General features: G+C 65.7%; 64 protein-coding genes and 2 pseudogenes (1 of these 66 only partly in view). 37 read left to right on the forward strand and 29 right to left on the reverse strand.

Annotated elements, in window-relative coordinates; all coding sequences use genetic code 11:
- From ATO4_RS27825 to ATO4_RS19880, 6 genes and pseudogenes are all read left to right on the forward strand, one after another.
- A pseudogene (locus tag ATO4_RS27825) lies at window positions 1–358 on the forward strand (methyl-accepting chemotaxis protein); the annotation flags it as partial.
- Window positions 359–427: 69 nt separating this feature from the next.
- Window positions 428–895 carry a chemotaxis protein CheW gene (locus tag ATO4_RS19860; RefSeq protein ID WP_083593308.1) on the forward strand — a complete coding sequence of 156 codons (468 nt, stop codon included), beginning with the start codon at window positions 428–430 and terminating at the stop codon, window positions 893–895.
- A gap of 306 nt (window positions 896–1,201) precedes the next feature.
- Entirely contained in the window at window positions 1,202–2,089 is an 888-nt protein-coding gene (locus ATO4_RS19865; protein ID WP_083593312.1) for a CheR family methyltransferase, read from the forward strand.
- 10 nt (window positions 2,090–2,099) lie between these two features.
- Complete coding sequence (locus tag ATO4_RS19870) at window positions 2,100–3,245, forward strand: chemotaxis response regulator protein-glutamate methylesterase (protein ID WP_083593315.1); 1,146 nt, start codon at window positions 2,100–2,102, stop codon at window positions 3,243–3,245.
- A complete protein-coding gene (locus tag ATO4_RS19875) occupies window positions 3,242–5,008 on the forward strand; it encodes a hypothetical protein (RefSeq protein WP_139802570.1) in 1,767 nt (588 codons plus the stop codon). The genes ATO4_RS19870 and ATO4_RS19875 overlap by 4 nt, the downstream gene beginning before the upstream one ends.
- A 350-nt stretch (window positions 5,009–5,358) precedes the next feature.
- Window positions 5,359–6,642, forward strand: a pseudogene (locus tag ATO4_RS19880) (IS256 family transposase).
- 305 nt (window positions 6,643–6,947) lie between these two features.
- On the opposite strand, the gene ATO4_RS27330 reads toward ATO4_RS19880, so the two are convergent.
- Complete coding sequence (locus tag ATO4_RS27330; RefSeq protein WP_139802571.1) at window positions 6,948–7,850, reverse strand: hypothetical protein; 903 nt, start codon at window positions 7,848–7,850, stop codon at window positions 6,948–6,950.
- A 184-nt stretch (window positions 7,851–8,034) separates the two neighbouring features.
- Here ATO4_RS27330 and ATO4_RS19890 point away from each other — a divergent pair, with 184 nt between their 5' ends.
- Window positions 8,035–8,370 (forward strand): helix-turn-helix transcriptional regulator, encoded by a 336-nt coding sequence (locus ATO4_RS19890; protein ID WP_083593321.1) that lies wholly within the window; start codon window positions 8,035–8,037, stop codon window positions 8,368–8,370.
- 9 nt (window positions 8,371–8,379) lie between these two features.
- Here ATO4_RS19890 and ATO4_RS19895 read toward each other — a convergent pair whose 3' ends face one another.
- From ATO4_RS19895 to ATO4_RS20025, 27 genes are all read right to left on the reverse strand, one after another.
- The gene (locus ATO4_RS19895; RefSeq protein WP_083593324.1) at window positions 8,380–8,760 is read right to left on the reverse strand and encodes a restriction endonuclease; all 381 of its coding nucleotides are present in this window, start codon (window positions 8,758–8,760) and stop codon (window positions 8,380–8,382) included.
- A 74-nt stretch (window positions 8,761–8,834) separates the two neighbouring features.
- Window positions 8,835–9,509, reverse strand: coding sequence for a DUF2290 domain-containing protein (locus tag ATO4_RS19900; protein ID WP_083593326.1), 675 nt, complete (start codon window positions 9,507–9,509; stop codon window positions 8,835–8,837).
- A complete protein-coding gene (locus tag ATO4_RS19905) occupies window positions 9,466–11,625 on the reverse strand; it encodes an ATP-binding domain-containing protein (protein ID WP_083593329.1) in 2,160 nt (719 codons plus the stop codon). Before ATO4_RS19905 ends, ATO4_RS19900 begins: the two co-directional genes overlap by 44 nt.
- 511 nt (window positions 11,626–12,136) lie before the next feature.
- Window positions 12,137–13,888, reverse strand: coding sequence for a flagellin (locus ATO4_RS19910; RefSeq protein ID WP_083593332.1), 1,752 nt, complete (start codon window positions 13,886–13,888; stop codon window positions 12,137–12,139).
- Window positions 13,889–13,992: 104 nt separating this feature from the next.
- On the reverse strand, window positions 13,993–15,057 hold the full coding sequence (locus tag ATO4_RS19915) for a site-specific integrase (RefSeq protein ID WP_245308847.1): 1,065 nt from the start codon (window positions 15,055–15,057) through the stop codon (window positions 13,993–13,995).
- On the reverse strand, window positions 15,054–16,163 hold the full coding sequence (locus ATO4_RS19920) for a hypothetical protein (RefSeq protein WP_083593338.1): 1,110 nt from the start codon (window positions 16,161–16,163) through the stop codon (window positions 15,054–15,056). Before ATO4_RS19920 ends, ATO4_RS19915 begins: the two co-directional genes overlap by 4 nt.
- Window positions 16,164–16,465: 302 nt before the next feature.
- Window positions 16,466–17,476, reverse strand: coding sequence for a replication initiation factor domain-containing protein (locus tag ATO4_RS19925; RefSeq protein WP_139802572.1), 1,011 nt, complete (start codon window positions 17,474–17,476; stop codon window positions 16,466–16,468).
- An 87-nt stretch (window positions 17,477–17,563) separates the two neighbouring features.
- Complete coding sequence (locus tag ATO4_RS19930) at window positions 17,564–19,246, reverse strand: site-specific integrase (RefSeq protein ID WP_083593344.1); 1,683 nt, start codon at window positions 19,244–19,246, stop codon at window positions 17,564–17,566.
- Between the two features lie 163 nt (window positions 19,247–19,409).
- A complete protein-coding gene (locus ATO4_RS19935) occupies window positions 19,410–20,462 on the reverse strand; it encodes a site-specific integrase (RefSeq protein ID WP_083593346.1) in 1,053 nt (350 codons plus the stop codon).
- Window positions 20,463–20,639: 177 nt separating this feature from the next.
- Window positions 20,640–20,987, reverse strand: coding sequence for a hypothetical protein (locus ATO4_RS19940; protein WP_083593350.1), 348 nt, complete (start codon window positions 20,985–20,987; stop codon window positions 20,640–20,642).
- Window positions 20,987–21,241 carry a hypothetical protein gene (locus tag ATO4_RS19945; RefSeq protein WP_083593352.1) on the reverse strand — a complete coding sequence of 85 codons (255 nt, stop codon included), beginning with the start codon at window positions 21,239–21,241 and terminating at the stop codon, window positions 20,987–20,989. The genes ATO4_RS19940 and ATO4_RS19945 overlap by 1 nt, the downstream gene beginning before the upstream one ends.
- Window positions 21,231–21,515, reverse strand: a complete 285-nt coding sequence (locus ATO4_RS19950; RefSeq protein ID WP_083593356.1) for a hypothetical protein — start codon at window positions 21,513–21,515, stop codon at window positions 21,231–21,233. Before ATO4_RS19950 ends, ATO4_RS19945 begins: the two co-directional genes overlap by 11 nt.
- Window positions 21,508–22,575 (reverse strand): phage Gp37/Gp68 family protein, encoded by a 1,068-nt coding sequence (locus tag ATO4_RS19955; protein ID WP_083593359.1) that lies wholly within the window; start codon window positions 22,573–22,575, stop codon window positions 21,508–21,510. Before ATO4_RS19955 ends, ATO4_RS19950 begins: the two co-directional genes overlap by 8 nt.
- On the reverse strand, window positions 22,568–22,765 hold the full coding sequence (locus tag ATO4_RS19960; protein WP_083593362.1) for a hypothetical protein: 198 nt from the start codon (window positions 22,763–22,765) through the stop codon (window positions 22,568–22,570). Before ATO4_RS19960 ends, ATO4_RS19955 begins: the two co-directional genes overlap by 8 nt.
- An 82-nt stretch (window positions 22,766–22,847) precedes the next feature.
- On the reverse strand, window positions 22,848–24,152 hold the full coding sequence (locus tag ATO4_RS19965; protein ID WP_083593365.1) for a DNA polymerase III subunit beta: 1,305 nt from the start codon (window positions 24,150–24,152) through the stop codon (window positions 22,848–22,850).
- Window positions 24,149–24,352, reverse strand: a complete 204-nt coding sequence (locus ATO4_RS19970; RefSeq protein WP_083593369.1) for a hypothetical protein — start codon at window positions 24,350–24,352, stop codon at window positions 24,149–24,151. The genes ATO4_RS19965 and ATO4_RS19970 overlap by 4 nt, the downstream gene beginning before the upstream one ends.
- Entirely contained in the window at window positions 24,352–25,344 is a 993-nt protein-coding gene (locus ATO4_RS19975) for a DUF2303 family protein (RefSeq protein ID WP_083593373.1), read from the reverse strand. Before ATO4_RS19975 ends, ATO4_RS19970 begins: the two co-directional genes overlap by 1 nt.
- A gap of 31 nt (window positions 25,345–25,375) precedes the next feature.
- On the reverse strand, window positions 25,376–25,723 hold the full coding sequence (locus ATO4_RS19980; protein WP_083593376.1) for a hypothetical protein: 348 nt from the start codon (window positions 25,721–25,723) through the stop codon (window positions 25,376–25,378).
- Window positions 25,720–26,508 (reverse strand): hypothetical protein, encoded by a 789-nt coding sequence (locus tag ATO4_RS19985; protein WP_083593378.1) that lies wholly within the window; start codon window positions 26,506–26,508, stop codon window positions 25,720–25,722. The genes ATO4_RS19980 and ATO4_RS19985 overlap by 4 nt, the downstream gene beginning before the upstream one ends.
- Window positions 26,505–27,686, reverse strand: coding sequence for a hypothetical protein (locus tag ATO4_RS19990; protein WP_083593379.1), 1,182 nt, complete (start codon window positions 27,684–27,686; stop codon window positions 26,505–26,507). Before ATO4_RS19990 ends, ATO4_RS19985 begins: the two co-directional genes overlap by 4 nt.
- Window positions 27,683–27,949 (reverse strand): hypothetical protein, encoded by a 267-nt coding sequence (locus tag ATO4_RS19995; protein ID WP_083593381.1) that lies wholly within the window; start codon window positions 27,947–27,949, stop codon window positions 27,683–27,685. Before ATO4_RS19995 ends, ATO4_RS19990 begins: the two co-directional genes overlap by 4 nt.
- Entirely contained in the window at window positions 27,946–28,125 is a 180-nt protein-coding gene (locus tag ATO4_RS27830) for a hypothetical protein (RefSeq protein WP_176223070.1), read from the reverse strand. The genes ATO4_RS19995 and ATO4_RS27830 overlap by 4 nt, the downstream gene beginning before the upstream one ends.
- Window positions 28,122–28,271, reverse strand: a complete 150-nt coding sequence (locus tag ATO4_RS27835; RefSeq protein ID WP_176223071.1) for a hypothetical protein — start codon at window positions 28,269–28,271, stop codon at window positions 28,122–28,124. Before ATO4_RS27835 ends, ATO4_RS27830 begins: the two co-directional genes overlap by 4 nt.
- On the reverse strand, window positions 28,268–28,612 hold the full coding sequence (locus ATO4_RS20005; RefSeq protein WP_083593386.1) for a hypothetical protein: 345 nt from the start codon (window positions 28,610–28,612) through the stop codon (window positions 28,268–28,270). The genes ATO4_RS27835 and ATO4_RS20005 overlap by 4 nt, the downstream gene beginning before the upstream one ends.
- A complete protein-coding gene (locus tag ATO4_RS20010; RefSeq protein WP_083593390.1) occupies window positions 28,609–28,875 on the reverse strand; it encodes a hypothetical protein in 267 nt (88 codons plus the stop codon). The genes ATO4_RS20005 and ATO4_RS20010 overlap by 4 nt, the downstream gene beginning before the upstream one ends.
- A 4-nt stretch (window positions 28,876–28,879) precedes the next feature.
- A complete protein-coding gene (locus ATO4_RS20015; RefSeq protein ID WP_083593392.1) occupies window positions 28,880–29,173 on the reverse strand; it encodes a hypothetical protein in 294 nt (97 codons plus the stop codon).
- A 385-nt stretch (window positions 29,174–29,558) separates the two neighbouring features.
- A complete protein-coding gene (locus tag ATO4_RS20025; protein WP_176223072.1) occupies window positions 29,559–30,305 on the reverse strand; it encodes a LexA family transcriptional regulator in 747 nt (248 codons plus the stop codon).
- On the opposite strand from ATO4_RS20025, the gene ATO4_RS20030 reads away from it, so the two are divergent.
- A complete protein-coding gene (locus ATO4_RS20030; protein ID WP_139802573.1) occupies window positions 30,286–30,564 on the forward strand; it encodes a helix-turn-helix transcriptional regulator in 279 nt (92 codons plus the stop codon). The genes ATO4_RS20025 and ATO4_RS20030 overlap by 20 nt on opposite strands.
- A gap of 2 nt (window positions 30,565–30,566) precedes the next feature.
- On the opposite strand, the gene ATO4_RS20035 is transcribed toward ATO4_RS20030, so the two are convergent.
- On the reverse strand, window positions 30,567–31,160 hold the full coding sequence (locus ATO4_RS20035) for a hypothetical protein (protein ID WP_083593402.1): 594 nt from the start codon (window positions 31,158–31,160) through the stop codon (window positions 30,567–30,569).
- 65 nt (window positions 31,161–31,225) lie between these two features.
- Here ATO4_RS20035 and ATO4_RS20040 point away from each other — a divergent pair, with 65 nt between their 5' ends.
- The 29 genes from ATO4_RS20040 to ATO4_RS20180 form a co-directional block, all read left to right on the forward strand.
- The gene (locus ATO4_RS20040) at window positions 31,226–31,435 is read left to right on the forward strand and encodes a hypothetical protein (RefSeq protein ID WP_083593405.1); all 210 of its coding nucleotides are present in this window, start codon (window positions 31,226–31,228) and stop codon (window positions 31,433–31,435) included.
- Window positions 31,432–31,662: a hypothetical protein gene (locus ATO4_RS20045; protein ID WP_083593408.1), complete on the forward strand. Its 231-nt coding sequence runs from the start codon at window positions 31,432–31,434 to the stop codon at window positions 31,660–31,662. The genes ATO4_RS20040 and ATO4_RS20045 overlap by 4 nt, the downstream gene beginning before the upstream one ends.
- On the forward strand, window positions 31,659–32,093 hold the full coding sequence (locus ATO4_RS20050) for a hypothetical protein (RefSeq protein ID WP_083593410.1): 435 nt from the start codon (window positions 31,659–31,661) through the stop codon (window positions 32,091–32,093). Before ATO4_RS20045 ends, ATO4_RS20050 begins: the two co-directional genes overlap by 4 nt.
- Window positions 32,090–33,331 carry a site-specific DNA-methyltransferase gene (locus ATO4_RS20055; protein WP_245308848.1) on the forward strand — a complete coding sequence of 414 codons (1,242 nt, stop codon included), beginning with the start codon at window positions 32,090–32,092 and terminating at the stop codon, window positions 33,329–33,331. The genes ATO4_RS20050 and ATO4_RS20055 overlap by 4 nt, the downstream gene beginning before the upstream one ends.
- Entirely contained in the window at window positions 33,328–33,813 is a 486-nt protein-coding gene (locus ATO4_RS20060; RefSeq protein WP_083593413.1) for a hypothetical protein, read from the forward strand. Before ATO4_RS20055 ends, ATO4_RS20060 begins: the two co-directional genes overlap by 4 nt.
- On the forward strand, window positions 33,810–34,166 hold the full coding sequence (locus tag ATO4_RS20065) for a sigma-70 region 4 domain-containing protein (protein ID WP_083593415.1): 357 nt from the start codon (window positions 33,810–33,812) through the stop codon (window positions 34,164–34,166). Before ATO4_RS20060 ends, ATO4_RS20065 begins: the two co-directional genes overlap by 4 nt.
- Window positions 34,160–34,342 (forward strand): hypothetical protein, encoded by a 183-nt coding sequence (locus ATO4_RS20070; RefSeq protein WP_083593418.1) that lies wholly within the window; start codon window positions 34,160–34,162, stop codon window positions 34,340–34,342. The genes ATO4_RS20065 and ATO4_RS20070 overlap by 7 nt, the downstream gene beginning before the upstream one ends.
- On the forward strand, window positions 34,339–36,204 hold the full coding sequence (locus tag ATO4_RS20075; RefSeq protein ID WP_348626476.1) for a DNA cytosine methyltransferase: 1,866 nt from the start codon (window positions 34,339–34,341) through the stop codon (window positions 36,202–36,204). Before ATO4_RS20070 ends, ATO4_RS20075 begins: the two co-directional genes overlap by 4 nt.
- Window positions 36,201–37,577 (forward strand): primase-helicase zinc-binding domain-containing protein, encoded by a 1,377-nt coding sequence (locus tag ATO4_RS20080; protein WP_245308849.1) that lies wholly within the window; start codon window positions 36,201–36,203, stop codon window positions 37,575–37,577. Before ATO4_RS20075 ends, ATO4_RS20080 begins: the two co-directional genes overlap by 4 nt.
- On the forward strand, window positions 37,577–38,116 hold the full coding sequence (locus ATO4_RS20085; RefSeq protein ID WP_083593421.1) for a hypothetical protein: 540 nt from the start codon (window positions 37,577–37,579) through the stop codon (window positions 38,114–38,116). Before ATO4_RS20080 ends, ATO4_RS20085 begins: the two co-directional genes overlap by 1 nt.
- Window positions 38,117–38,119: 3 nt before the next feature.
- Window positions 38,120–40,339, forward strand: a complete 2,220-nt coding sequence (locus ATO4_RS20090; RefSeq protein WP_083593423.1) for a phage/plasmid primase, P4 family — start codon at window positions 38,120–38,122, stop codon at window positions 40,337–40,339.
- 66 nt (window positions 40,340–40,405) lie between these two features.
- Complete coding sequence (locus ATO4_RS20095; RefSeq protein WP_083593426.1) at window positions 40,406–40,648, forward strand: hypothetical protein; 243 nt, start codon at window positions 40,406–40,408, stop codon at window positions 40,646–40,648.
- A gap of 456 nt (window positions 40,649–41,104) precedes the next feature.
- Complete coding sequence (locus ATO4_RS20100) at window positions 41,105–41,938, forward strand: hypothetical protein (RefSeq protein ID WP_083593429.1); 834 nt, start codon at window positions 41,105–41,107, stop codon at window positions 41,936–41,938.
- A 128-nt stretch (window positions 41,939–42,066) separates the two neighbouring features.
- Entirely contained in the window at window positions 42,067–42,420 is a 354-nt protein-coding gene (locus ATO4_RS20105; protein ID WP_083593431.1) for an AAA family ATPase, read from the forward strand.
- On the forward strand, window positions 42,417–42,617 hold the full coding sequence (locus ATO4_RS20110) for a hypothetical protein (protein ID WP_139802574.1): 201 nt from the start codon (window positions 42,417–42,419) through the stop codon (window positions 42,615–42,617). Before ATO4_RS20105 ends, ATO4_RS20110 begins: the two co-directional genes overlap by 4 nt.
- Entirely contained in the window at window positions 42,614–43,147 is a 534-nt protein-coding gene (locus ATO4_RS20115; RefSeq protein ID WP_083593436.1) for a hypothetical protein, read from the forward strand. Before ATO4_RS20110 ends, ATO4_RS20115 begins: the two co-directional genes overlap by 4 nt.
- Window positions 43,148–43,365: 218 nt before the next feature.
- Entirely contained in the window at window positions 43,366–44,070 is a 705-nt protein-coding gene (locus ATO4_RS20120) for a hypothetical protein (protein WP_210191106.1), read from the forward strand.
- Complete coding sequence (locus ATO4_RS20125; protein ID WP_210191107.1) at window positions 44,067–46,025, forward strand: terminase gpA endonuclease subunit; 1,959 nt, start codon at window positions 44,067–44,069, stop codon at window positions 46,023–46,025. The genes ATO4_RS20120 and ATO4_RS20125 overlap by 4 nt, the downstream gene beginning before the upstream one ends.
- The gene (locus tag ATO4_RS20130) at window positions 46,022–47,650 is read left to right on the forward strand and encodes a phage portal protein (RefSeq protein ID WP_083593439.1); all 1,629 of its coding nucleotides are present in this window, start codon (window positions 46,022–46,024) and stop codon (window positions 47,648–47,650) included. Before ATO4_RS20125 ends, ATO4_RS20130 begins: the two co-directional genes overlap by 4 nt.
- Window positions 47,643–47,924 carry a hypothetical protein gene (locus ATO4_RS20135; protein WP_083593442.1) on the forward strand — a complete coding sequence of 94 codons (282 nt, stop codon included), beginning with the start codon at window positions 47,643–47,645 and terminating at the stop codon, window positions 47,922–47,924. Before ATO4_RS20130 ends, ATO4_RS20135 begins: the two co-directional genes overlap by 8 nt.
- Window positions 47,925–47,933: 9 nt before the next feature.
- Window positions 47,934–49,019, forward strand: a complete 1,086-nt coding sequence (locus tag ATO4_RS20140) for a head maturation protease, ClpP-related (RefSeq protein ID WP_083593443.1) — start codon at window positions 47,934–47,936, stop codon at window positions 49,017–49,019.
- 12 nt (window positions 49,020–49,031) lie between these two features.
- A complete protein-coding gene (locus tag ATO4_RS20145) occupies window positions 49,032–49,397 on the forward strand; it encodes a hypothetical protein (protein WP_083593445.1) in 366 nt (121 codons plus the stop codon).
- A 14-nt stretch (window positions 49,398–49,411) separates the two neighbouring features.
- A complete protein-coding gene (locus ATO4_RS20150) occupies window positions 49,412–50,476 on the forward strand; it encodes a major capsid protein (RefSeq protein WP_176223075.1) in 1,065 nt (354 codons plus the stop codon).
- Complete coding sequence (locus tag ATO4_RS20155; protein ID WP_083593452.1) at window positions 50,476–50,658, forward strand: hypothetical protein; 183 nt, start codon at window positions 50,476–50,478, stop codon at window positions 50,656–50,658. The genes ATO4_RS20150 and ATO4_RS20155 overlap by 1 nt, the downstream gene beginning before the upstream one ends.
- Before the next feature lie 3 nt (window positions 50,659–50,661).
- A complete protein-coding gene (locus tag ATO4_RS20160) occupies window positions 50,662–51,066 on the forward strand; it encodes a hypothetical protein (RefSeq protein ID WP_083593454.1) in 405 nt (134 codons plus the stop codon).
- Window positions 51,066–51,806: a hypothetical protein gene (locus ATO4_RS20165; RefSeq protein ID WP_083593457.1), complete on the forward strand. Its 741-nt coding sequence runs from the start codon at window positions 51,066–51,068 to the stop codon at window positions 51,804–51,806. Before ATO4_RS20160 ends, ATO4_RS20165 begins: the two co-directional genes overlap by 1 nt.
- Window positions 51,807–51,817: 11 nt before the next feature.
- The gene (locus tag ATO4_RS20170; protein WP_083593460.1) at window positions 51,818–52,018 is read left to right on the forward strand and encodes a hypothetical protein; all 201 of its coding nucleotides are present in this window, start codon (window positions 51,818–51,820) and stop codon (window positions 52,016–52,018) included.
- Window positions 52,018–53,535, forward strand: coding sequence for a hypothetical protein (locus tag ATO4_RS20175; protein ID WP_083593464.1), 1,518 nt, complete (start codon window positions 52,018–52,020; stop codon window positions 53,533–53,535). Before ATO4_RS20170 ends, ATO4_RS20175 begins: the two co-directional genes overlap by 1 nt.
- Window positions 53,536–53,550: 15 nt before the next feature.
- Window positions 53,551–53,694, forward strand: the start of a protein-coding gene (locus ATO4_RS20180; RefSeq protein WP_083593467.1) for a hypothetical protein. Its footprint extends 231 nt past the window's final position; the window shows 144 of its 375 coding nt (coding positions 1–144); its start codon is at window positions 53,551–53,553; the stop codon falls past the right edge of the window.

Genomic DNA, 53,694 nt, shown 5'->3' on the forward strand with positions numbered 1-53,694 from the left:
GATCCAGCAGCTCGACAAGGTGACCCAGCAGAACACCTCCGCCGCCGAGGAAATGGCCTCGACGTCGGAAGAGCTGGCGAGCCAGGCCGATCAGCTCCAGCAGGCGATCTCCTACTTCCGGATCGAGCAGACCGGAGCGGGCGGGATGGCGATGGCCTCGGCGCCGCGCAAGGCGAATGCCGGGAAGAAGACGCCGGGCTTCGGCGTCGCCGACTTGCAGGAGACCATCCGTGCCGCGGCGCCCTCCATGGCGGGCAAGCGCCCCGCAAAAGCCAAGAGCGGCGGCTTCGATCTCGACCTCAATGACGGCGGCGACGAGCTGGACAGCCGCTTCACCCGCAACGGTCACGCTGCCTAGCTTGCGCATCCCAACCCTGCCTCCGGCTCATCGCCGGAGGCGACGTCCAACCTGATGCGAGGAATCGAGATGGCCGACCACACGCAATATGTGACCCTGGGAGTTGCCGACAGCCTCTTTGCGGTTCCGGTGGCCCGGGTGCAGGAAATCCTGGAGCCGCAACCCCTTGCGAAGATGCCCCGGGCGCCGGCCGATTTCCTCGGCGTCATCGACGTGCGCGGTCAGAGCGTGCCGGTGACCGATCTGCGCTTGCGGCTGGCGATGCCGGCGGCCGAGGACACTCTCGACACGCGCATCATCGTGCTCGAGGTCGAGATCGAGGGTGACCAGCGCAAGGTCGCGCTGAGAGCCGACCGGGTCTTCGAGGTGGCGGAACTCGACACCGGATCGCTCGAACCACCCGCCCGGATGGGAACGCGCTGGCAGGCCGACTGCGTCGCGGGCGTCGGCCGGCGCAACGGCGCCTTCGTCACGGTCTTCGATCTCGACCGGCTGTTCGCCGTCGAGGACGTCGAGGCGAACGTCGCCGCCGCCTAGGCGACGATCGCGAAGAGCGAGGACCACTTTTCGAGACAGGATCATGCGGCGGCAAAAGGACGAGCGGAAAACCGCTCGCGGCCGAACCGGGCCGCTCGCGTGACCCGTCCTCGCTCAAGCTTGGTGAATTAGCAGATGGTTCGTGGCCGAGGCCCGGACCGACGGACGCAACGACGTGACCTTGCCGGCGCCGTGACCTTGTCGGCAAACGGCATCGACGGCCGCGCGGCGCCGCCACCGTCCGGTTCCGGACTGGCGTCGACGGGGCTCGGTGGCCTCTCCGGCGCGTCGCCAAAGGATAATGGAATGGCTCTTTCTTCTGCGGTCGACGAGGGTGGCCGGGCTTTCCGCCCGGCAGGCGTGAACGATCAGATCGGTGCGGCCGACTTCGAGCGGCTTGCCGGCCTCGTCACGAGCCACACGGGGATCAAGCTGCCGCCGGCAAAGCAGCTGATGATCGAGGGGCGCCTGCGCAAGAGAATGCGCGCCCGAAATCAACCGAATCTACACGCCTATTGTCGTTTCCTGTTCGACCAGGGCGGGCTCGAATCCGAGATCACCCATCTGATCGACGTCGTGACGACCAACAAGACCGATTTCTTCCGCGAGCCCGACCATCTCCACTTCATGGAAAACCGCATGGTGGATGCGCTGCTTTCGCAAACCCGTCCGCGTCCGCTGCTCAAGGTCTGGAGCGCGGCGAGTTCCAACGGCGCGGAAGCCTGGTCGATCGCGATGGTGCTCGAGGACATCGTCCGCAAGCGCCGAAACTTCAGCTACGCCATTCTCGGCACGGACATCTCGACGGTCGTTCTGGAACAGGCCCGCCGGGCGGTCTACTCGGTCGAGGCGATGGAGCCGGTCCCGGCAGACAAGCGGCAGCGCTACGTCATGGAGAGCCGGGATCCGGCGCTTCGCGGCGAGGTGCGAATCGTCCCGGAACTGCGCCAGCGCGCCCGCTTCGAGCGGATGAACCTGATGGATACGCAGTATCCCTACGATCGGGACGTGGACATCATCTTCCTGCGCAACGTTCTGATCTATTTCGAGAAGGCCGATCAGGAAGCGGTCGTCGCCCGGCTCGTCGGCCATCTGCGGCGGGGGGGTTATCTCGTCGTCGGCCATTCGGAATCCATGGTCGTCGTCGACAAGAGCGTTCGGCAGGTCGGGCCGACCGTCTTCCAGAAATCTTGAGGAGGGATCGATGCCAATCAAAGCCTCGACGGATGGCGGCGGGAAGATCCAGGTCCTGATCGTCGACGATTCGGCCTCGGTGCGCGCCACCCTCAGCGCCATTCTTGCCGATGATCCGCAGATCGAGGTGATGGGGGCCGCCGCCGATCCCTACCTGGCGGCCGAAAAGATCCGTCAGCAGGTGCCGGACGTCCTGTTCCTCGACATCGAGATGCCGCGCATGGACGGCCTGACCTTCCTGCGGAAGATCATGGCCCAGCGCCCGATCCCGGTGGTCATCTGTTCGAGCCTCGCCGCCGAGAAATCCGACGTGATGATGGAGGCGCTGGCCGCCGGCGCCGTCGACGTGATCACCAAGCCGCGGGTGGACACGGCGCAGTTCCTCAACGATTCCCGCATGCTGATCTGCGACGTCGCCAAGGCCGCCGCCCATGCCAAGGTGCGCGCCGGGGCGCGCCGCCAGCCGAAGATGGTGGTCGAGGCGAAGCATCTGGCGGACGTCGTCGTCCCGCCGATCTCCGAAACCCGCGCTGCCTCGCTGCGTCGCTCGATTCCGAAGACCGAACCGATCGTCTGCATCGGCGCCTCGACCGGCGGCACCGAGGCGCTCGCGGCGGTCCTGACCAGGTTGCCGGCGGCGAGCCCCGCCATCCTGATCGTCCAGCACATGCCGGAGAACTTCACGGCGGCGTTCGCCCGCCGGCTCGACGGCATCTGCGCGGTTGCGGTGAAGGAGGCGGCCGACGGCGATCAGGTGCTTGCCGGCCGCGTCCTGATCGCCCCCGGCAACCGGCACATGCTGCTGCGCCGAGCCGGCAGCCGATATACGGTCGCGATCGGGGAGGGGCCCTATGTCTGCCGCCATCGCCCCTCGGTGGATGTCATGTTCCGCACGGCGGCGCAGAATGCCGGCGCCAACGCGATGGGCGTGCTTCTGACCGGCATGGGCGACGACGGCGCACGCGGTCTTCTGGAAATGCGGGCGATGGGATCCCACACGGTCGCCCAGGACGAGGAGACGAGCATCGTCTTCGGCATGCCGCGCGAGGCGATCGAGCTCGGCGCGGTGCAGAAGGTCATGCCGCTGCAAAAGGTCGCCGAGGAGATCCTTCGCCATTGCGCCGGGGCCGCCCAGGCGGCAAGGGCCGCATCATGAGCGCACTTGCCGCCGTCCCTTACCAGCCGTTCGACGAAGACGACGACATGCCGGGCGAGCGCAGCTCGGCCCCCGCGCTGCTGCGGCATCGCGACCGGCTGAACGGCACGATCGCGGCGATCGAACAGATCTTTCTCGGCATCGGCGAGCGGCTCGTCACCTGCGTCGGCATCCTCGGCGACATGCAGTCGGCCTTCGGTGCCGTCACCACGGCCCATGCCAGCCCGGAACTCGCCTCGGCGGAAGCCGCCATCAGAGCGCTCGTCGGCGAATGCACCAATCTCGTCGAGCGATCGGAGCATGAGCGCTCGCTGATCCAGCAGCTGTCCCGCTCGCTTGCGGCGGCGACGCCGAGGATCGACGAGCTGCGGCAGACGGTCGCCATGATCGCGGCGATCGCCATCAATGCCAGGGTGACCGCCGCCTCGATGCGCAACCACGGCAATTCCGAGCTGACCGTCTTCACCGACGACGTGCTCGAATTGTCGAAGCGGGCGTCCGGCGTGGTGGACGAGCTGCAGCAGGGGCAGGTCCGCCTGCGCCGGCTCCTGTCGGATGCCGCGTCGCGGAGCGCCATCTTCGAGCGGAACATGCGCGTCGCCACGGCCAACCTGACGGAGCGGATCGAGGCCGATCTCCGCGGCGCCCTTGCCGAGCGCGAGCGGGCCGGCAAGGTCGGGTCCTGCGCAACGGCGGCCTCGCAGGAGATCGCCCAGGAGGCGTCGACGATCGTCGCCTCGATGCAGATCGGCGACAACACCCGGCAACGTCTGGAACATGCCGCGGCGGCTCTCGCCGTCGCCTCCGAAGCGCCGGCGGCGGGGCCGGCGATCTTGCGGCTGCAACTGGCGCAGCTCGCCGATACCCGCGACAACCTCGTGACGGAGACCAGCTACATCCGCGATGCGATCCTTGCCTTGTCGCGCAGGATCGATCGCTCCTTCACCGCCTTGAAGAGCGAGCTCGATCAGAACGGCGGATCCGACCTGCCGGGGACGAGACGACTCGCCTCGGACATCGCCCGGGCGGCGGCGGAGCTGTCGCTCTCCGAGGCCGAGCACCGGCATGTCGAGGCGCTGGCCCGGACCATCGGCGGCGACGTCGAGATGTTCGGCGCCTGTTCCCGGGAGATGCGGACGCTCGAATTCGAGATGCGCCTGGTCAGCCTGAACACCGCCATCACCTGTTCCAATCTCGGCCAGGAGGGAAAGGCGCTCGGCGTCGTCTCCCTGCAGATGCGCGAACTGGTCGGCGAGATGGTCACCCGCTCCGAAGCCGTCGCCGGCGCGCTGTCCGAACTCGGCATCATCGCCGCCGAACTGGCCGAGGCGCGGCGCAATGGCGCCGAGCGGAGCATGGCGATGCTGGTCGCCGAGGCCGAGCGCAGCCTCGATCTCCTCCAGGCGGTGGACGGAAGGATGCAGACGGTCGGGACGGTTCTGGGCGAGGTCGGCACCCGCGCCGCGGCGCTCGCCTCGGACGCCGGCGCCGCGCTCGATCGGCTGGACGGGCTCGTCGGCGAGCTGGATGCGGTGGAGGCCGAGCTGGCGAACGATGCGCCGGGTGAGGCGGCAGGCGCTCCGGCGCCGGGCCACGAAGCCCTCTTTGCCCAGCTCCGCGCGGCCTATACGATGGAGGTGGAACGCCAGATCCACGAGGCCGTCCTCGGCGGCGGCACCGTCCTGGCGGAGAAGGCTTCTCGCACCGATGACGGTCCAGCCGCCGCCGACGATTCGACCGCCATCGATGACATGCTGTTCTGACGGCAAATGCCGGCGACGCCGCGACACTTCGAGCGGACGGTCAGGCATGGCGAGGGCGGAAAAGGACGACGGACTGACGGCTTCGGCGGCAGCCGGGGGGCGGCGAAGGTCCGATGCGCGGTGACAGCCGGGCGCGTGAGGCGAATACCGGAAAGCGAGACAACCCGAATTCACGCTCTGCTGCGCGAGACTTCCAGGGTTGGGCCGAACGGCTCCATTCGGGAGGGGTGCAATGGTGGAGCTGAGCAGGGGCCAGCTCTCAATCGCAAAGCGCCATGCCATTCAACAGCTTGGGGACTATCGGGAATTCCGTGTGTGAGCGGGCATAATGGGACCGAAGGAGATCGCCCATGGCCCGCCGCAAAGAACCCAGTATCCCTGACGCGCTGCTCGACCAGCTTCTCTCTGGCGCCGATCCCAAGACCGCCTTTGATCCCGGAGGCCTGCTCGATGGGCTGAAGAAGGCGCTCGCCGAACGGGCGCTGAATGCCGAGATGGATCATCATCTTGCCGGCGAGAACGGCGCTGGAAACGGCCGCAATGGCTACGGCAAGAAGACGGTGACGAGCGACAGCGGCAAGTTCGAACTAGCCGTGCCGCGGGACCGGCAGTCGAGCTTTGACCCGCAGCTCATCGCCAAATACCAGCGCCGCTTCCCGGGCTTCGACGAGAAGGTCATCTCGATGTACGCCCGGGGCATGAGCAACCGGGAGATTGTCGGCCATCTCCACGATCTCTACGGCGTGGACGTCTCGCCGGACCTGATCTCGGCCGTGACGGATGCCGTTCTGGAGGAGGTTGCCGCCTGGCAGGCCCGGCCGCTCGAGCCGGTCTATCCCCTTGTCTTCTTTGACGCGATTCGCGTGAAGATCCGAGATGAGGGGTTTGTCCGCAACAAGGCTGTCCATATCGCGCTCGGCGTGCGCGCCGACGGCACGAAGGAGATCCTTGGTCTCTGGCTGGAGCAGAACGAAGGCGCCAAGTTCTGGCTCAAGGTTATGAACGAGATGAAGAACCGGGGCGTCGAGGATGTCCTCCTGGCAATCGTGGATGGGCTGAAGGGCTTTCCCGAGGCGATCACCGCAGTCTTCCCCGAGACGACGGTCCAGACCTGCATCGTCCATCTCCTGCGCCACAGCCTCGACTTCACCTCCTACAAGGATCGCAAGCCCGTCGCGGCCGCGTTGAAGGACATCTACCGAGCCACCGACGCCGAGGCGGCCGAAAAGGCCCTGACGGCGTTCGAGGAGGGCGAATGGGGCCGGAAATACAAGGCAATCGGGCAAAGCTGGCGCCGGGCCTGGGCCTAGGTCATCCCGTTCTTCGCCTTCCCCGAGGACGTTCGCAAAATCGTCTACACCACGAATGCCATAGAGGCCCTGAACTCCAAGCTGCGCCGGGCGGTGCGAGCCCGCGGCCACTTTCCGTCCGACGACGCGGCGATGAAGCTGCTCTTTCTCGTCTTGAACCGGGCCGAGAAGGAGTGGAAGATGGCGCCACGTGAGTGGGCGATGGCCAAAGCGCAGTTCGCCATTCTCTACGGCGAGCGCTTCACACGGGTCATGGGCGATCTCCTTCGGTCCCATTATGCCCGCTCACACACGGAATTCCTGACAGTCCCACAGCTTTCATAAAGCTCGAGGCACTCATGCGTACCATTGTTGTGTGACCATTTCCCGAGCGATACGCAACACAATGTGTACCACCTTTGCGTACCACGCGGCGATCGTGAAACCCATACGCTCCAAGGCGTAAAAATCAACTCAATGACTTAGATTGGCCATGGCGGAGAGGAAGGGAGAACATCCCCAAAAGCTCACCGCTTATTTTGCAGGTGTCTCAGTCGCAGGAGCAACCCATTCGGAGGACCATTTTGTACCACGGGGTTGTACCGCTGTCAGGAGTTTACGTTCGAGAAGGCAAGTTCCCGATTGACCCTCTAACGAGTGCCTTGCCATGAGATCAGCTTGCAGTCGTCATTATTGACTGTTGCCTGAGCCGTCTCCACGTTCATGCCACCGAAGCCGTTCCGCGCACGGTACTCCATGATGATGATCTGCGTGCCGTCCGCGTGAACCGGGGTTGCGGACGACATGACATGCTCGAAGCTGTCGGGCTCGCGCAGACTGTCCTTCACCTCCCGAGCGAAGTCCAGCATTGAGCCGGTCCAGCCGGAAAGACACCTAAACTGAACCTCTTTCGCAGCAACTTCTCGCGCCGCATGTTGATCGGCTTCTTCTTTCTCCGCTGCCGCCTGAGCTCGCTGCGCTTGTTCGCGGGCCCTTTCCTCCTGGCGCTGGGCTCGCTCGAATGCCCACGCTGCCCTTTGTTCGGGAGTTGCAGTTGCAGCTTCATATGAACCCCAGGCGACGGTGATGAGGGCAACCGTGCCGACAACAACCGCAGTCCATTTTACAATCTTCCTGCAGACGCGATCCAAAGACCGCATGAACGGGTTTGATTGCCGCTCGGCCTTCTTGCGCTTGCTGTAGCGATCCAGTCGTTCCGCCCAGAGGAGTTTGTTCGGCCTGCGACGGCGATGGAGCCCCCGAACATCAATCCGTTGTTCCTCCATGGTGATGCCGGCAGCTTCTCTGCCTGCTGTCTTCGCGCTTGGCCCGGCCACTGCTCGGACGTGACCGCCGTGCGCCGTCTTCGCCCGGGGTGGGGAGACAAGGAGGCCGTAAAGCCCTGCTCCCAACAGCCCAAAGCCGACTATCGATCCAGTCGTCACCCTGAACCCGAACAAAAGCATGCAAAGCGTCCCGAGGAAGACAATTCCCGCGTTCAGCCAGAGACGAGCCGAGGCTGTTTTCGACGTGGAACCCCCGTCTACGATCATTTTGCACACTCCGCTGGGGGCTGTGGCGAACTTCGCCTGCCACGGACGCCGTATGGTGAATGGGACCTACGACACTCTCGGTGCATTTGATTGCAATTGGCTTACTAGATTAGCCTAATTTCTAATTGGCTTCCCTACGCGATGATCGTCGCTCCGCCTACTGCTCTCCTGAAGAGGGAGCGGAATGGCGGATTTGCGCATAAGGTTCGGGCGTCTTGTCGCTGCTCATCGAAAGCGGCTGGGCTTGACCCAGGAGGTCCTTGCAGAGCGCGCGGGGGTGAGCACCGACATGATCTCGAAGATCGAGATCGGCGCGACCGGTGCTCGGTTCCCCCTGATCGAGCGTCTGGCCGGGGCTCTTCAGGTCGATCCGGCTGAACTCTTCACTACTGAAGTTGCATCCGGTGCAATCCAACGCGGCCGGTTCGCGGATATCAGCACACGACTTGCCAGCCTGAACGATAAGGAACTAGCGTGGATGAGCGGCATAATCGAGGCGGCCTTACATCCAAAGGGTTAGCAGCCGAATTCAGCTTTCCTCGGAGAAAAAAACTTCATCCAATCGCTTCACCTCAACCGTCCTGCTGATCCGCACGCCCACGCCGTGCTCGATCATAAGGCTGGCAAGTGTGTTGCCGTCGATAAGAATGACGCGCTGAGCGAGATGCCTGACGAAATCCCGAGCCTGCGATGAGAAGGAGGACGTCGTGACGAATACGCCCTTCGTAGCCCCTAACCCGACAAGGCTGCCAACAAACGCCTGGACATCGGGTCGTCCAACCGAGCTACCGAGCCCGTACCGCTTGGCCTGAACATAGATGCGATCAAGGCCCAAGCGGTCTTCGTTAACGACGCCATCGACACCGCCATCTCCGGTCCGCCTCAACTGTTCGGCGGCATTCTTGTGCAATCCAGAGTTCGGGTTGGCTGTGCAGGGTCGCCAAGATGCCCACGTTCACGTCCGCCCGGAGGCTGAACTGATGATTATGCGTACTCGGCAGCAGCGTCTCGCGCTGTGCGCCTCCAATTGAGGTGGAAGCCTTGCTCCTCGGCCGGGCTGATGGTCGGATCACTGTCAAATGGTAGCTGTCCCAAAAGTGCGGCAGAAAACTCCGACGGATAGATGTATTTGATTAGGAAGCCGACGAATTCTCGTACCGACAACGGGGCTCTCATCGGAAGGCGACAATCGGCTGTGTTCACATGAAGATGCGCAGCGGCGTGATCTTCCGCTTGAGCTACTGGATCAAATTCAAACCGCAACGAGCTCTTTCGCGGACTATCTAGAGGGTCAGACGCACAGGCTCCCTCGATCCACTCAAGAAGGTCTTGATCAGAACCTTGCCGCAAATCGGCAGAAAAGGGGGCAGGAAGATAGCAATAGCGATGCGACTTTAGGGTCTCGCCCTGCATGCTATAAGCGATCTGAACGATAGACGCGTCGAACAAGAGCCATGAGAGGCGATCCTGTCGGAGTGTCTCAAGATAATGCGACGAGCTGCTCTCGATAACAAGCTTCTCTCCGCCGAGGGGGGCCGTATTACCAATTTCGACAGCAGTTATCCTGCCACTACGCCGGCTGGTGTGCGGCCTGTTAGCGATGATGAAACCAGCTTCAACGAGGTCTTCGACTAGGATTTGTAGTTTTTGTATTTTCATTAGCTAAACGTCTCACTAAATTTTGTGCTTCTAGCGGCAATGCATCGATGCTTAGTTGACCGGTCTCGACCCGCTGCAAGAGGCGAGATAAGCCGTCAATATCCTGCTCAATTTCCGAAATTTCGTCTGAAGAGCGATCCCGGTGCAGCGTCCGCATTTGCTTAAGCTGCGTGATGGTTGGGTACCGAAACCGCAAATCGAAATGATCTGCAGCAATGGCTTGATACTCAGCCGTCAGCGACGACATTTTCTCACTAACCCCACTAATTCTGACCCAAGCTCGTGACCGCGTGATTGCCGTAAAAAGGATGTTTCGCTTTCGTCCGAGGTTAAATCCCCCTTGGCAGTAATCTGCGCCAATGACGTAGATCATCGGCGCTTCGTTTCCTTTAGCTCGATATATAGATGTGATAGCAATGCTCTCTGAAGAGAAAACCTCATCACGAGAGGTGGTCACGCCGGCTAAGTGAGCAGTTATTCCATGCTTCCTTAACGCTCGCATTATCCGTGGCGCGGTGGATCGTATTGTTAACGCCTCCGGGACGACTATAAGAATATCGTCGTGCTCTAATTCATCCTCAGCTAGATTGGTATTGATGGCAGAAGCCAACCATTCCATCTCCGCATCAGTATTCTCAAAAGTGTGAAAACTCACCGCGTCTTCTGGCGACAAGAGGTCGGTGAAGAAGCTCGGCGTGGCAGTCTGCGACCGGCGTAATGCTACATCATGGCCATTGGCCAGCTCACCCTCGCTGACTTCGTATCCGATCTCTCGCCACAGGCTAGGTTCGTCGAACATCTGCACGAGACCGGCTTCGCGAGATACGCCGAAGCCTAAACCATGGGCCGTTGAAAGCGCCCAGGGCGAGTTGCGGTAACAAACGGGGAGGATGATATCTCGCTTGGGGCGCCCTGGCTCATCCCGGAGCTGCACGTTGGGATGGCCGTTGCCCTTTCTGCCGAACAAATCTTCGGCGGGCATCATTGCGAAGTCCGACAGATTTTGAAGTTCGTCGTATGCGTAGACGATCCGCTTCGGCTGCTTGGTAAGGTAGTACACCAGCTCGAAGAATGGCTGTGGAAGGTCTTGCGCTTCGTCGATCAAGACAGCATCGAAAATCGGCTGAACGTTCGGGTTGCTCTTTACGACGCCCAATAGGTCGGCACAAATTCCTCCAAAGGCGTTTCCTGCGCCGAACCTGTTGCGAGCAGTGGTGAAGTCCACTGCCGGCTGTCCTAAGGATCGTGCGATTTCGGAGTAAACGCCTTTTGATGTTGCGCTACCCCAGGCATGTAAGACTACAAGTTTGTCCCAATCCGGCTCCTGTTTGGAAAATTCAAAACAAAATTGCCTGATAAGACGGCGGAACTGCTGATAGAGAGAGCGGGTTTGGAAGCTTAGTGCGATCCTCCATTCTGGTTCCTTGGAATGAAGGAATGCGGCTTTCAATGCCAATACTATCGTCTTTCCAGAACCCGCCAAGCCGCGAATACGCTGAGGCGCGGCGGGCATTTCGATAGCAGCACGCTTTTGCCATGCGTCAAGGTTCGCAATGTTTTTCTCGATCTGCTTCAACAGCGCGCCGCGTGAATTGCCTCGCGATACGTTACTCCGGCGTTTTCGAGGACGAATGGTCGCCGTTCGCTCTACGACCGAGTTGAGAACCTGATAATGCTCCGCGCTCAAATTGGCGTTTCGGGGCAAAAGTCGAGCCAGGTTCTCTATTGTCGACAACTGCGCATCGCCGATGGTGGCGTCTGTTTCGGTCGTTATTGAGACCGTGGTTATAGGCACGCCGAGCTGACGGCGTACCAACAGTTCCGGCGTCTCCAAGAGCTTCGAGTGCACCGCCGCGAAGTAGCGGTCCTGTGCTTTCTGGACTTCAGTTATCGCATCCTGATCAGCAGCTGTCGCATTCAGATGGCTGAGGTCGAAGACGACGACCCCAGCATCTTGAGCAACATACAAAGCGTCAACTCGTACGGTGCCCTCGACGTTCGTCAGTATCGGATAGCCCACGTAAAGCGTACCCGAATACGCTTCGTTCTGAAAAAGCTCTACGAGGCCCTGCAGTGGCCCGGTAAGAGCCTGCTCCCCGTAAACTATGTCTGCCATATCGTCCGTCCGTTTGCCTCAGCGCAGGTTTAATGGGCCGACACGCTTCCGTCGAGTGTCAAACGAGATGGAACGGGTTGAAGCCTTTTAGTTGCAGGCAATGGTCCCAGATTTCGGCGGATCGCCGTGTTGTCTGCGAGAGTGTCTGGCTTCGAACCTCTCAGAGGATGGCATCGGTCGCGTTCTCATCACGCTCGCGGGCATCCGGGATATATCGACAGAGCATAACTCCGATGCATGCACCCCGACTATGCCCCGAATTTCCAATAGGAGCCCCCGCCAGAGCGGCGCTGGTGGCGAAGCCAGCGCGAAGGCTGGGGACGGAATATGTTGCTGGCTCGGATTAGCCCTGGAAGTCACCACCGCGCGACGGCCGCCAGACCCTTTCAACTTCGCCGCATGCGGTGGCCATCTGCCACGGCGATGACGAAGCGGTCGTTCGAGCGCCGTTCCTCATCACCAGGCGGTCAGCGGCGGCAACTGAAGAAGCAGACGCATCTCGCGAAGTGCGTCAAAGCTTGAAGAGCTGGGCGATCATTTCACCGGATGCGTTCGAAATGGACAAGGCTTGGATGCCAAGCATTTCTTGGGTCTGAAGCGCCTTCATCCTGGTCGCCTCTTCCTCCAGATTGGCGTCAATCAGGTGGCCTATTCCGCGGTTCATAGTGGTCGACAAGCTGTCGATGAATGTCTTCTGCATGTCGATCCGATTTGACGCCGCGCCCAGGTTCGAGGCGGCGGTGATGATCTGCTCATGCATCTTGTCCACGATCTGCTGATAGCGATCGATCATGTCGGGATTTATCGCGACGTCGACGTCGAGGATGCCGATGTCGTTCAAGGGCTCGATGTTGACGTCAACGGAGGAAACCGAGATGCCTGTGCCCCAGGCGGAATTGCGATCGGCAGATCGATCGATTGCGAACTGCAAGCCGGAACCTACAGTCTCAATGATCAGGTTGGGAAAGCTGCCCATGATCGATTGAAGAACTTTCACCATGTCCTCGGATGTGTGGACGATGCCATCGTCGGTTCCGAGTGCGCGTTCCACGACGTCGCGCGTAATGGCGTAGGTCCGAGTTTGGCCATAGGCGGAAAACTCGAAACCGACCACGACCCCCGGATGAACCCGAAACGGTTCGAAGCTCAGAGAAAGATGCGAGGCCGTCACACCATAAGACATCGAGGAGTTGGCAAGTCCGCCTGTGGTCGAGGTGGTGGTCGTGAAGTTGCTGACCGCCATCGACGCTCCCTCGCTGCCCGACCATAATTGGGGATCGGTGAAGCTGACGTACTTCTCCTCGTAGCCGCTGCTGTAAGTATAGTCGCGGTAGCCAACCGACACAGGGTCTCCGGGAATGGACGCGCGGATGACCTGGGCAAGCTCCTGGGGGGTCGAAATCGTCCCGTTGGCGGTCGGCAAGACGCTGTCGACCAAAGAGCGGTCTATGAAAACGTCAATATCGTAGCCGGCGCTATAGGGCGGCGGGAGGTCTGGATCGCTCGCGTTTTCGGCTCCAACGGTGACAGTGAACGACATGGTATCGCCAGCGCCGAAAGTTACCGATCCGTCGAACCCGAACGTCTGCTGAGCAGGCCACCCATATCGGTTGGGTCCATTGACGGTGTAGCCGGTCTCCGTCGAACTCGACACGTATCGAAGGCCGCCGATGGTTTTCGGTGACCGCTTGTCGGCCTGGAGGATGCCGCCACCGTCGGAGTTGAACAGCGAGACGGTGCTGATGTCGACGCCCAGCATGGCAAGATCGGGCCGACCGTCTGCACCCCGTGAAATCGAAGCTGGAATGGACGAGACCCGAAACTCGTCTTCTGCTTCGTGCATGTTCTCAATGCCGGTTTCCAGCCAGTTGACGCCAGCGAAGCTGGCAGATTTGGCGATCGAGATGAGCCCTGACTGCGCTTGGCCAATCTCGGATTGGATTTTCGCTCGGTCGACGTTCGGGTCCTTTGCCGAAACGAGCAGTGACTTGATCCGTGAAACGACCTCTTCCGCCGCAGCCATGCCAGCATAGGCTGTAGCGATTAAGGCCGAGCCGATGCCGAGCGCGTCCTGGACGGCAGCGAGGCTGGTGACGTCTGAGCGCATCTTGCTCGCTATCGACCAATACGCGGCGCTATCCTTCGCCGCGCTCACACGCAGTCCAGTCGAGACCCTGCTGTGCGTGGTTTCGATGAGGTCATGAGTGGCGACAAGCGCCCGAAGGCCCGTCATCGCCGAGATGTTTGTGTGCAAACTGGTCACTGGGCCGCGCCTTCATAAGACCGGCAATCTTTCCGCCCTCCATGGTTAACGATCGGTAAAAGCAACCTGAGGTCGGCCAGTGATTTGCTCGCCCGACTGCGCTTCTAAAGAAGCAGCGCGGCGGCGTTCTCCGAGAACATTTCGCCATCTCGGATGTAGCGGCTGAGCATGGCGTCGGACGCATGCCCGGTTTGCGCTCGGATTTTCCATGACGACGCTCCGGCCTGGGCGGCGCTGGTGGCGAAACCAGCGCGGAGGCTATGGCCCGAAAATCCCGTCGGGTCGAAACCGGCTGCAGCGAGCCGCTCTCGCACGATGATGGAGACGGCCTCACCGGATAGACGTTGCTCGGCGATCCGGCCGTGACGGTCAATCGGCCGGAACAACGGCCCGTCATCCATCATCGTGAGCCTGACCAGTCCATCCAGCGCCGACACTGGACACCATCTCGTCCGACCAAAGGGAATGCCGATTTTTCGGCCTTGGCCGAGTTGATCGGTCTTCGAACGCCGCAGGTGCACGACAATGCCCTGCCGCACATGCTCCATATCGCTGAGGTCCAGCCCGACAAGTTCGGACCGTCGAAACCCGCCAGCGAACCCAATCAGGAGGAGGGCTCGGTCCCGGATATCCTTCGACCTTTCTCCCATTGCGGCCAGCACCACGAACAGGTCTTCGCGGAAAAGCGGTTTCGCTTTCCTCTGAGCGGTCCCGTGGCGGCGAGCTATGCCCCGCATCGTGGCTTTCACCAAGAGGCTGGTCGTGGGGCGCGTGGTGCCAACGGCGGCATGCGCCTTTGCTATCGAGGCCAGACGACGAGCGAGTGTTGCCACTGAGAGATCGGCGGCATGAGCTGCCAAGTAGCTAGCCAGAACCTCCTCTGAGCATGGGACCGTCCCACCCCATTGAACGAAATGCGCGAGATCGGACCGGTGGGCTCGTTTGCTATTCTCGGCCATCGAACTGCCGATCAGCTCTACCAAGTCGGGATGCAGATCAGCAAAACACGGGTGATTTCCGTTCATTCGCTCGGGGGCAGGCTGCTTGCCGGCCGTGCAATCAATTGCATTTTTATTAAAATTGAACGGTCCTTCCCTGTTTTCGCCGTCGGCTTCTGGATTTTTAGGCTCTGATAATGAGGAGTTATCCAAGGTGAGACGGTCGGTCATGCCCGCCCTCCAACCTGGAGAGCGATCTTCAGTTCGCGTTCGCGGACATCGTTCAGGTGGTCGATATTCGCCCGCATTTCGAACATCAGCTCTTCGATGCCTGATCGGGGGACGCCGGCCCATTGCATGTCCGTGTCAAGACCAAGAGCTTCGAGTTCGTCCGCCTGATCCCAACTGAGACGTCGTGCGACGGGAACGGCGTCGGCATAAAAGGCGGCGATCCGCGCGGCATCACGGTGACGGAAATCCGGAACGTGCCGTTCAAGCACGCGGCGGACGGCTCCGTTCTCACGAAGGAAGGTTCCGATGGCCGCTCGTCCGGCTCGGGTGTGCTTGTCGAGCGCGTAGGTTGGCACCCCGTTGATGAACCTCGTCGGCGGGACCGCGACCGGCGTCACCCAGCTTGCTGATGTCGATCGCTCCAACTCCTGCAGCAGCGGCAGCATCATCAGGACGATCGGTTCCTTGGTCGCCTTCACAGCGGCGATGACGGCGTCTCCCGTGGCAAGCGGCATGCCCGAGCCGACGAAGCCGTCAACGAGGCTACGAAGATCGCCGGCACCGATCCGATGCTCATCCCCGTTCTCGATGCCAGAGGCGAACCACGTCGCCGTCGCGCGCTGAGCAATCGGCAGTTCTGCGGCGACTGCCATTTCGATCCTGGCGGCGACATCTCGTCGTCCGACTGCCTCGCGGCATACTTCCCATTCAGCCCGATGTATGACGGCTGAAATGAGATAGTCGGTGGAGCGGTCCTTCGGAGCCTCGACCAGTGCCCGCGTGATCCACCGAGCCACGGCTGCAGTCTCGCCGTACGAGCGACGGAGCGACGGTTGAGTGCAGAGCGCGGTCATGGCGACCAGCAGATCGGGTGCGGCGATCCCGATGTCCTCGAAGGCTATGACGAGCAGTCGGCGGAAGACGCCGCTCCCTCGATGCCGGACAAGGGAGAGGATCGCGCGGTCGGCGACAGCGGCTTCGCCGCGCCGGATGGCCTTCTGAAGGGCGGAGCTGGCGATCCATGGATCGACCGGCAGCGGCTCGCGTGGCTCCAGCGCGACCTGCGGGATCAGCTGCTCGTAGGTGTTTGATGAGATTGTCGACATTGTCGCCTCCTTGCTGTCGAGCGCGGAGGGTCAGAAGCCGTGAGACCCCAATATGACGCTAACTGGAGGACGGGCGAAGGCAATGAAAAGTTCTAATCGGAGGCGATTTCCGCCCGTGCAATTGATTGCACGAGCATTTTAATCAAATTGGGCCGAATTATCCCGTCCACGCTCCCTACTGTTTCGGCCAACTTCCACGCTGCAGAAGCGAGCCAGACAACTCTATCTGAGGGCGATTTTCTGCCCTATCCGTCGATCTGTCTCGGGGACAAAAATGTTGCCGGTAGGGACAGCCGGCTTGCTCACGCGAACTGCTTGAAGAACACGTGGTTGCCGACCATCAGCGGGCCTAAGGCCTGCGGCCAGTTGGCCCACACCATTTCAGCGTCCCACCACGTCAACGAGTGTGCTTTCAGGTGCTTGCGGTATTTCGCCTTGCGATCCTTGGGAAGGAGAGCTAGCGCCTTGTCCAGCCCTCGAAAGCGTACGCAGTCCTGAAAGAGCGTCCACTGCCACTGGTTCTCATCAGGAATAGGCGGCGGAAAATTCTGGACAAGCAGCGTGCCCTTGAACGGGTTTTCGAGCTTGCCCAGATCCAGGACCTTCGAGTTCAGGTTCTTCATGCGCTTCTCGATGCGCACGACCGTTGAGCCGTCCCACTTCTTCCCCTTGGCCTTCTGCTCAGCCTTTTTGTTGTAGACCAGCGTCTGGTGGCCCTTGTTCGTCCCCAATGTGAAGCTCTCGAGGTGACCGTCGCTCGTCCAGGCCAGCTTGCGGGTGCTCTGCGTCGGCAGATAGAGGAAGTCATCCATGCGGACGGCGTGCAGGTCGACCGCTACGTCGAGGCGAGAGATATTTCCGTTGACGAGGGCGTATTCCCACCCGTCCGGCATTAGCACGATCAGGGAGGCATGGAGGGCATTCATGCCATCCTTCCCAAGCAGCCCGGGATTGAGCTCGAAGCGGAGCTTGGTCGCGAGCGGGCCGTGGAAGCTGTAGTCGAAGCGGGGCTCGTCGTCGAAGCCTTCGAGGGGAACTGTATAGCTGCGCTTATAGGGCTTCTTCCAGGTTGCCGGTCCCAAAAGCTCCTTGTCGTTCCACATCGTCGCGACCGCCTGATGGATATCGGCCTGATCCTCCTTCGTCTTGGGCGTCACCACAACGCTGATCTTGTCGATGAAGGGGATGAGTTCCGATGCTGGCTTAGGGCCCGTAGGCGGGCTTGTGTCCCCGTGGAGAAGGGCTGTTTTCGCCTGTGTTTGGGTCTTGTTAGAAAGCCCCTTCTTCACCGGGATTTTGATGATGGTCACCACGTCCGCCGATCCGCACCGCATTGAGGGTGCCGATCATCATCGTGAGAAGGCGTTAAGGGAGCAAAAAGCTCGTGTGACAGAGTGAGACTACGGTTTCAAGAACGTTAGATCAAGGTCGTAGCTAACTCGCTCGATCGCCTCCTTCAATTCGGCCATCTGCGGCCCGCTGCCGTAGTGGCTGTGGACCTTCTTGTCGGTGTGACCCAGCAGCGCCATCGCGATCCGCTCGGCGGCACCTCCCGCATAGAGCGCGTCGGTGAATGTATGCCGGAAGGAGTGGAAGGCCGTCTTGTCCGTCTTGAAGCCGACCTGCTGGGAGTACCGCCCCCACCACTTGCTCAGATTGTGCGAGTAGTACCCGTCCTGGCCCTTCTCGATGTCAGGGAAGATGCGCGACTTGATCAGTCTGTCGCCGACATGGTCGAGGAAGCCGGCATCGATGAGCGCAGAATGCACGGGTATGCGACGGGCGCTCGCTCCGGTCTTCAGCGTCTTGTCCTCCCCTTTCGAGACGTCAAAGTACCGGATGCCCTTGTCCTGCTTGATGTCGCCGGCCAGGAGCTGAACGATCTCGCCCAACCGCATCCCGGAATAGAGCGCGATCAGCGGAACCCAGAATTTTCCGTCGCGAACGAGATGAGGCCCCGGCTTGTGCCTCGATCGCTCAGTGTGGCCGGTGAAGGCGGGAGAGGTGAAGATCGACTTCAGCTGCTCCGGCGAGTACGGATCGCGATCCTCGCGGCCAACCGTCTTCAGGCCCGTCACCTTTACCTTCGCGCCCGGCAGCTTGTCGATTAGCTCCTCGTTCTGCGCCCAGATCAGGAACGAGCGGAACATGCCGAAGTACTTGTCCTGCGTCTTTACGGAGATCGCAGGGCCAGTTCGGTTCGACGCGATGACGTCGCTGAGGCTTACTCCCTGGTTCGCCTTCGCCTTCATGTAGTTTGGCGGCAGACGAGAGAGGGCATCGCGAACGGCGATGACATGCGGCGTGCCGATTTCGCGAAGGGGCTTCTCCTCGCCGATGATCGCTCCGGCCAATGAGCATACCCTCTGCTGGTCGGCTGTAGTCTTGGCGACCCAGCTGCCGACGTGCTGCTGGATGTATCGGTTCGCGGCAGCGGCCAGAGAAAGCCCAGCCGCAGAAGGTGCTGCCTCCTCGCCTGGAAGCGGAGGCAGCCCCGTTGGTGCCATTCCGGCGAAGAGCGGATCAAGGGGCGTCGTCCCACCGAAATCCGCCTCGAGCATGGCGCGAAGAATGCGCCGGCTTTCAATGTCGGCCCGCATCACCCCCATCCGAGCAAACCGAGTGGCGTCCGTGTCGAGTGGACCGGATCGCCGTGCGTTCTCCAGAACCTCAGACGCGCGAAGAGCCGTGCCGTCGTCGAACGCCTGAGCAGCGAGCTTCTGCTTAAGTTCGCTGACCTCCCTGTCCAGAAGCTGTTTCTCCCGCTCGATGTCGATCAGCGGATCGGTCGGAAGCAGCGTGGCATGTTCCATGGCCTTGTTCAGACAGACCTGGAAATAGTCCCGAATGCGCTCCTCCACGACCTCAAACGACGAAGCCGGCATCGTCTTCAGTTCCTCCAGATAGGCATCGAGGGCGTTCGACAGCCATCGGCCGCGAATTCGCGCCAACAGAGGATCGGATGTTTGCAGAGAGACCTTGATCTCGCGTTTACGGATAATTGGGCGAAGTCGGTCAGGGACCGCCATTCGGAAATGGAAGATGTCCCCGCGTCTCGCAACACGCGGAATGGATCGGGGCATGGCAGACCTGTGCTGACCAGGTTTCTGTACCAGGGTCTGCGTCTACCAACTTGAGCACCTGAAAAAAGTGTAAGCCTTGTCAGTGACTTACGAAATTTGTGGCGGAGAGGAAGGGATTCGAACCCTCGATACCGTCTCCGGTATACTCCCTTAGCAGGGCGCATCAGGCCCTTGCGGCGGCAGGCTCTTGCGGCATTTTCCCCCGATTTTCCCCCAGTTCGGAGAAATCCCAGCCGGCCCTCAAGGCGGACTGCCCGAGGTCGGGGGTGCCGAGGCGGGTGTAGCGCTGCCATTCCCCCGATTTCCACCCGCCCTCGTCCTGCAGGCGGCGGACATCCTTGGTCTGGGCGTAGAACCATGTGGCCCAGGAGTGGCGACAGACATGGGGCGTGTAGCGCTCAGGATCGAGGCCGGCGGCCTCGGTGGCCCGGGCGAAGGGCTTCTTGATCTGGCCGCCATTGGCGCCGCCATGCCGAAACCCGAAGCCGTCGATGCGGCGGAAGAGGGGGCCCGGCTGGCCGACGGTCGGCAGCGTCGAGAGGGCGGCGACGACGCGGGGGACCAGCGAGACGCGGCGCTCCTCGCCGTTCTTGGTGTCGCGCAGGATGGCGAAGCGATGCTCCAGCGAGACGTCGCGGCCGTCGAGGGTGACGGTCTCGCCCATGCGGCAGCCCTGGCCGAAGAGGAAGGTCGCCATGGGCGCGAGGAAGCCGTTGCGCTCGCCGGCGAGCGAGGTGATCAGCGCGTCGGCCTGGTCCGGCAGGAAGAAGACGGTGCGGCGGTTGCCGCCTGACGGCGCCGTGAGCTTGGGGACGTGGCAGAGATCGTCGGCGGCGGCGGCGTTGAGGATCGCCTTGACCGGCGTGTAGAGCTGGCGGCGGATGGTCGCCGGGGCGGCCGCCGGATAGAGGGCGGCGGCGGCGCGGCGCATCTCGGCATTGTTGATGTCGGCGACCAGCGTGCCGGCGAAATAGCGCAACAGCGGCGCGGTGAAGCGCGCATCGGGCCGCGTCTCGAGATAGACGGCGAGGGCGCGGTCGAAGGTCAGTCCGGATTGATCAGACGGATCGGCGCATAGCTCGGCGAGGAGGCCGGGGATGGCGCGGCGCGCGGCCGCGGCTGTCGTCCATTTGCGGCTGATTTCGACGCGGCGGCCGTCGACCGTGCCGCGCAGGATCCAGTAGGGGCTTTTCGGGCGGCGCTTCGCTTCGAGCATGTCGGCTCCAGTATCTTCTCGAGGTCTTCTGGGAGGAAGAAGATCTCCCGGCCGATCTTACGATAGGCGCCGATCGCCCTGGCCTTCTCGCGCAGCGTGCGCTCGGTGACCCTGACGCCCTTCGCGCACAGCCTTTCCACAGCCTCGGCGGGGGTGATGGCGCGGTCGAGGACGGTGTCAGGCATCGCCGATGTCCTTCGCCTTGCGGATCGCGGCGGCCTCCGCATCCGCGTAGCTGAAGTCCGCTGCGATCAGATCCGCGTTTCCGCGCGTCACGTTGGCGTCTTCGTCGCAAGGGAGCATGTCGGCCTCTTCCCGCAACCTCGCCGCTATGCGATCGCGTTCATCTGCCCGTGCCGCCTGGAGGCGGGCGTCGGAGGCTCGGTCGGCCATTACCGCCGTCGTGGCAAGCATCAGATCGCGGGTCACCGAGGACACGTCAAACTCTCTGCCGGGAGATGGCGGGAAAGCCTTGATGACCTGGCGGACCAGAACCGTCACGTCCTGCGGAATCTCATCGGCCATCAGTCAATCCTCGTGTTCTTCAGGATGTCGCGGCATTCCTGCATCCAGTCTTGCCAATCGGCGAGTTGCGAGATCGTTTTGCCGTCGGCTGAAACTCGGCGGCGGTACGGTCCGGGTTCCTTCTTCTGAAACCGATCCCGATCTTCCTTGGTGTGGAAGCCTACAAGGCCGGTCTCTGGCTCGTCGCGGTCCCACCAGACCCAAACGGGTTCGCGCTCTTGGCTTGGGTATTCGGGTTTCCACTCACCGGCCATGGTTGGGCTCCTTCCATGGCGGGACAGCGCCGGAAAGCGCATAGATGCACTCGGCCTGCGCTTCCATCTTGCGCATGACCTCGAGGTCATGATCCCCGGCGATGTAGCCGCCGCCGGCGAGCATGTAGACGGTGTTGGCGTAGTGCAGCGCGTCTGCTGTCGGTAGGCGCCTGGCGCCCTTGCACCACAGGCATGGCGCTGGAGCGAGCAGCCGGCACTCGCCTGTTCCCTCGCACGAGCCGCAGATGATCTTGGTGATGCGGACCTCAGCCATGGGCCCGCTCCGGGAAGGCGTCGTGGGTGACGCCGTCGAGGTGGCGGCCTGCGGCGTGCTTGCCGACGCGCCAGAGATCCGGCTCGTCGTCACGGTGCATCTCCTCCGAGGCGCTGACGCCGATCCTTCCATAGTGCCAGCCGGGGTTGCTCCAGTCCTCGCTGTAAAAGGTGGCGACGTCCTCGGTGTGCGTCTGGCGTCTGTTGCAGTTCTCGCCCGGCGCCCACTCTCCCCACTGCTTGAACAGGAAGGGCACGCCGGCGGCTGCGCATTGGTCGCGGAGCGAGCGGGCCCAGTCGGGATGCATCGGCCGGGCGCCGTTGCCGCTCTCGCCGCCGACGATGATCCAGTTGAGCGTGGACGGTGATGCGACGTATGGGCCGTCACGACGTGACGATAGAGAGTCGATAAGCGCGCCGCTTTTCAGCTTGATCTCATTCAGCGAGAGAATCCCCAGCAAAGGCTCGGCGCTCACCCAGCGGATGGCCGCCGGCGTGTCGAGGAGGATCGGGATGCGCTCGTCGGCGCGGGTCTTGTCCTCGACGGAAACGCCGAGCCAGACGTTGGGGAGCGGAAAGACCAATTCCTTGACCGATCGGCAGTCGAGCAAAGTCGCTCCGGCTTGTCGAGCCGCATCCGGCCAGTGGAGCATGAAATCGCCGGCGCGAATGCGCAAATAATCCCGCATCCGCTCGGGGCGCTTGGTGAGCACCTGAAAGACATGCTGCGGGCAGAGCGCCATGACGGCGAAGATCTGGTCGAGCATGGCGTCGGTCACGCCCTCGGCGAAGAGGTCGCCATGGGCGCAGACGAAGATCATCCGGGGGCGGCGCCAGCGCAGGGGCTGGTCGAGCCAGTCGGCGTTGAAGCGGATCTCGCCGGTCCAGACCGGGCCGGCCTTGCTGGGCCGGGTGAGGCCGGCTCTCGACGGGTGATGCTGCAGCCGGGTGCCGGCGAGCTTCATCGCGTAGCAGTTGGTGCAGCCCGGCGAGACGACGGCGCAGCCGGTGATCGGGTTCCACGTCGCGTCGGTCCATTCGATGCGGGTGCCGTCAGCCATGGGGGGTGATCTCCGTCAAAGTGTGATCGGGCTGTTCCGGCAAGTCGACGCCGGTCGCCTGGACGAGGCCGGGGGTGTAGCCGTGCTCGCGGAGCGCCTCGGCGACGATGGCCCAGACGTCTTCGGCGATCGCCTGGGTGCCGGCTTCGGAATGGGTGGTGACGGTGGCGGCGACGAGAAACATCTTCATGGGCGGGATCCTTTTCGGTCCGCCCCTCGTCCTTCGACAGGCTCAGGATGAGGGGCTGTGGTTGCGGTCCGCCGTTGGGGGGTCAAACCCTCATCGGCATCAGGACCATGGTGCGGCGGTCGTCGGATGGGTCGGTGACCACGGCGGGCGAGCCGGGATCGGTGAGGCGGACGGTGACGATGGGGCCGTCGAGGGTGGCGAGGAGGTCGGTGACGTAGCGGGCGTTGAAGCCGATGCGGAAGCCGTCCGGCGGCGTTGCCAGCGGGCCCGTCGCCGGGTTCCCGTCGGTCTCGGCGGGCATGGTCTCGTCGGCGGTGCCGGTCTCGGAGCTGGTCACCGTCAGGGCGAGTTCGCCGGGGGTGATCGTCCAGGCGACGGCGCGGCCGCGCTCGGTGGAAACGGTGGCGACGCGGTCGATGGCGGCGGTGAGCGCGGCGCGATCGAGGGTGACGGCGAAGGGCGCGGCCTGCGGGATCACGCGGGTGTAATCCGGGAAGGTGCCGTCGATCAGCTTGGAGGTGAGGACGATGGCGCCGGCGGCGAGACGGATCGCGTTGTCGTCGATGGCGAGCTCGATGGGCTGGCCGCCGGAGACCTCGCAGAGCATGGCCAGGAGGCCGCAGGTCTTCTTCGGGACGATGGCGCCCTTGAAGGCGGGCATGCCGGCGGGGGCCGGCAGGGCCAGGCGCGACAGGCGGTGGCCGTCGGTGGCGACGGCGACCAAGAGTCTGTCTGCCCCGTCCTTAAGCTCGCTCGCCTCCAAGGGCGAGCCACTGGTCTCGCCCGTCCGTTGGACCGTCGCTGACGGGGACCCCGGCCCCTCGTGCTTCGGCCCTTCGGCAGGCTCAGGACCCTGCGGCGGCACCTCAGGATGAGGGGCGCTGACGGCGTGCAGATAGATCCCGTTCAGGTAATAACGGGTCTCCTCGGTGGAGATGGCGAAGGCGGTGGTCTCGACGATCGCCGCCAGAGCCGACGGGTCGAGCCGGAAGGGCTCGGCCGAGACGGTGCGGGCCTCCGGCAGGTCCTCGGCGGGCAGGGCGTTGACGGCGAAGCGGGCGCGCCCGGCCGAGACGGTGACGCGGCCCCCGTCCTCGTCCGCCGCGATCCTCACCTCGCCATCCGGCAGCTTGCGCAGCACGTCGTGCAGAAGGCCCGCCTTCAGCGCGATGGCGCCGGCGGCGGTGACATCCGCCGTGCCGGCGGGCAGCGCCTCGGCGATCCAGATGTCGAGATCGGTGGCGGTGACCGAGACGGCCCCCTCACGATCCACCGAGAGCACCAGGTGGTCGAGGATCGGGATGGTGTTCCGCTTCTCGACGACCTTGATGGCGCGGGCCAGCAGGGGGAGGAGCGCGGCGCGGGGCAGGGTGAGGGAGAGGGTCATGGTGCCTCGTCCTCGGCGGCGTCCGGATGCAACGGGCGCAGGTTGGACGGGCCATAGATGTGCAGAAACCCGGGGGAATGCTCGACGACGTAGCGGGTCTTCCCCGCCAAGGTGGTGAAGACCGATCGGACCTCACCGGCGATCTGATAATCGCCGGTGAACTTCTCGACCCTGTCGCCGATGGCGAAGAGCTTTTCCATCAGGCGCCCGCCGCTTCCGGCTTGCCCTCGTAGACGGCGAGGGCGGTCGCCTGGCGCACTTCGGCCTTGGCGTGGTCGACGGCCTCGGTGATCGTCCGGTCGACGCGGAACAGCTTGTAGGCCCAGAGGATCGTGCCGCCGCGCATGCGGTAGCGCAGGCGCACCGGGACGGTGATCGGCTCCTGGCCGTAGAAGAGCGGGATCATCAGGGCGAAGGCGCCGGGCACCTTGACCGGCTGGCCGTCGGCGCCGGAATGCTCCTCGTCGAAGGTGATCTTCGCCTCGCCGGACTGGAGCTTCACCTCGTTCCGGATCTTCGAGGAGACGTTGATCTGAAGCCCGCGGGCGAGCTCGAAGATCTCCGAGGGCGTGCCGATCCGCTGGACCTGCAGGTCGCGGGCGATGCTGGCGGCCTCCGCCTCGGTGAGCGTCGTCATGTCCGGGGCGCGGTCCTCGACGAATTCGGCGAAATCCACCTGGGGCATGAAGACGCCGTCGTGCTCCGCCCAGACGGTCCATTCGTCGGAGAAGGGGAAGGCGTAGTGGACCCGGTGCTGCAGCCAGCCGGCGGGGCCATCGGCCGCGTCGTCATGATAGTCGATGACGGCGGTCAGGCTGGGCGCCCGCCAGTCGGAATTGGCGAAGACGACGGAGCTGTCGGTCTTCTGGCGATTGACGAGGCCGCAGAAGCTGGCGACGTCGCCGACGGTGGCTGTGCCCTTGCGGCGCTCGGGATGAAGGCGCCATTCCTCGACGAGGCGCTTCAGGCTCTCGTGCTTCGGGTTCGGACCCTTGGTGAAGGCGATCGGCGCACTCTCGGGCAAGCCTTCGAAGTCCAGTCCAAGATGGACATGCCCGACGCCGGAAGCCTCGGCGCCCAAAGCCGCCAGCTTTTCGATGGCATCGCCGTCGAGATTGAGGAAGGTTGCGGGATCGATCTTGTCGAAGATCGGCGGGGTCGTCTCGTGGTTGTCGGTGGTTTCGTCGGTCATGTCTCGTCCTTTCCGGTTTGCGAGGGTTGGATCAGGCGTCGGCCGCGGTGCGGTCGGGGGCGACGGCCCTCGGGCCGTCGAACATGTCGCGCTGGCGCGGGTGTTCGGTGGAGAGCTCGCCGGCTTCGGTGACCCAGAGGATCGTCGAGCCGCGCTCCTCCTTCGGCCGCTTGGTCGTGATCTCGGCGGCGATCTCGACGCGGCCGTCGGTGACCAGGAGGTTGAGCTTCAGGGTCAGCGAGCCCTTGGCCTTGCCCTTCGGGCCGGCGGCCTCGTTGAGGGCATTGACGGTATCGCGCAGCTCGTCGCGCATCTTCTCGGACAATTCGCCGCCTTCGAGCCAGGCAATGAGGGCGGGCATTTCGCGGAGGAGTTTCATGCGGATGTCCTTTGCTGGGGGCTGCCCGAAAGCTCACTCGCGACGCTCGATCGCTGGCGGAGCCCGGATGAAAGGCCGGCGGCTGGCGCCGCCTGATGCGACGTGTCGTCGTCACCCGGCCCGAGGCGCCCGGCCGCCATGGCGGCGTCGGGGCAGAGGCGGGTGAGGGTCTGGACGAAGCGCTCGGCGGCGAGGGCGAAGGTACAGGGCTTGATCCGGCCCCGGCGCAGCGGCAAAGGCTGGATGCCGGGGGCGAGGTTTGGCCAGGCCGGTGAATGGCCGAAGAGATCGCGGCGCTCGGTGGCGAGTGCCCTGAGATCGTAGGCCTTGACCGCCTCGGCCTGGATGTGGGTCGGCTCGGGGAGGCCGGCGGCGCGCCAGATCGCCCGGTCGAGCCGGCGCTCCACCGCCCGGCCGATGCCGCGCCAGCGGGCGATCCAGGCATCGACGATGTGCTGGGGGGTGGCGTTCTCGGCCATCTTGCCGCGGAACTCCGCCTCTTCGGCCTGTTTGCGTGGGCTCGTCTTGTCGCCGAGGATCGCCTCGTGACCATCATGCAGCAGGCAGAAGGCGGCGGTCAGCGGATCGCCGGTCTCGTCCTCGCAGGCTTCGGCCATCAGCACCGAGTGCTGGGCGACGGCATAGGGCGTCGCCGTCTGGCCGGCATAGCGGGCGAGATTGCCGAGGCCGTGGGCGATCTCGGTGAAGAGATGCTCGGGCCGGATGTCTGGCGCGGCGAGATCGACGAGGCGGCCGGTGACGGTGGCGGCGAAGACGGGGGTCACGCGGCGCCTCCGTCTGGGTCGCTCTCGTCCGGAAAGATGTCGGCGTGTGGTTCGATCTCTGCCAGCACGCGATGCGCGGACTTCCGCTGTTGCTGGACATAGGTCTTGAGCATTTGCGGAAGGCTGTCGGGATTGGTCGGGGCGTCGGCGCAGTTGGTGATCATGTCGTCGATCGCATCCATGGCGTCGATCGCCGACCGCAGCGCGACGGTCAGGGCAGCGAGGGGTGCGGCGTCGCCGCTGCCGATCCCCCCCCGTGTGGGGGAGATGCCTGGCAAGGCAGAGGGGGGCGCCTCGGCGCCGACGCCGGACAGAATGGCGCCGCAGCCGCGGCATTGCGTGCGCAGATCGTTGTTGGTGAAGCCGCAGCTGCAGGCGGGCCGGGCGCCGTCACCGGACAGGATGGCGCCCTCCGTGCCCCCCTCTGGGCTGCCGCCCATCTCCCCCACGAGGGGGGAGATCGGGGCGTCGCCGCCGCGCTCGCTGGACCCCTCGCCCTTCGAGGCTCGCTCCGCGAGCGCCTCAGGATGAGGGGCGCTGCGGCGCGCGGCGGCACGCTGATACGTTTCGAGCGCTGCGAGCATGGCGGCGCCGAGCGTATCGAAATGCGTGATGCGAGGGTCTGCAGCGATGGTGAAGCCCGAGAGCCCGACGGCGTAGACGGGAACGCCGCTGGCGAGCGCGGCGCCGACCTCGACCCATGCCCCCTTCAGGACGTCCTCGTCCTCCCGGTAGCAAACCAGCGCGTCTGCGGTCGAAGCTTCGTGAATGCAGCGCCGCCACAGATCGGCAAGGTCGCCGCTCTCGCCCTCTCCGGCCTCGTCGATCCATGTCGCATTGATCGGCCAGTCGTCACGATCGCGGTAGAGCCGCCAGATTGCGGCATGCCGGGTCTTGCTGGCGACATAAATGCCGCGCTCGCTGGACCCCTCGCCCTTCGAGGCTCGCTCCGCGAGCGCCTCAGGATGAGGGGCGGTGAGGAAGCCGTTGGCGTTCATCGCCTTGGCGATTTCGGCTTGGGCTCCCTCGATGGCCTCGATGGCGTTCAGCGCCCGGGCGATCTGCGGCGCCCAGTCGGCGCGGGGGCAGAGGCAGACGGTCTCGACGGGGCGGCCGTTCTCGATCAGGGCAATGCCGGGCGTGGCGTGGGGCGGGTTGGCTTCGAAGCGGCGGGTCATAGCGCTAGCCTTTCGGCGCGCTTCGCCATCTGGCGAACGCGGCGCGCCTTTTCGCGGGGGCCCTGGTGCGGCTTGTAGCGGGAGCGGCCCGGCTTCTGGGCGGGACGCGTCGTCCGGCGCTTGGGGCTGGCGCGAGGCGGCTCGGCAGGCTGGATGCGCAGTACGTCGAAGCCTTCGCCGATGCCGAAGCGTGAGCCCATGGCCGCGATCGCAGCCAGGGCCATGGCGGCCCGTCCGCCGGTGAAAATGGAGCCGATCGTCATCGCGGTTCTCCGCTTCTGTCGCGCTTGATCTTGGTGATGCGGACGCCGTCCCGCGCCGCCACAGTGCGGGCGGCATCGGGATCGACGGCGCTCACGGTGCGGGCCTCGCCGTCGGAATAGTGGATGCGGAACGGGACCGGCGGGGTGGCGGCCTGCAGCTCGGCACGCTGGTTCATCGGCCGATCCCCCGGATGCTGGCGAAGGCCTCCTGGCCGGCGCGGTCGGTGGCGGCGAGGCGGGCGTTGCCGACGGCGAGGCCGGCGAGGAGGAGGAGGGCGGCGGACGTGAGGGCGCCGGCGTCGACGAGGCGGCGGGCGGTCACGGCTCATACTCCGGGACATCGTCGTATTCCGGAGCTTCGTCACTTGCGGCGATGGCGGGGCGATAGTCGACCGGGCGGACCGGGCGGGGATCGGCGCCGAAGCGATCGCGAGCCATGCGTCGGGCGATGTCCTCGCTGGTCGGGCGGAGGCTGTAGACCGAGGCGCCGCCGTAATATTCCGTGACGTATTCGTCCTCGCCGACGCCGACCGGAATATCGACGCGCAGCATCTTCGACGCGGCGATCTCGACCTCGCTGACACGGCCGGGGCGGACGCGATGGCCCATTAGTTCGAGAATCGCCCAGCCTTCGAAGGCCGGCGCGGTGGTTTCCGCGCTCACGACAGCACCCGTTCGGTCAGCCCGTAGGCGATGCGGCGGGCGGTGGCGGCGTGGCGGCGGAGATCGTCGGGGGTGTAGCCGGCCTCGATCAGATCGGCGTCGGTGCAGGCGCCGGTGAGCGCGGCGTGGTCGATCATCCGGGCGGCCATCGCCTCGGCGGCGGGCGTCGCTTCCGGGATCGCTCTGTCTTCTCCCAGAGCGGCGCGGTGGGCGGCGGCCATGCGGGCAAGTTCGGCGTCGGTGAGGGTGCGGAACTGGATCATCGCCTCAACCCCCGATCACGGGGAGGCGCATGATGCCCTCGGCGAAGCCGAAGCCGATCATCACGGCGGCGGCGATGGCGCAGGTGAAGAAGGTCGCCATCCAGAGGCCGTCGGCGAGGTGCCGGCGACGGGACTCTGCGAGGAGGGCGGCGAGCGCCTCCTCAGCCTCGGCCTCGCTCGCATAATGGAACGAGCCGAAGCGGCGCTCGGCGGCCTCGGAGGTGAAAAAGGCGCCGTCCGGCCGAGCCTGGGAGGGCGAGGCTCCAGACGGCGCAAAGTCCGCTGCTGGGATGGGCAATCGGGCAGCGGTCCGCCGGAAAATGGCGGGCGTTGCCGCAGCGGCCAGACGCGTCAGGCGGGGAAAAAGCGTGGGCGGCGAAGCGATGGGCCCATCGTTCGCGCAACGATGGGCACCGCCCGGCACAGAGCGGGAGGAACGCGCTGCGCCGGACGGCGCAGGCGCCGCCGCCTGGGAGGAGGATTTGACGGCGGAGGGGAAACCGGCGACCCGCCCGAAGGCGGGCCGCGGCTGCGCCATGTCACATACTGCGAGTGACGACGCGGCGCAGGGGGATGAACGTTTGAGCACGAGGAAAACCTCCCATCAGGGTGCGATGGAAGGCATGTAGCCATGACGGCTACGTTCCTGTCAAGAGCGTGTAGCGAATTTCGCTACTGTGCTGTCACTCGCGCGAGACGGCGTAGCGGACGCGGCCGATCACGCGGATCTCCTCGTCCTCACTCCCGCCGTCCACGGGAATGGGCGTCTGAAACCGGGGATCATCAGACTCGGCCAAGAGCCAGAGGCCGCCGTCGGGGTCTCGATGAAGAAGCTTCACGGTCGTCTCGATGGTGCCATCGAGGCGGCGGCGCTCGACGATGTAGCGGCGGCCGGGTATGGGCGCCTCGTTGTCCTGCCAGGGCGCAGTGCAGACGACGACCGAACCTTCGGCATATCGGCGGTTCATGGAAGCCCCGCGCACTTCGGCGGCAAACAGTTCTATGCCGTCGAGTTCCGCGTCGCGTGGAATAGCCACCTCATACCAGTCGTCGCGATCAGGCCATTCGGAGTTTTCCGACCAGACGCCGGCCTGGACGGACGCCTTGACCGTCACGGTGCGGACCATCGCGGGCGAGGAGAGGATCTCGATCGGCGGGACGCCGAGGGCGGCACCGAGCCTTTCCATCCAGCTGGTGGTCATGTCGATCGTGCCGGCGATCAGCTTAGAGATGGTCACCGGATGCGCGTCGACGGCCTCGGCGAGAGCTTCACGTGTGAAGCCCTTTTCCTTCATCAGGGTCTTGATGCGGTTCGGGAGGCGAGCGGTCTGCATGGCGCGACCGTAGCCGTTTCGGCTATGAGCGAAACTGCCATATGCGCTACATCGGCTTGACAGGGAGGTAGCCGATATGGCTACTATTCCGTCCATGTCACACCTCACCCACACGCAATGGCGCGCCGAGACCGGGAAAACCCTGGCGGAAGCGGCTGGTCTCCTCGGGATCGTCGGGCGCAATCCCGCCCGCACCCTGCAGCGCTACGAGCGGGGCGAGCGGCCCTGTCCGCTCGGCATCGCGCTCGCCGCCGAGAAAATCTCCGGCGGGCGCGTCACCCCGGCGAGCTTCGTCGGAGCGCCGCAGGCGCAGGCCGGGGCGGGATATCCAGAGCCCCTGAGGATCGCGCCGTGATGTCATCGCCCTTTGCCGCCTTTCTCGCCGATCTTCAGGACACGCCCCTCGCGGCTTATGTCGCAGAACAGGGTGATCTCGCTCCTTACCTGCGCGATCACCGGTTCGACCTCGAAGGTCTGGAACTCGTCCGCGAAGTCGGGCGCTTTGCGCAGCATCTCGATCACCTTGGCCTCGATGCCGCGGATGTCGTGTTCCGTGAGACGCCCGCGCCGGGCGGCGATGGTGACATCGCTGTAGAGGCGGGTGAGGGCGTGCATCAGGAGAAGGCTGCGCATTTCGGCAGGATTCTGCGGCACCATGGCGTTCGTCCCGGGCTGGCGAGGCTGATGCTCGCCATTGTGGCACGGCCGCAAGGCGCGGACGACTCGTCGCAGCCTGAGGCCGGGGCGGGTGTCGTTGGCGGCGTCGCGGGGCCCCTCGCCCTTCGACAGGCTCAGGATGAGGGGACTGTGGCGGCGGCGGCAGCTTTGGCCGGGCGCGGCGTCACCGATCACCCTCATCCTGAGGTGCGAGCGGAGCGAGCCTCGAAGGGCGAGGGTGAGCGCGGCAGTGTCCATGACGGCGAAACTGCGGCAGCGCGTCGCAGCGCGCATGTGAATTCCCAGACCGAACCATCACGCGAGCTTACGGACGGCGCGGCCGCCGGAAAGGATGCGGCATGAGCGCCCGCTTTTTCGTCGGCCTCCTCGCAGGGATCTTCGTGGCCGGGCTTGTGCTCGAAGCCGCCAAGGCCGGCCTCGCATCGCGGCGCGGCCCGACCGTCACGATCATCGATATCGCCGAGCTTCGCGCCGCGTGCGGCGTGGGGCAGCCGGAGGCGGCGACGGGGCGCGTCGCCTCCGGCAAGACTGGGAGGGTCGTCCAATGAGCGCGTCCGACAAGCACAACCGGCTGGCCCATGACTTCGTGCAGCGGGCAGGGCGCGAGACCCGCAGCTCTTCCGAGTTGCTGGTCGTCGTCGAGTCCATGATCCTCGCGGCTTACCTTTTGTTGACGCGCCTCTACGACCTGCGCCCGGACGTCGCCGATGGCCTCGTCGAGGCTGCCCGGCAGCGCGCTTTCGAGCGCTTCGTCGAGAAGGACGCGCAGCGATGACCGACGTCCTCACCGACGACGAGAAGGCGCTGAAGGTGGTGACGAAGGCGCTGATCGAGGCCTGCGGCGGGCCGGTGGCGGTGGCCTCGGTGCTGGGGGTTGCGCAGAGCCTGGTTTCCAACTGGGGCTCGATGGCCGAGCCGAAGCGCTTCATGCCGCTCTGCCATGTCGCCCATCTGGAGCGGCTGTGCGGCCGGGCGGTGGTCTCGGGCTATCTGGTGCGCCGGCTGGCGGCGCCGGAGGGGCCGGGGGCGCTGGCGCTGTGCGACGTCGCGCGGCTGGCGAGCGAGGGCTCGGACGTCGTGACGGCGGTGCTCAGCGCCCTGTCCGACGGGCGGGTGACCAGCGCCGAGCGCGCCGAGATCCGCCGCGAGGCGGGGGAGCTGATGGCCGCCGCGACGGTGATCCTCGACAAGGTGGGTCAGCCGTGAGCGGGGCGGGCGAGGCCGAGACGTTTCTGGACGGGCGGGTGACGCTGCATGTCGGTGACGTGCGTGAGCGCCTGGCCGCCATGCCTGCGGACAGCGTCGACTGCGTCGTCACCTCGCCGCCCTATTGGGGGCTGCGCGATTATGGCGTCGCCGGGCAGATCGGGCTCGAGCCGACTCTGGCCGAGCATTTGGCCGTCATGGTCGAGGTCTTCGAGGCGGTGCGGCGGGTGCTTAAACCCACAGGGACGCTCTGGCTGAACTATGGCGACTGCTATGCCACCAGCCCGAACGGGCGCAGCGCCGCCGACACCAAGGCGGCGGGCGGCGACGACCGGACGTTCCGCGACAAGCCGTTCTCGACGATCGGCGGCAGCCTGAAGGCCAAGGATCTGTGCATGATCCCGAACCGGCTGGCGATCGCCCTCCAAGATGCCGGCTGGTGGGTGCGCTCGGAAATCGTCTGGGGCAAGACGAACCCGATGCCGGATTCGTCCGGGTCGGCTCGGCCCTCGGTCGCCCACGAGAAGATCTTCCTTCTGACCAAGAGCGGCGACGGCGACGTCTGGCGCGCCCGCGACACCGGCGAGATCAGCTTTCTCCCGGATCTGACCCAGACCGCGCCGCTGACCACCCGCCCCGACCAGCAGGGGCCGCGATGGGTCCGGATCGGCGCCTATTACGATGCTTCGGCGGTGGCTGTCGGCCGCAGGCAAGACGCTGAGGGGCAGACTACTACAGTCCGAGGTCGTTCGACTTATGGTCGCCACACGATGGATTCCCAGATCCCAGACGGGGAGCGGCGCGAGAAGATCCGTGCCCTGACGCCTCGGCATGACGGCCACATCAACCACACCGGCATCGAGGCGACGCCGCGCGGCAAGGGGCGCCTGCTGCGCAATTTCGAGCCGGCGCCGCTGACGGCGTGGGAGTTCGCGATCCGGCCCTTCGCCGACGCGCATTTTGCGACCTTCCCGCCGGAGCTGGCCGAACGCTGCATCCTGGCAGGCTGTCCCAAGGGCGGCGTCGTGCTCGACCCGTTTGGCGGCGCCGGTACGACGGCCCTGGTCGCTCTGCGGCACGGGCGGCGCGGCGCTCTGATCGAACTCAATCCCGACTATGCCGCGCTGTCGCGGCGGCGGATCGAAGCGGAATGGCGGGTCGCGCCGAGGCGCCAGGCTTCCGACATCTCGCCGCTCTTCGCCGCCATCGCCGAGGGCCCTGCCGAGGCCGCCGAATGAACGCCCGGGCCGAGTTCCCCGCCGACTATCATCCGGACCTCGTCGCCTTCGTGCGGGCGCGGGTGAAGGCCGATCCGGCCGGGCGGCTGCAGCTGGATCGCACCTATGAGGCGCTGGGCGGCTTTCTGGCCAATCTCGGCCGGGCCGGACCTCCCTTGCCGTTTGCGATCTTCGCCGCCGAGCTCGCGGTGATGGCGGCCTCCGTCGGCGGCGGGCGCTTCGGCGACACGGTGACGGGGCTCGCCCCGATCTTTTCCGATCCGCTGGCCGACTTCTTCGACGCGGCGTTCCGGGCCCGGCTTGGCGCAATGGTTTCGGTGGAGACGGTGAAGTGCCTGGCCGACGAGGCCGGCTTCACCCATCGCGAGGTGCTGAATTTTGCCCGGGCGCGGGGGCACGAGATCCGCCGCAACGCGGCCGGGCCGGATTTTCTGACGGATCTGGCGTTGGCCGAAGCTGCCGGCGATGGGGGCGCGGCATGAGCCGCCGATCGCGCCGGGCCGAGGTTGTCATGCTGTCGCTCGAGGGTCTGACGACCGCCGAGATCGCACGACGGACGGGGCTGACCCGTGGAACGGTGTCGGTCTATCGGTCGCGTGCTGGGCTCGACCTGCCGCGCGAGCGAGGACCGGAGGAGCCGGAGCCGACGACGCGGACCGTGCGCGTCCCCTTCGATGTCCTTGCCATGCTGCAGCCCTTTGCGGCGGCGCGGGACATTCATGTCTGCCACCTCGCGCGCGACCTGATTGCGACCATTGCCGATGATGGCATTGCCGACGCCGTCCTCGACGATGGCGTCACGACCCCGAAAACCACCGGAGCCCCGCCATGCTGACCGCCGCGCAATCGGCCGCGATCGTCGTCCTGTGGCGATCGGGGCATTTCGACATGCTCGACATCGCCCGGCTTCTGGATCTGCCGGAGCCCGACGTCGTGCTGATGCTTGACGCCGTGCGCAATGCCGAACGGGGCGAGACGGGGCTCGCCGTGGTGCAGGGAGGCCGGGCATGAGCGGCATGGTCCAGCGCCCGCTGATCGTCGACAGCTTCGCCGGCGGCGGTGGCGCCTCCACCGGGATCGAGATGGCCCTCGGCCGCTCGCCCGACATCGCCATCAACCACAACGCCGACGCGCTGGCGATGCACCAGGTCAACCACCCCGACACGCTGCACCTGTCGAAGAACATCTGGCAGGTGGATCCGCTGGACGCCGTCGGCACCCATTTCGGCAGAGGGCGTCCGGTCGGGCTCGCCTGGTTCTCCCCCGACTGCAAGCATTTCTCCAAGGCCAAGGGCGGGCGCCCGGTCAAGCGCAACATCCGCGACCTCGCCTGGGTCGTCGTCCTCTGGGCCAAGCGCGTGCGGCCTGCGGTGATCATCCTGGAGAATGTCGAGGAGTTCCAGAGCTGGGGTCCGCTGGTCGAGACGAAGCCCGGCGTCTTCGTGCCGTGCCCGGACCGGCGCGGGCAGACCTTCCGGCAGTGGGTGAAGGAGCTGAAGCGGCTCGGCTACAAGGTCGAGTTCCGCGAGCTCAGGGCCTGCGACTACGGCGCGCCGACGATCCGCAAGCGCTTCTTCATGATCGCGCGGCGGGACGGCAAGCCGATCGTCTGGCCGGCGCCGAGCCATGGCGCGCCGACGGATCCCGACGTCGTCGCGGGGCATAAGGCGCCCTGGCGGACGGCGGCCGAGATCATCGATTGGTCGCTGCCGTGCCCGTCGATCTTCGACACGGCGGAGGAGATCCGGGCGAAGCACGGCGTGCGGGCGATCCGGCCGCTGGCGGACGCGACGATGCGGCGGATCGCCCGGGGCATCGTGCGCTACGTGCTGGAGGCGAAGAAGCCGTTCCTCGTCAGCGTCGCCCATGGCGACAGCGGCGGGCGGCGGGAATATCCGCTGGACGAACCGGCGGGCACCCAGACGAGCGCGGGAAACTCCCACGCCCTCGTCGCCCCCGTCGTCACCTTCGCCCAGCATGGCGGCGCCAACCGGCCCGCCGACGCGCCGCTGCACACGATCACCGCCAGCCCGAAGGACCAGAATGCGGTGATCGCCGCGCATCTGACGAAGTTCCAGACCGGCTCGACCGGCGCGGGCCTCGACCAGCCGGCGCCGACGATCACCGCCAACAGCCATGTCAAGCGGCCGGGCGGCGCGGCGCCGATCGGGCTCGTCGCGGCGACGATGGTCCAGACGGGATACGGCGAGCGCGAGGGGCAGGCGCCGAGGGCGCTCGACATCGGCCAGCCGATCGGAACGCAGGTGGCCGGCGGTGCGAAGCATGGCGTCGTCGCGGCCTTCCTCGCCCAGCACAACAACGATGCGCGCCGGATCGGCGGCGTCAATCCGGGCCGGGCGGCGGACGAGCCGCTGGCGACGCTCACGGCCTCGGGCGCGCAGCAGCAGGTGGTGGCCGCGCATCTGTCCTGGGCCTACACCTCGAACACGCGCGGCGGCGAGGGTGGCCTCGACCGGCCGAGCAAGACCGTGCTTGCCGGCGGTCAGCATGCCAGCCTGATCTCGGCGTTCCTGACGAAATATTACGGTACCGGGGATGGCGCGGCCGTCGACGGGCCGATGCACACCGACACGACGAAGGACCGCATGGGCCTCGTCACCCTCGACATCGATGGCCAGACCTATGCCATCGCCGACATCGGCATGCGGATGCTGACGCCGCGCGAGCGGTTCCGGGCGCAGGGCTTTCCGGACAGCTACATCATCGACCGGCGGCCCGACGGCTCGCCGATCTCGGCGACGGTGCAGGGCTCGTGCTGCGGCAACTCCGTCTGCCCGCCGCTCGCAGCTGCCCTCGTCGCCGCCAACTGCGCCGACCTTGCAATCCAGCCGATGATGGAAGCCGCCGAATGACCGAGGATCGCACTTCCGGGGCAGGCCGGGCCATGACCGACGCCTTCATCGAGGAGGCCCGCACCGTCACCGTCGGCGAGGCGGCCGATCGGCTGGGCGTTACCGGCCTCAAGCGGATCGCCACCGGCGAGGAGGCGGGGCCGTGCCCGGTCTGCGGCGGGACGGACCGATTCGCCGTCAACCGGCTGAAGAACGCCTGGATCTGCCGGGGCGCCGGTGAGGGCCGCGACGGGATCTCGCTGGCGGCGCATCTTCTCGGCCTCGACGTCAAGCGGCGCGAGGATTTCCTCGCCGCCTGCGCCGCGGCGCTGGGCCGCGACGTGCCGGGCGAGGCGCCGGAGAGTGCCGAGGACCGGGCGGCGCGGGACGCGCGGCTGGCGGCGCGCAAGGCCGAGGCGGCAGCGGCATCCGAGGCCAGCGAGCGGGAGGCCAATGCCTTTCGCGAGCGGGAGATCGGCAAGGCGCGGGGAAAATGGGAGCATGCGGTTCCGATCGACCCTCATCCTGAGCCTGTCGAAGGGCGAGGGTCTATGGCGCGGGCGTCGGCGGGTGGGGTTTCCCCCGTCCTTCGACAGGCTCAGGATGAGGGAAACCCCAGATCCGCCGTCCGGGCCTATCTCACGGGCCGGCTCGGCGGCTTTGCCCTGCCGGTGCTGCCCTTTGCCCGGGCGATCGTCGACGAGGCCTATTGGCACGGCACGGACGAGGGCGGGCGCCCGGTGGCGATCCATTCGGGGCAGGCGATGGTGCTGCCCTTCGTCGATGCGGGCGGTGCCGTCGTCGGCTGCCATCTGACCTGGCTCGATGCGCGCGGGCGAAAGGGGCGGCCGGATCTGGTCGACCCCGCAACCGGCGAGCGGCTGGCGACGAAGAAGATGCGCGGCCGCAAGAAGGGCGGGCTCATCCCGCTGATCGGGTTTCTTGAGATCGAGGGGAAGATCCTGCCGGACCCTGCGCGAACGCGCTTCGTCTGCGGCGAGGGGATCGAGAACGTGCTGGCCGTGGCAGTGGCCGAGGGCGCGCGGGGCGACACGATCTATGCGGCCGCCGGCGATCTCGGCAATCTGGCGGGGCGGGCCGAGGGTAGGTTCCCGCATCCGACCCTGAAGAACCGCGGCGGCAAGGCGCCGCTCAGGGTGGCGGGGCCGGAGCCGAAGGCGGGCGAACCGGCGGATGCGGCAGCCCAGGTGCCGAAGCATGTGAGCGAGGTGCTGCTCGTCGCCGACGCCGATTCCGAGATCGTCGCGACGGGCGCGGCGATGATGCGGGCGGAGATCCGGTTCGGTGCCGAAGGGCGGACGGTGGCGACGGCCTGGCCGCCGCGGGGGCGGGATTTTGCCGATCTGCTGGCGGCGCGGGAGGTGGCGGCGTGATGCTTGTCCCCCCGATCATGCATATCGAAGCGATCGACCGTCGAGATGTGAACCAACTGCTTGTGGCGTGGGGTCACCGCATGGGGGCGGTCAATCGGCCTGTCTACTCATTTGAAGCCCACCACGCGATGTTCCAGCATGGTGAGCCGGTGGCCGTGACAGTCACGGGCGAAACGGCTCGTGAAGTCGTCGGCAGCACCGGTTTATTCAGGACAGAAGTCGCGGAACTCGTTCGTCTTTGCGCATTGCGGCCTGGCATGTGCAGGCCGATGCTCCGTATTTGGCGAGAGATGATCTTCCCTTTGATCGCCGCCAGGCACCGGCGTTCGTTCGCTGTCTCGTATCAAGACGAAGCTCTCCACACCGGCAACCTTTATCGCTTCGATGGATGGATTTTCATCGGAAAGGGCGGTGGCGGCGGACTTGATAGCCGCACCGGCAGATCTGGCCGCAGCATGAAGATCTGGGGGTGGGCCCAGACCGAAGCCGATCTGGATAAACTCCGTGCTCTTCGTCGTCTTACCAATAAGGCGGCCTGACCGATGGGAGGGGGACATGACCAGCGCGAGGCCGTCCTCGCCTATCTCGCCCGAGCCGGGCTGACGGCGGATGGCGCGCCCTTCGAGGCCCGTCCTGGCGGACGGGCACCTCAGGATGAGGGATCGGCAAAAGCCCCATCCCCGTCTTTCGATGCAAGGTTCGATCCCGCCACCTCGTCCCCGGCGCAGGAGGACGACGACGGGCCGGCCCTGTCGCCGGAGGAGATCCTCGAGGAATGCCGTCTGGAGCCGGAGACGGACATCGGCAACGGCCGCCGCCTGCTGATCCGCTATGGCGACCGGATCTGTCATGTCGCCCGGGTGGCCTGGCACGGCTATGACGGGCGCCGCTGGAAGGAGGACGAGGACGGCTCGATCGTTCGCCCGCTGGCCCAGAAGGCGGCCGAGATGATCGTCGAGGAGGCCTATGGCCTCGACGGCAGCGAGGAAGAGCAGGCGGCGATCGTCGCCGGCAAGGCGGCGCGCGAGGAGCTGAAGGCGCTGGGCAAGGCCGTCGCGGCACGGCAGCGGGCGGAGGGGCAACCGACGTCGCAGGAGGCGAGGTGGCTGGCCCGGCTCGCCATTGTCGCCGCGCAAGGCGAGGCGGCCCGGGAAACGGCGAAGCGGCTGAGCTTCGAGCGCAAGGCGCGGGTGTCGACAGATGGCGAGGAGCCGGCCCTTTCGCCGGAGGAAATCCGGCGCGAAGCCGCGCGCATCGATGCGGCGCTGGCCGAGCATGCGGGCGCAGGAGCCCGGGCCGCCAAGGCGGCGAAGGATCTCGACGCGGCGATCAAGGCGCGCAAGAGCGCCGAATGGACGGCGGAGGAGGCCGGGCAGGCCGAGGCGCTGAAGGACCGGATCGCCGCGATGGAGGAGGCCAAGGAAGCGATTTCCGGCCGCATGTCCTCGCGCTTCCGCCACGCCAAGAGCGCCGCCGGCACCACTAAGATCAACAACATGCTGACCGAGGCCGCGCCGCACTGCGCCCGGCTCGTCGGCGACCTCAACCGCGACCGCCTCGCCCTCAACTGTGCGAACGGAACGCTGCGCTTCGTGCAGCGCGAGGACGAAGAGAGCGACCCGGACGACCCGCGCTTCGTCTGGACGTTGGAGCGGCACCCGCATCGCCAGGCCGACTACATCACCAAGCTGGTGCCATTTGATTCCCCGCCCTTAAGCTCCTCGCCTTCGGCGTCGTCGCTGGCGGGTCCCGATGGCAGCTGGCAGGCGCGGGCGCCGCATTTCGACAAGTTCCTGAAGACGGTGCAGCCGGACCCGGAGATGCGGGCCTTTCTGAAGCGCTTCTTCGGCTACTGCCTGACGGGACTGACCTCCGAACAATGCCTCGTGTTCTTCTACGGGATCGGGCGGAACGGCAAGTCGACGCTGACCGATCTCCTCTCCCATGTCCTCGACGACTATGCCGTGACGCTGTCGATCGACTCGTTTGCCGGCGATTCGCGCCGGGGCGGCGCCGAGGCGACGCCGGATCTCGCCCGGCTGCCCGGCGCCCGCGTCGTCTTCGCGGCCGAGCCGGAAATGGGCGTCAAGCTGAAGGACGCGCTGATCAAGCAGCTGACCGGCGGCGAGAAGATGCCGGTGCGCCGGCTGCATCAGGACTTCTTCGAGGTCGACCCGCATTTCAAGATCGTGTTGTCGGGCAACCACAAGCCGCGCATCGACGACACCTCCGACGGCATCTGGCGCCGCGTCCACATGGTGCCCTTCGAGGTGCAGATCCCGAAGGAGGCCGTCGACCGGGCGCTGGCCGGAAAGCTGAAGCGGGAGGCCGAGGGCGTTCTCGCTTGGGCGCTCGAGGGCGCGCTGGAATATCTCAACTATGGGCTCAATCCGCCGGCCAAGGTGCTGGCGGCGACGCAGGACTATCGCGAGGAGAGCGACCCGATCGGCGGCTTCATCCGCGCCGCCTGTCTCGTCTCCGGGGCGGAGGCCGACATGGTGACGCCTGGCGAGCTGTTCGACGCCTATTCCCGCTGGGCGGTGCGCGAGGGCGCGGCCGAGTTCAAGCAGGCGACCTTCTCGAAGCGATTTCCCGACTATGCCCAGAAGAGCTGGGAGGGGTCCGACGGCAAGATGCACGTCTTCTGGAAGGCCAAGGTCAGCACCACCGTCTACAAGGGCCTCGTCATCAGATCCGAGTTTCAGCCGCAGGCGAGCGGCGGGCCGGGCGACTACCCGGCCGATTATGGGGGCGGGCGATGACGCGAGCTCATCGCCTTGCGCACCCTTTCTCACTGAAGCGCTCGCGGACCATGAGGAGATCCAACGATGATCGATGACGAACGATGCCGCGCCTGCCGGTTTTGGGACACCAGGCAGGTCGGAACTGAGGGGACGGCGATCGAACACTGTGTGTCCGGCGCCGAGGAGACGCTGGGCGTCGAGATCGAGGACGGCACGGGCCATGCGGGTCTCTGCCGTCGAAGCCCACCCGCGCCCAAGAAAGAGCGATGGCCGGTTACATTCGCCGACGACTGGTGCGGCGAGTTCAGGGCGGCGCCGCCGTTCTGATGACGCTGCGAACCCGCACCCTTTGCCTTGTGAGACGACCGGATGCCGGTTTGCGCCCTTCGTCTCGTCGAATGAGGGACGGCAGGGACGCTGGAGGCGGGGTTTTCGCGTTTGCGTCCCTGTCAAAGGGTGTGGGGTTTCAACAGCTTGCGACGCTAGGGACGCTAGGGACGGTAATTTTCAGGTTTCGCATGCAGGCGCGCATGTGCGGGTGTGGGTGATCTTTCTTTGCGCCATGCCTGTGTTTCGAGAGTGAGAGAGACCGGCCGAACTCCATACGTAACGCGAGTTCTTGCGTCCCTAGCGTCCCTAGCGGCCCTATCGTTTTCAACCATCCTTCGTTTTCTTCGAAAATACAGAGAGTTAAGCAGAAAGGCAGGAGATGGGTTTGAGGGACGCAAGCGGGAAAATCAGGGACGCTAGGGACGATAGGTCGAAACACGAGGGTTGTGACGCATGAAACGGATCAAGATCGAGGATCTCTTGGCCTGGGCTTATCGGCAGGAATTGCCGAAGGCGGGGTGGAGCGGGCGGCAGGGGCCGGTGATGGCGTCGCCCTGCTTTGCCGGGCTGGCGACGCTGGGCACCCACATCGACGCCTCCAACGGCTTCGGGCTCTTCCCGGACCTGTCGGCCGATGCCGAGCCGCATCCCGACGCCATTGCCGTCGACAAGGTGGTGCGCTCTTTCAGGGACGCGTGGTTCGAGGCACCGGAGGGATACGACGTCCTCGGCGATGTCGTGCCGGTCGGAGACGAGCCGATGACCGACGACGAGCGGGCCGAGGCCCATGCGCGGGGCCTCGCCATGGTGCCGATCATGCTTCAGGGCCGGATGCCGGGAACGCTGATCCGCCATGCGCTGCTCGGCTCCGTGCCGGAGTGGCGGCGTCCGGACATCGTCCAGCGCAAGACGGTGCGCAATGCCCAGGGCGGGGCTGCCTGGTTCCGAAAGGTGTGGCGCGCGGCGGGCGAGGGGCGGCCTGAGATCGCCATCGAGATCGACGGGTTCGACCGGGTGCGCCGGCGGCCGCATCCGGCGGCCTATCGCAAGACGGTGTTCGCGCCGGATCTGGCCGGGCTGGTGGCGGACCGGATCGCCTACCAGGCCTATGTGATCTCGCTGGCGGCGCTTGCCGGCGATCTGGATGGACGGCTGGCCGAGCATGGCGTCGACGGGCCGGGCTTGCGCCTGTGGCCGTGGGAGGCGGAGGGCGAGCGGGATGGTGCCGCGGTCGAATTCGGCGGGAAACCTGAAGGGGTGTCGTCAGCGGGGCGGGATGCCGCTTGACTTGCGACGATGATTTGGCGATACCCGTAACCATCAGAGATTTGCATCGAGCGCTTCGGGGAAACCCGGGGCGCTTTTGTGTTTGGGGCAGGGCGTCCCGACACTCGGCGAACGACGGGAGAACGACCATGGCCAGCCAGCGCCTCGTCGTCGTCTCCGGTCCGGCGAACAGCGGCAAGATGCCGCTCGCCCGCAGGCTGATGGCCGACGATCTCTCGCTCATGTGCGTCCACCGCGACGATATCCGTGCCGCGCTGGTCAATCCGCTCGACGAGGGGCAGATCACGCTCTGCATGGGCGCGCTGGCGGGCATGCTGCTGTCGTTGGGCTTGTCGGCAATCGTCGTCGCCTGGAACCTCGAGCCGGCAGACCGGGATCTGTGGACGCGGATTGCGGCCGATCATGGGGTGCCGATGGAGTGGATGGACGTGCGCGATCCGAGCGTCGCGGCGCTGATCCCGCCGATGGATGTGGCCGCGTGATGGTATGCCGGGCCTGCCAGAGGCGCCGCCGGCTTCTCGCCGCGGGCCACGCCAAGGGCGGCGTGATCGGGGCGGTGAAGACGGTTCCCGCCATCCTGCGCGACGTGCGCCGCGGGGCGGCCGATGATGACGGCGTGCTGCCGATCTATCGGCGCCCGGTGGTGCGGGAGACGAAGCCGGGCGGGGCGGGGCAGTGACCGTCCAGTTCAAGATCGACAGCGCCGACTTCGCGCGGCTATCCAAGGCGTTCCAGCAGCTGCCGGCCCATTTGCAGGAACAGGTGATGGCTCGGGCCTACGGGCGGTCGCGCTCGGTGGTCGAACGGACCTATGCGCAGCTGGCCTCCGCCCGCATGGACGTCGCCCAGAAGCACATCAAGGCGCGGATGCGGTCCTACATCGCCCCTGATGCCCTGATGCTGATCGTCCGGTCTCAGCAGATCCCCCTCGACGAGATCGGGGGAAAGCAGAACAAGCGCGGCGTCGCCGTCCCATTGCGCGGCACCTATCGCTCGGCCTTCATCGCCAAGGGCGGCAAGGGGGATGGCCGGATCCTGAAGCGCAAGGGCTCAGCTCGCTACCCCACCATGCGCCTGTTCGGCCCGAACCCGGCAGGCGAGGCGACCCGCAACCCGCCTGTGTACGAGGACATGCTGGGCGAGATCGCGCGGGGCGTGTTCTTCCAGGAGATGGCGCGGGGCATCACCTACATGCTCGGCCGCCTCTGATGTGGCAGGCGGCTGCGGCTCGCCTCCGAATGTGTGACATTTTTGCACTTAGCCTCCAAATCCGTGACAAATATGCAACGAAATCAAGGGACCGTCTGGGCAAAGCAAGGGCCTGCGGTGCGGGCCGCGCGCGGGATCTGCTCAGTCTGAGCGGCTTTTGAGAGCCTAAAGACGGGGCCTAAAGAGCTAAAGGACGGGCAGGTAAAGAGGATGAGCTGGTGAGCGAGGCTTCCACGATGGAGGGCGTCGTCACCAAGGGTGCGTTCGCCGAGATGATCGGCGTCTCGCCCGGGCGCGTCTCGCAGATGATCGCCGAGGGCAAGATCGGTCCCGATGCCATCGCCGGCGAGGGGCGGATGGCGCGCATCCGGGTCGAGGTCGCCAAGCGGCAGATCCGCGAGCGGCGGGACCCCGGCCAGGCGCTCGGCAACGGGCTGTCGACGCGGCTCGGCGGACCGGCCGCAGGCTCCGCGTCCGATATACAGCCTTCCGACGAGGCCCCTGGCCTGAGGCACGCCGTCGGTCTCGAGGCCGCCGGTGGCAATGCCGGTTCACCGCCGCTGCTCGACGACTTCGAACAGCGCTTCAAGCTGGAGAAGCTGCAGGAGATCCAGCGCAAGAACCGCAAGGCGGCCGAGGAGGAGGAGGCGCGACGCGGCCGGTTCATGGAAACGGCGGACGCCCGCCAGCAGATGACGCGGCTCGCCGGTGCGATGCTGTCGTCCTTCGAGGGTTCGCTCGCCTCGCTGGCGACGGCGGTCTCGTCGAAGTTCGGCATCCCGCAGCGCGACGTCCTGCATCTCCTGAAGGCGGAGTTTCGGGCCTATCAGGAGGGGGCGGCCAAGCGCCACGCGGCCAAGGCCGAGGAGACGAGCGCGACGCTGGAAAGCGTCATCGTGCAGGATGGCGGGCCGCTCCAGTGACGCATCTGATCATCGAGACGGCGAATGCCGAGCGGATCATGTGGGACGTCATGGCCGAGGTCATGACCCCTCCGCCGCCGGTGGACTATCTGGCCTGGGCGGAAGCCAACATCATCTTCTCCGATCGCGAAAGCCCGTTCCCGGGGCCCTACAATCGGACGCTGTTCCCGTATTTCGACGAGATCCTGCGGGCGCTCGGTCCGTCCGATCCCTGCCGGGTTGTGACGCTGAAGAAGTCGGCGCAGCTCGGCGGCACGGTGCTCGCCAACATCTTCACCGGCGGGTCGATCGCGATGGACCCGAGCGACATTCTCTATGTCCATCCGACGGAGGGGAACGCCCAGCGCTGGTCGAAGATGAAGCTGGCGCCGATGCTGAAGGGCACAACGGCGCTGGCCGAGCTGTTCCCGATGAAGTCCCGGGACGGTCTCGATTCGGTGCTCTACAAGGAGCGGGTGGACGGGCGCGGGTCGATCCAGATTTCGGGCGCCAACTCGCCGGCGTCGCTGTCGATGGTGACCTTCAAGCGGCAGGTCCAGGACGACCTGTCGAAGGGGGAGATGAACAACGCGGGCGACCCGGAGCATCTCGCCAACAGCCGGTCGCGGGCCCACGAGTTCGCCAAGATCTTCAAGATCTCGACGCCGCTGGTCGAGCCGGGCTGCCGGATCACCGACAACTTCAACAAGGGGAGCCAGGAGCGGCTGCATCTGCCCTGTCCGCACTGCGACCACTACCAGGTGCTCGAGTGGGAAAACATGCTGGCCGTCCTCGAGGAGGACAAGCCGGAGGATGCGCATTTCACCTGCGTCGAATGCGGCTGCGAGATCCGCGAGCACCATCGTCCGCAGATGCTGCCGCGGGGCGAGTGGCGGGCGGAGAACCCCAAGGCCAAGCGCGAGCATCGCTCCTTCGACTTGTGGTCGGCGTTCTCCTACCTGCAGAGCTTCGAGCGGATCGCCCGGGAATGGCTCGACGCCAAGGGCGACCCGGCGTCGGAACAGACCTTCTTCAACGACACGCTCGGCCGCGCCTACAAGACGCTGGGCGAGGCGCCGCCCTGGGAGAGCCTGAGGGACCGAGCGGCGGCGGCAGAATACTCCCGTGGCAGCGTTCCTCCTGGCGCTCTGGTCCTGACCATGGGCATCGACTGCCAGGGCGACCGAGTCGAATGGCAGCTGGTCGGATGGGGCCGCCACAAGCGACGCTGGGTGATCGAATACGGTGTCGTGACCGGGCACATCTCGGAAGATCGCTGCCGGGTCATTCTGGACGGTCTGATGGAGCAGAGCTGGCGTAACGCCTATGGCCATCGCCTCGGCATCGACCTCGCCGCGATCGACGGCAATGCCTATACCGAGGACGTCTGGGAGTGGGCGAAGGGCTGGCCGACGAGCCGGGTGATCATGGTGCGCGGCGTCGGGTCGGAGACCGCGCCGCTGATCAGCCAGGTCAAGAAGGAGCGAACCGCCAAGGGCAAGCTCCTGCGCTACTCGAAGCGCTTCTACAATTTCGCGACGAGCATCCTGAAGATGAGCCTCTATCGGCGAATCGTGAAGGAGGACCCGTCGGAGCTCGGCTTCATCGGCCTGCCGAAGGGTTTGGAAGACGAGTATTTCCGCCAGCTGACGGCCGAGAGCCGTCGGCCGAAGAAGACCAAGACGGGCTTTACCGTCTATGAGTGGGTCAAGGATGCGTCGCAGCCGAACGAGGCGCTGGACACGCATCTGCAGGCTGAGGCCGCGGCGATCAAGCTGGGCCTTCGCACGCTGCCCGACGCCATCTGGGATCGCTACGAGGCCGAACGGGAAACCCCGGCTGAGGATGCCCAACTCGACCTCGAGGACGGGCTGTTCGCGCCGAGGGCCGAGCCGCCGCAAACGGAGCGGGCCCCCGCCCCGAAGCTGGCGTCGTCGTCCTTCGCCGACAAGCTGAAAGCATGGAAGAGTCGATGAGCCTCGTCGCACGGATCAGGCAAAGCGTCGCAACGGCGATCGCGCCCGCGCGTCCGGCGCCGGAGGTCCGTCCGACGATGCGGTATCTGCGCGACACCGGGTCGGCGGTGTTGACGTCGCGCTGGGCGTCGCTTCCGGATTCCCGTCGGGACATCCAGTGGGCCTGGGATAGGGCTGCGGCGCTGGCTGCGGACTTCATCCACAATTCGGGCCGCCTGAAGGGTGCCGTCGACCAGGTCAAGGCAGATACTGTCGGGACGGAGCTGAAGCTCAACGCCCAGCCGGACGTCGAGGCTCTGGGCTGGACCAAGGCCGAGCGGAGCGAATGGAAGCGGCTGGTCGAGCGGGAATGGCGGCAGTGGTCGTGGAACCCTGCCGAGTGCGACCACCGGGGCAAGTTCACGATCCCGCAGATCGTCGACATGAGCCTCGGGCATCACGTCGCCTTCGGCGAGGCCTGCGGCGCGCTCGGCTACATGCCGGCGGCGACGCGCCAGCGCTACAACATCCGCACCGGCCTGAAGGTCTCGGCGACGTCGCCGGTGCATCTCGTGCGCGACACGAATGAATTCGAGGGCCTGCACCAGGGCGTCGTTCTCGACGAAAACGACCGTCCACAGGCCTATCGCTTGAGGATCAGTCGTGGCGGACTGGCCGAGACGCAAGACTATGCGGCGCGCGACCAGTTTGGCTCGGCGCTGTTCTACCACGTCTTCGATCCCAAGGATCCGCACGACGTCCGGGGTATCTCGGAACTGGCGCCGGTCATGAAGACCTGGGCAATGTCCGAGAAGCTGGACGATGCGACGCTGCAGACTGCGGTGCTGCAGACGGTGTTCGCGGCGACCCTCACCAGCCCGGAACCGTCGGCGGCCGCGTTCGAAGCGCTGGAAGCGCTCAAGGACGTTGTGGTCGAGGGCACGGCAATCGGGACCGAACTCGTCGGCGACTTCTGCGCCGCGATGAAGGCGCGCCTTGATCAAGCCCGGGAAAGCCGGGTCGCCATTTCCGACAGCCAGATCAATCACCTCGGCCCGGGCGAGGAGTTCAAGTTCCACTCGGCCGAGACACCCGGGAACCAGTACCTGCCGTTCTCGATGCACCTTCAGCGGATCATGGCGCGGTGCATCGGCGTGACGTTTTCGAGCTTCACCCTCGATCATACGAACGCGACCTATTCGTCCGTCCGGATGGAGAACGCCTCGATCTGGCCGGTGGTGATGCGCCGGCGCGAGCGGATCGCGGCGCCGATCTGCCAGGCGATCTATGAGGCGTGGTTGACCGAGAGCGTCGTCGAGAAGCGGATCCCGTTCAAGGGCGGCGTCGCGGCTTTCATGGCGAACCGCGAGAAAGCCTGCTGGGCCGAATGGGTTGGGCCGCCGGCACCGACGGCGGACGACAAGAAGAGTGCGCAGGCGGCGACGGAGAGGCTTGCCAACAGGACGTCTTCGCTGGCGATCGAAAGCGCGGCGGTCGGCTACGATCCGCAGGACATCGCGGCGATGCGGGCCGAGGACATCAAGCTTTACGAAGGGCTCGGCATGGCCGACCCCTATCTGCCGATCGACGCGGCGCTGTCGCGGTCGACTTCGGATGATCCAGTTGGAGCGCCGGCCAATGGCTGATCCGATCCTCGTCGGCGGCGTCTCGGTCGACCCGGACGATCCGTGCGCGCTCTGGCAGGCCCTCTACAACGTCAAGCTCCGGTTCATCTCCGGAGAGCGGGTGGAAGAGGTCGAGATCAAGTCGGCGATCACCAACCGCCGGGTCCGCTACGGCAAGTCGGACATGGCCGGGATCGACGCCGAAATTGCCCGGCTGCAGGTGCTCTGTGCCGAGAAGACCGGCGGGCCGCGGCGCCGATACGCGAAACGCTTCCGGTTCACGCCGAGCTGCTGAGGAACCCACATGGCTGCCATTCTGGAAGACGGAAAGCTTCGGCTCTCCGGCTATGTCGGCGACTATTACTTCGAGGATGGGTTCACCTCCTCGGACGTGGTCACCGCCCTGGCACAGGTCGAGGACGATTCGACGCTGACGGTGCATCTCAACTCCGCCGGCGGCATCGCCACGGAAGGCGCGGCCATCCACGCCCTGTTGTCGGCGCGCTCCGGCACGACGGATATCGTGGTCGAGGGGATCGCGGCTTCGGCCGCCTCGCTGATCGCCATGGCCGGCGAGACCGTCACCATGGCGGCCGGGGCGGTCATGATGATCCACGATCCGTCCGGCTACACCTTCGGCACGTCCGACGACCATCGCAAGACCGTCGAGGGCCTGGAGGCGCTGGCGACGGCCTATGCCCGGGTCTACGCGGCCAAGAGCGGCAAGACCGCCGACGAGTGCCGCACCATCATGCGCGAAGAGCGATGGCTGACGCCGGAAGAGGCGGTCGCCCAGGGCTTTGCCGACGAGACGACGGAGATCAAGGCCGCGCCCGTCGCCGCCTTCGACTACCGGATTTTCGCCCATGCGCCGAAGCGCCTCGTCGCGCTGGCGAAGAAGAAGGATTGGCGCCTCGACGGCGCTGATACGCGAGCGGCTGCGTCCGCCGCACCCCGTCAAACACAGGAGTCATCCATGACGGACAAGGAACGGGCGGACGCTCTGGCCGCCGAACTCGACACCCTCAAAGCACAGATGTCGGCGTCGAAGGACGCGGACAAGACCGCGACCATGGCGGCCGAACTCGCCGAGCTGAAGGCCGAGAAGTCCAAGCGCGAGACCTCCGACGCCATCATGGCGCTCGACGAGGCCCAGGGCCGCGAGGCCCAGGCCAAGGCGCTCGCCGATGCCGGCGTCACCGCCGAGGCGGCCAAGGCTGTTCTCGCCGCCGGCAAGCCGGTCGCTACCGCCAATGGCGGCCCGACGCCCGAGGATTACGCCAAGGCCCGGATGTCCGGCGGCGTGCCTCAGCCGGGAGGCGCACAATCGGAGCAGAAGAAGACTTCGCTCCTGAAAATGGCCGAAGCCCGCTACGGCGGCGCAAAGTAAGGAGATCCGAACGTGGTTTATCCTCTCGCTGGCAGCTCGCTCGCCAACGCCATCCCGGCCCTCGACGACCTCTATTCGGGGAACGTTCGGAGCCAGCCCTTGAAGGTCGCCGCCGGCAGCTACGTCCGCGGCGCTATCCTCGAAATGGATACGGCGACCGATACGCTGAGCGCCCTCGTGACGCCGGCCAAGGCCTTCGCCGTGATGCCATTCACCGTCACGCTCGCCGCTGCCGGCGACCTTGCGGTCTACGTCGAAGGCGACTTCAACCAGGATGCCGTCGGCCTCAACGGTGCGGCGCTGGCGCCCACGAAGACGGCCCTGACCGGTCGCGGTATCAACCTCCGCAAATGGGGCGCTGCCCCCGACGCGGCTTAAGGAGGCTTCGACTAATGGTCGACAACGTTCTCTATTCGACGGCAGATCTCGTCGAAGTCATTCGTACGATCCGCACGCCGCGGCGGTTCTTCCTCGATCGCTTTTTCCGTGCCACGCCGTATCTGTCGACGCGGGAGGAAATCTACTTCGACGAGGTCCTCGAAGACCTGCCGGTGATGGCGCCGTTCGTCGCCCCCATCGTGCAGGCGAAGCCGCAGAAGCGGCACGGCTATCAGGCCAAATCGTTCCGTCCGGCCTACGTCAAGCCGAAGCACTTTCTGAAGCCGGGCGACTTCATCCGGCGCAATCCGGGCGAGCCGCTTCTGGGCGATCTCACGCAGGAAGAGCGGATGAATGCCTCTCGCCTCGACACCCTGGCGCTGCAGAAGCGGCAGATCGAGGAGCGCTGGGAATGGATGGCGGCGAAAGCCATCGTCGATGGCAAGGTGACGATCGCCGGCGAGGACTATCCCAGCGTCGAAGTCGACTTCGGCCGCGACGCCGGCAACGAGATCATTGTTTCCGGGGCCGGTAATATCTGGTCGAACGCCGCCGCGGACATCTCCGGGATGCTGGAAGACTGGTCGGACATCATCCTGGAGAAGACCGGCTATGCAGGCACCGACGTCATCATGTCGCCGGAAGCCTGGAAGTTCCTGCGCAACAACGCTCAGCTTCTGAAGGAGGCCGACCTGCGCCGCGGGGTCCAGAACACCCCCAATCTGCAGCCGCAGGCCGCTGTCGAAGGTGCGCGCATGGTCGGCCAGTGGGGCGAGTTCACCCTCTGGGTCTATGCTGGCCGCTTCAAGGAACAGAACGGAACGACCTCCCGCGCCATCGCAGCAAACGACGTCGTCATGACTGCCGCGCCTGCCCAGGAAGACGGCACCGGCGGCGTTCACGGCGTTCGCTGCTTCGGCGCCATCCAGGACGTCGATGCCATGCTCAGGCCTCTCGACATCTTCCCGAAGGAGTGGGTCGAGCCGGATCCGTCAGGGCTGCAGCTGATGTCGCAGTCCGCCCCCCTGATGATCCCGGGGCGGCCCAATGCAACGGTCAAGGCCACGGTGATCTCGTGATGAAGGCGGCCAAGACGCTCTACACCTCGCTGGGCCGTATCACGCCCGGCGTGGTCATCCCTGATGGTCTTCCTCAGGACGAGGTGGCCAAGATCGTCGGTCTCGATGGCATCCTGCCGGAGCCTTCGAAGCCGGTCGAGCGTAAGGGCAGGTCAGCGGCGGCGCCTCAGCCGGGCGCCTGATCCATGAGCTTCTCCGCTCATCTCGCCGCGGTGGACCTCGTGCTCGCCGCGGCCTTCGACGAGGAAGCCTTCGAGGCGATCAAGATGCACCGGGCCGCCGGCGCAGCGCGTGGGTCGGAAGCCGTTCCGGATCCTGCCGTCCTGCCGCTGGCCTTCATGGGGACGCTGGACTTCGAGCCGTCCTCGACGGGGTTTGGCACCAGCAACCGCACCGCGCCAGACGACCGGGCGCCGCGTCGGGTGACGACCATCCTTGTCACCGCTCTCGTGAGCGCACTCGCATGGGTGCCCAAGGCCGGCGATCGGCTGCGGCGGGTCTCCGACGACACGCTCTATCAGATCGCCATGGTCGACGACGACGAGACCGGGCGCGTCGGCTTCTGGCTCAACAGGATCGGAACCGCCTGATGTTGACGGCCGAAGCCATGCGCCTCGCCGCCTATGAGGCGCTTTGCCCGACGGCGGCCCTGGCGGCGGGAACCGGCTTTCCGACGTTGGCCGGCGACCGCGTCTTCGACTCCCGGGCGATCGCCGTCGACGAACTCGACGACGGCCTCGCCTACACCCCGTCGATCAGCCTCTACACCGAGGACAAGAAGATCGAGCGCCGCGGGCCGATGACGTCGGCCGGGCCAATGGGCTTTGCCTCGGCCTCCCTGGCGGTGGTCTGCGATCTCGCCGTCTCCGCGACGGACGAGGGCGAGACTTCAACCATGCCGCTTGCCGGATCCGATCCCAAGGCGCGCCTCGTGCTCGCCTCGCTCGTCGCTCAGGTGCGGCAGGTGCTGACCCGGGGCGAGACGGCGGCGGGCTTCCGGATGGTCTCGAAGGCGATCACCGAGATCGTCATCGAGCCCTTCATCCTGCCGGAGATGGGGCTGCGCTGGCACCGCGAGATCATGACGCTGCGCTGCGACATCGCCGACGACGACTTCGGCGCCGCGGCGCTGCCGACATCCGTCGAGCGGCTGCGCCTGGCGCTTCCCGCCGGATCCTATGCGAGAGGCCGGCTCGACGACCTCGCCGCCTATTTCACTGCGCCGGCGGCCCCCGTGCCGCTTGCGACCATCGGCCTTGTCGCGCCCGTCGGCGCCGGCGATGCGCCGCAGGATCCGGACGCCACGCCCGACGCCGTCGTCACCTTCTGAAGGACACCCCCATGGCTCTGAAACGCTACCGGCTCGTCAAGAGCGGCGAGCGGCTGCCCTATCGCGGCCGTGAATTCCGCGCCGACGGCGAGACGATGGACGACGGCGAGGCCTTCACCCGTCGCCTTCTCAAGGAAGGCTGCATCGCAGAGATCGAGCCCGCCGATGACGGCGGGGGTCAGAAATCCACCAAGAGCAAGGGAGCGGCCTGATGGCGATCGGCTTCAACAGCATTCCGGGCAACATCGTCGCCCCCATCATCTCCTTCGAGGTGAACTCCGGCGGCCAGTTCGAGAGCCAGTCGCGGCTCGTGCTTCTCGGCTACAAGACCACCGCCGGCTCGCTGGCGGTGGACACCCTGACGCCGGTGCAGACGATGCGCGAGGCGGTGTCGCTCTGCGGCAAGGGCTCGATGCTCGCCGAGATGTTCCGGGTCGCCCGGGCCAACGCTCCGGCGCAGGAAATCTGGGTCGGGGCCGCGACGGAAGTCGGCACCGCCGAGATCCGCACCATCACGGTCGCGAGTGTGCCGGCGGCCGGTGGTGTCGGCGTGATCCAGATCGCGGGTCGCACGCTGCAGGTGGAAATTTCCGCCGGCGATGTCGTCGCCGATGTCGCGGCGGCGCTGAATGCCGCGATCAACGCCTATCAGGATCCTCTCACCCTGGCGGCTCTGCCCTACACCTCCAGCGTGACCGGTGCCGTCGTGACCCTGACGGCCCGCCACAAGGGCGCGATCTTCTCGACGGTCGACATTAACGCGCCGACGACGGTCGCTTCCAACGCCTTCGCAGGCGCGGCCCTGACCTATGCTACCACGACGGCTGGCGCCGGCGACCCGGATCTCTCCGGCCTCCTGGCGCAGTATGCCGACGATCCGTTCGACTGGACCGTCTCGCCCTGGGCCGACGACACCAACTTCGCCCGCTACCTGACGCTGATGAACGACGTCAGCGGACGGTGGGCATGGAACCGGCAGGCCTATGGCCATGTCTTCGCGGTCAAGACGGCTTCGACCTCGGCCATGACCACCTTCGGCCTGACGAAGGACACGCGGCACGTCTCGGTGATCCCGCAGATCACCAGCGCCGGCAACGCGACCCCGCCCTGGGAGTTCGTCGCGGCCGAGGTTGCCCGGCAGGTGCCGTGGCTGTCGGACGGCGCGCTCGGCAACGTCTCGCGCAACCAGACCGGCCTCGAGGTGCAGCAGGTTCTCGCGCCGCGAGACCGTTCGCTCTGGCTGAACGACTACGCCACCCGCGACGCCTTCCTGACCTCCGGCATCTCGACGTGGAAGGTGCGCGCCGACGGTGCGGTGACGATCGACAAGACCGTGACCATGTCGCGCACGGACGGCGCCGGCAACGTCGACACGACCTTCCGGGACATCCAGAAGATCGGCCAGGGGAGGTATGCGCTGCGGCGCTTCCGGGCCCGGCTGCAGTCGGAGCCCGGGCCGAAGGGCATCGCCAATTCCAACCCGGGCGATCTTCTGGCGATCACGACCGTGAAGGACATCACGGCGACGATGATCGCGACGGCGGCCGAGATGCCGGGCGTGCTCGACAACATCGCCGAGTTCGCCGATCGCCTGGACGTGCAGCGCAACGCCGACAATCCGAACCGCGTCGACATCTACGCGCCGCTCGACATGATCAACCCGCTCGACGTGATCGCCGCCAACGCGACGATCTACAGCGAGTACCGGTCTCAGACCGTCGCCGCCTGAAGAAGGATCTGACCCATGGCAGGAAACAATTTCGGCGGCGAGATGCGGCTGCGCGGCTCGTCGGGCACCGCCTACACCCTGCGCTCGGCCGTGACGATGAACACCGCGAGCCTCTCGACGGAGGCCGTTCGCAACCAGAACGGCAAGAATTCCTATGTC

Source organism: Aurantimonas sp. 22II-16-19i (assembly GCF_002088275.1).
Taxonomy (GTDB): Bacteria; Pseudomonadota; Alphaproteobacteria; order Rhizobiales; family Rhizobiaceae; genus Jiella.

Coding starts and splice junctions, on each gene's coding strand:
- ATO4_RS19860 (WP_083593308.1), top strand. CDS start 428: ATGGCCGACCACACGCAATATGTGACCCTGGGAGTTGCCGACAGCCTC.
- ATO4_RS19865 (WP_083593312.1), top strand. CDS start 1,202: ATGGCTCTTTCTTCTGCGGTCGACGAGGGTGGCCGGGCTTTCCGCCCG.
- ATO4_RS19870 (WP_083593315.1), top strand. CDS start 2,100: ATGCCAATCAAAGCCTCGACGGATGGCGGCGGGAAGATCCAGGTCCTG.
- ATO4_RS19875 (WP_139802570.1), top strand. CDS start 3,242: ATGAGCGCACTTGCCGCCGTCCCTTACCAGCCGTTCGACGAAGACGAC.
- ATO4_RS27330 (WP_139802571.1), bottom strand. CDS start 7,850: ATGATCGTAGACGGGGGTTCCACGTCGAAAACAGCCTCGGCTCGTCTC.
- ATO4_RS19890 (WP_083593321.1), top strand. CDS start 8,035: ATGGCGGATTTGCGCATAAGGTTCGGGCGTCTTGTCGCTGCTCATCGA.
- ATO4_RS19900 (WP_083593326.1), bottom strand. CDS start 9,509: ATGAAAATACAAAAACTACAAATCCTAGTCGAAGACCTCGTTGAAGCT.
- ATO4_RS19905 (WP_083593329.1), bottom strand. CDS start 11,625: ATGGCAGACATAGTTTACGGGGAGCAGGCTCTTACCGGGCCACTGCAG.
- ATO4_RS19915 (WP_245308847.1), bottom strand. CDS start 15,057: ATGACCGACCGTCTCACCTTGGATAACTCCTCATTATCAGAGCCTAAA.
- ATO4_RS19920 (WP_083593338.1), bottom strand. CDS start 16,163: ATGTCGACAATCTCATCAAACACCTACGAGCAGCTGATCCCGCAGGTC.
- ATO4_RS19930 (WP_083593344.1), bottom strand. CDS start 19,246: ATGCCCCGATCCATTCCGCGTGTTGCGAGACGCGGGGACATCTTCCAT.
- ATO4_RS19935 (WP_083593346.1), bottom strand. CDS start 20,462: ATGCTCGAAGCGAAGCGCCGCCCGAAAAGCCCCTACTGGATCCTGCGC.
- ATO4_RS19940 (WP_083593350.1), bottom strand. CDS start 20,987: ATGGCCGATGAGATTCCGCAGGACGTGACGGTTCTGGTCCGCCAGGTC.
- ATO4_RS19945 (WP_083593352.1), bottom strand. CDS start 21,241: ATGGCCGGTGAGTGGAAACCCGAATACCCAAGCCAAGAGCGCGAACCC.
- ATO4_RS19950 (WP_083593356.1), bottom strand. CDS start 21,515: ATGGCTGAGGTCCGCATCACCAAGATCATCTGCGGCTCGTGCGAGGGA.
- ATO4_RS19955 (WP_083593359.1), bottom strand. CDS start 22,575: ATGGCTGACGGCACCCGCATCGAATGGACCGACGCGACGTGGAACCCG.
- ATO4_RS19960 (WP_083593362.1), bottom strand. CDS start 22,765: ATGAAGATGTTTCTCGTCGCCGCCACCGTCACCACCCATTCCGAAGCC.
- ATO4_RS19965 (WP_083593365.1), bottom strand. CDS start 24,152: ATGACCCTCTCCCTCACCCTGCCCCGCGCCGCGCTCCTCCCCCTGCTG.
- ATO4_RS19970 (WP_083593369.1), bottom strand. CDS start 24,352: ATGGAAAAGCTCTTCGCCATCGGCGACAGGGTCGAGAAGTTCACCGGC.
- ATO4_RS19975 (WP_083593373.1), bottom strand. CDS start 25,344: ATGACCGACGAAACCACCGACAACCACGAGACGACCCCGCCGATCTTC.
- ATO4_RS19980 (WP_083593376.1), bottom strand. CDS start 25,723: ATGAAACTCCTCCGCGAAATGCCCGCCCTCATTGCCTGGCTCGAAGGC.
- ATO4_RS19990 (WP_083593379.1), bottom strand. CDS start 27,686: ATGACCCGCCGCTTCGAAGCCAACCCGCCCCACGCCACGCCCGGCATT.
- ATO4_RS19995 (WP_083593381.1), bottom strand. CDS start 27,949: ATGACGATCGGCTCCATTTTCACCGGCGGACGGGCCGCCATGGCCCTG.
- ATO4_RS27830 (WP_176223070.1), bottom strand. CDS start 28,125: ATGAACCAGCGTGCCGAGCTGCAGGCCGCCACCCCGCCGGTCCCGTTC.
- ATO4_RS20010 (WP_083593390.1), bottom strand. CDS start 28,875: ATGATCCAGTTCCGCACCCTCACCGACGCCGAACTTGCCCGCATGGCC.
- ATO4_RS20030 (WP_139802573.1), top strand. CDS start 30,286: ATGGCTACTATTCCGTCCATGTCACACCTCACCCACACGCAATGGCGC.
- ATO4_RS20025 (WP_176223072.1), bottom strand. CDS start 30,305: ATGGACGGAATAGTAGCCATATCGGCTACCTCCCTGTCAAGCCGATGT.
- ATO4_RS20035 (WP_083593402.1), bottom strand. CDS start 31,160: ATGCGCGCTGCGACGCGCTGCCGCAGTTTCGCCGTCATGGACACTGCC.
- ATO4_RS20040 (WP_083593405.1), top strand. CDS start 31,226: ATGAGCGCCCGCTTTTTCGTCGGCCTCCTCGCAGGGATCTTCGTGGCC.
- ATO4_RS20045 (WP_083593408.1), top strand. CDS start 31,432: ATGAGCGCGTCCGACAAGCACAACCGGCTGGCCCATGACTTCGTGCAG.
- ATO4_RS20050 (WP_083593410.1), top strand. CDS start 31,659: ATGACCGACGTCCTCACCGACGACGAGAAGGCGCTGAAGGTGGTGACG.
- ATO4_RS20060 (WP_083593413.1), top strand. CDS start 33,328: ATGAACGCCCGGGCCGAGTTCCCCGCCGACTATCATCCGGACCTCGTC.
- ATO4_RS20065 (WP_083593415.1), top strand. CDS start 33,810: ATGAGCCGCCGATCGCGCCGGGCCGAGGTTGTCATGCTGTCGCTCGAG.
- ATO4_RS20070 (WP_083593418.1), top strand. CDS start 34,160: ATGCTGACCGCCGCGCAATCGGCCGCGATCGTCGTCCTGTGGCGATCG.
- ATO4_RS20075 (WP_348626476.1), top strand. CDS start 34,339: ATGAGCGGCATGGTCCAGCGCCCGCTGATCGTCGACAGCTTCGCCGGC.
- ATO4_RS20080 (WP_245308849.1), top strand. CDS start 36,201: ATGACCGAGGATCGCACTTCCGGGGCAGGCCGGGCCATGACCGACGCC.
- ATO4_RS20085 (WP_083593421.1), top strand. CDS start 37,577: ATGCTTGTCCCCCCGATCATGCATATCGAAGCGATCGACCGTCGAGAT.
- ATO4_RS20090 (WP_083593423.1), top strand. CDS start 38,120: ATGGGAGGGGGACATGACCAGCGCGAGGCCGTCCTCGCCTATCTCGCC.
- ATO4_RS20095 (WP_083593426.1), top strand. CDS start 40,406: ATGATCGATGACGAACGATGCCGCGCCTGCCGGTTTTGGGACACCAGG.
- ATO4_RS20100 (WP_083593429.1), top strand. CDS start 41,105: ATGAAACGGATCAAGATCGAGGATCTCTTGGCCTGGGCTTATCGGCAG.
- ATO4_RS20105 (WP_083593431.1), top strand. CDS start 42,067: ATGGCCAGCCAGCGCCTCGTCGTCGTCTCCGGTCCGGCGAACAGCGGC.
- ATO4_RS20130 (WP_083593439.1), top strand. CDS start 46,022: ATGAGCCTCGTCGCACGGATCAGGCAAAGCGTCGCAACGGCGATCGCG.
- ATO4_RS20135 (WP_083593442.1), top strand. CDS start 47,643: ATGGCTGATCCGATCCTCGTCGGCGGCGTCTCGGTCGACCCGGACGAT.
- ATO4_RS20140 (WP_083593443.1), top strand. CDS start 47,934: ATGGCTGCCATTCTGGAAGACGGAAAGCTTCGGCTCTCCGGCTATGTC.
- ATO4_RS20150 (WP_176223075.1), top strand. CDS start 49,412: ATGGTCGACAACGTTCTCTATTCGACGGCAGATCTCGTCGAAGTCATT.
- ATO4_RS20155 (WP_083593452.1), top strand. CDS start 50,476: ATGAAGGCGGCCAAGACGCTCTACACCTCGCTGGGCCGTATCACGCCC.
- ATO4_RS20160 (WP_083593454.1), top strand. CDS start 50,662: ATGAGCTTCTCCGCTCATCTCGCCGCGGTGGACCTCGTGCTCGCCGCG.
- ATO4_RS20165 (WP_083593457.1), top strand. CDS start 51,066: ATGTTGACGGCCGAAGCCATGCGCCTCGCCGCCTATGAGGCGCTTTGC.
- ATO4_RS20170 (WP_083593460.1), top strand. CDS start 51,818: ATGGCTCTGAAACGCTACCGGCTCGTCAAGAGCGGCGAGCGGCTGCCC.
- ATO4_RS20175 (WP_083593464.1), top strand. CDS start 52,018: ATGGCGATCGGCTTCAACAGCATTCCGGGCAACATCGTCGCCCCCATC.